The sequence below is a fragment of the Rahnella sp. ATs2 genome, assembly GCF_051851855.1.
In the GTDB taxonomy this organism is placed as follows: Bacteria; Pseudomonadota; Gammaproteobacteria; order Enterobacterales; family Enterobacteriaceae; genus Rahnella; species Rahnella variigena.
Genome location: NZ_JBLYPL010000028.1, coordinates 1 through 57,671, shown reverse-complemented (window position 1 = coordinate 57,671; position 57,671 = coordinate 1). Strand labels below are relative to the sequence as shown.

Annotated in this window: 50 protein-coding genes (1 of these 50 running past the window's edge); 19 read left to right on the top strand and 31 right to left on the bottom strand. The window is 49.4% G+C overall.

Annotated elements, in window-relative coordinates:
- On the bottom strand, positions 1-539 hold the start of the coding sequence (locus tag ACJY2G_RS22860) for a TolC family outer membrane protein (RefSeq protein ID WP_430320838.1). Its footprint begins 820 nt before the window's first position; the window shows 539 of its 1,359 coding nt (coding positions 1-539); its start codon is at positions 537-539; its stop codon lies beyond the left edge, outside the window.
- A 1,073-nt stretch (positions 540-1,612) separates the two neighbouring features.
- Between ACJY2G_RS22860 and ACJY2G_RS22855 the strand changes: the two genes are divergently transcribed.
- On the top strand, positions 1,613-2,197 hold the full coding sequence (locus ACJY2G_RS22855; RefSeq protein ID WP_430320839.1) for a hypothetical protein: 585 nt from the start codon (positions 1,613-1,615) through the stop codon (positions 2,195-2,197).
- 111 nt (positions 2,198-2,308) lie between these two features.
- Here the strand turns inward: ACJY2G_RS22855 and ACJY2G_RS22850 are convergent, their stop codons facing one another.
- Positions 2,309-2,923, bottom strand: a complete 615-nt coding sequence (locus ACJY2G_RS22850) for a helix-turn-helix transcriptional regulator (RefSeq protein ID WP_120163475.1) — start codon at positions 2,921-2,923, stop codon at positions 2,309-2,311.
- Positions 2,924-3,601: 678 nt separating this feature from the next.
- The gene (locus ACJY2G_RS22845) at positions 3,602-3,868 is read right to left on the bottom strand and encodes a hypothetical protein (RefSeq protein ID WP_120163476.1); all 267 of its coding nucleotides are present in this window, start codon (positions 3,866-3,868) and stop codon (positions 3,602-3,604) included.
- Between the two features lie 143 nt (positions 3,869-4,011).
- Between ACJY2G_RS22845 and ACJY2G_RS22840 the strand changes: the two genes are divergently transcribed.
- Together ACJY2G_RS22840 and ACJY2G_RS22835 are read left to right on the top strand one after the other, a co-directional pair.
- A complete protein-coding gene (locus ACJY2G_RS22840; protein WP_120163477.1) occupies positions 4,012-4,896 on the top strand; it encodes a LysR family transcriptional regulator in 885 nt (294 codons plus the stop codon).
- Positions 4,897-5,134: 238 nt separating this feature from the next.
- Complete coding sequence (locus ACJY2G_RS22835) at positions 5,135-5,626, top strand: hypothetical protein (RefSeq protein ID WP_430320840.1); 492 nt, start codon at positions 5,135-5,137, stop codon at positions 5,624-5,626.
- 56 nt (positions 5,627-5,682) lie between these two features.
- Here the strand turns inward: ACJY2G_RS22835 and ACJY2G_RS22830 are convergent, their stop codons facing one another.
- Complete coding sequence (locus tag ACJY2G_RS22830) at positions 5,683-6,897, bottom strand: NAD(P)/FAD-dependent oxidoreductase (RefSeq protein WP_430320841.1); 1,215 nt, start codon at positions 6,895-6,897, stop codon at positions 5,683-5,685.
- 320 nt (positions 6,898-7,217) lie between these two features.
- Between ACJY2G_RS22830 and pitA the strand changes: the two genes are divergently transcribed.
- The gene (pitA, locus tag ACJY2G_RS22825; RefSeq protein ID WP_112288043.1) at positions 7,218-8,723 is read left to right on the top strand and encodes an inorganic phosphate transporter PitA; all 1,506 of its coding nucleotides are present in this window, start codon (positions 7,218-7,220) and stop codon (positions 8,721-8,723) included.
- 211 nt (positions 8,724-8,934) lie between these two features.
- Here the strand turns inward: pitA and uspB are convergent, their stop codons facing one another.
- Entirely contained in the window at positions 8,935-9,270 is a 336-nt protein-coding gene (gene uspB / locus ACJY2G_RS22820; RefSeq protein WP_112288044.1) for a universal stress protein UspB, read from the bottom strand.
- A gap of 339 nt (positions 9,271-9,609) precedes the next feature.
- On the opposite strand from uspB, the gene uspA reads away from it, so the two are divergent.
- A complete protein-coding gene (uspA, locus tag ACJY2G_RS22815; RefSeq protein WP_014333460.1) occupies positions 9,610-10,050 on the top strand; it encodes a universal stress protein UspA in 441 nt (146 codons plus the stop codon).
- A gap of 100 nt (positions 10,051-10,150) precedes the next feature.
- On the opposite strand, the gene rsmJ is transcribed toward uspA, so the two are convergent.
- Both rsmJ and prlC read right to left on the bottom strand, forming a co-directional pair.
- Positions 10,151-10,897, bottom strand: a complete 747-nt coding sequence (gene rsmJ, locus ACJY2G_RS22810; RefSeq protein ID WP_104923726.1) for a 16S rRNA (guanine(1516)-N(2))-methyltransferase RsmJ — start codon at positions 10,895-10,897, stop codon at positions 10,151-10,153.
- A gap of 9 nt (positions 10,898-10,906) precedes the next feature.
- A complete protein-coding gene (gene prlC, locus ACJY2G_RS22805) occupies positions 10,907-12,967 on the bottom strand; it encodes an oligopeptidase A (protein WP_279920362.1) in 2,061 nt (686 codons plus the stop codon).
- Positions 12,968-13,303: 336 nt separating this feature from the next.
- Between prlC and ACJY2G_RS22800 the strand changes: the two genes are divergently transcribed.
- The 6 genes from ACJY2G_RS22800 (at position 13,304) to gorA (ending at position 20,209) form a co-directional block, all read left to right on the top strand.
- Positions 13,304-14,614, top strand: a complete 1,311-nt coding sequence (locus ACJY2G_RS22800; RefSeq protein WP_430320842.1) for a 6-phospho-beta-glucosidase — start codon at positions 13,304-13,306, stop codon at positions 14,612-14,614.
- Positions 14,615-14,632: 18 nt separating this feature from the next.
- A complete protein-coding gene (locus tag ACJY2G_RS22795; protein WP_430320843.1) occupies positions 14,633-15,886 on the top strand; it encodes a PTS sugar transporter subunit IIC in 1,254 nt (417 codons plus the stop codon).
- A gap of 27 nt (positions 15,887-15,913) precedes the next feature.
- Positions 15,914-16,951 carry an oxidoreductase gene (locus tag ACJY2G_RS22790; RefSeq protein WP_430320844.1) on the top strand — a complete coding sequence of 346 codons (1,038 nt, stop codon included), beginning with the start codon at positions 15,914-15,916 and terminating at the stop codon, positions 16,949-16,951.
- A gap of 89 nt (positions 16,952-17,040) precedes the next feature.
- Positions 17,041-17,769 (top strand): GntR family transcriptional regulator, encoded by a 729-nt coding sequence (locus ACJY2G_RS22785; RefSeq protein ID WP_430320845.1) that lies wholly within the window; start codon positions 17,041-17,043, stop codon positions 17,767-17,769.
- A gap of 80 nt (positions 17,770-17,849) precedes the next feature.
- Positions 17,850-18,692: a 23S rRNA (adenine(2030)-N(6))-methyltransferase RlmJ gene (locus tag ACJY2G_RS22780; RefSeq protein ID WP_013573521.1), complete on the top strand. Its 843-nt coding sequence runs from the start codon at positions 17,850-17,852 to the stop codon at positions 18,690-18,692.
- A 164-nt stretch (positions 18,693-18,856) separates the two neighbouring features.
- Positions 18,857-20,209, top strand: coding sequence for a glutathione-disulfide reductase (gene gorA, locus ACJY2G_RS22775; protein ID WP_113876936.1), 1,353 nt, complete (start codon positions 18,857-18,859; stop codon positions 20,207-20,209).
- Positions 20,210-20,276: 67 nt separating this feature from the next.
- On the opposite strand, the gene cho is transcribed toward gorA, so the two are convergent.
- On the bottom strand, positions 20,277-21,128 hold the full coding sequence (gene cho, locus ACJY2G_RS22770) for an excinuclease Cho (protein ID WP_120163521.1): 852 nt from the start codon (positions 21,126-21,128) through the stop codon (positions 20,277-20,279).
- A gap of 186 nt (positions 21,129-21,314) precedes the next feature.
- Between cho and ACJY2G_RS22765 the strand changes: the two genes are divergently transcribed.
- On the top strand, positions 21,315-22,223 hold the full coding sequence (locus ACJY2G_RS22765; protein ID WP_430320846.1) for a LysR family transcriptional regulator: 909 nt from the start codon (positions 21,315-21,317) through the stop codon (positions 22,221-22,223).
- 20 nt (positions 22,224-22,243) lie between these two features.
- Here ACJY2G_RS22765 and ACJY2G_RS22760 read toward each other — a convergent pair whose 3' ends face one another.
- The 11 genes from ACJY2G_RS22760 to ACJY2G_RS22710 all read right to left on the bottom strand — a co-directional run bounded on the left by ACJY2G_RS22760 (position 22,244) and on the right by ACJY2G_RS22710 (position 33,787).
- On the bottom strand, positions 22,244-22,885 hold the full coding sequence (locus tag ACJY2G_RS22760) for a hydrolase (RefSeq protein ID WP_113876934.1): 642 nt from the start codon (positions 22,883-22,885) through the stop codon (positions 22,244-22,246).
- A 295-nt stretch (positions 22,886-23,180) separates the two neighbouring features.
- A complete protein-coding gene (locus ACJY2G_RS22755; RefSeq protein WP_430320847.1) occupies positions 23,181-26,246 on the bottom strand; it encodes an FKBP-type peptidyl-prolyl cis-trans isomerase N-terminal domain-containing protein in 3,066 nt (1,021 codons plus the stop codon).
- Positions 26,243-26,611 carry a hypothetical protein gene (locus ACJY2G_RS22750; protein ID WP_439292225.1) on the bottom strand — a complete coding sequence of 123 codons (369 nt, stop codon included), beginning with the start codon at positions 26,609-26,611 and terminating at the stop codon, positions 26,243-26,245. Before ACJY2G_RS22750 ends, ACJY2G_RS22755 begins: the two co-directional genes overlap by 4 nt.
- 430 nt (positions 26,612-27,041) lie before the next feature.
- Positions 27,042-27,875 carry a helix-turn-helix domain-containing protein gene (locus tag ACJY2G_RS22745; protein ID WP_430320863.1) on the bottom strand — a complete coding sequence of 278 codons (834 nt, stop codon included), beginning with the start codon at positions 27,873-27,875 and terminating at the stop codon, positions 27,042-27,044.
- A 157-nt stretch (positions 27,876-28,032) separates the two neighbouring features.
- On the bottom strand, positions 28,033-28,299 hold the full coding sequence (locus tag ACJY2G_RS22740; protein ID WP_120163490.1) for an HPr family phosphocarrier protein: 267 nt from the start codon (positions 28,297-28,299) through the stop codon (positions 28,033-28,035).
- Between the two features lie 49 nt (positions 28,300-28,348).
- Positions 28,349-29,404: a 2-hydroxyacid dehydrogenase gene (locus ACJY2G_RS22735; RefSeq protein ID WP_430320848.1), complete on the bottom strand. Its 1,056-nt coding sequence runs from the start codon at positions 29,402-29,404 to the stop codon at positions 28,349-28,351.
- Positions 29,405-29,417: 13 nt separating this feature from the next.
- Positions 29,418-30,827, bottom strand: coding sequence for a PTS galactitol transporter subunit IIC (locus tag ACJY2G_RS22730; RefSeq protein WP_430320849.1), 1,410 nt, complete (start codon positions 30,825-30,827; stop codon positions 29,418-29,420).
- Between the two features lie 95 nt (positions 30,828-30,922).
- A complete protein-coding gene (locus tag ACJY2G_RS22725) occupies positions 30,923-31,222 on the bottom strand; it encodes a PTS sugar transporter subunit IIB (RefSeq protein ID WP_120163493.1) in 300 nt (99 codons plus the stop codon).
- Between the two features lie 29 nt (positions 31,223-31,251).
- Positions 31,252-32,067 (bottom strand): rhamnulose-1-phosphate aldolase, encoded by an 816-nt coding sequence (gene rhaD / locus ACJY2G_RS22720; RefSeq protein WP_120163494.1) that lies wholly within the window; start codon positions 32,065-32,067, stop codon positions 31,252-31,254.
- Between the two features lie 11 nt (positions 32,068-32,078).
- Entirely contained in the window at positions 32,079-32,552 is a 474-nt protein-coding gene (locus ACJY2G_RS22715) for a PTS sugar transporter subunit IIA (protein ID WP_430320850.1), read from the bottom strand.
- 311 nt (positions 32,553-32,863) lie between these two features.
- Entirely contained in the window at positions 32,864-33,787 is a 924-nt protein-coding gene (locus ACJY2G_RS22710; protein ID WP_439292224.1) for a LysR family transcriptional regulator, read from the bottom strand.
- 115 nt (positions 33,788-33,902) lie between these two features.
- Here ACJY2G_RS22710 and ACJY2G_RS22705 point away from each other — a divergent pair, with 115 nt between their 5' ends.
- Positions 33,903-34,085: a 4-oxalocrotonate tautomerase gene (locus ACJY2G_RS22705; protein ID WP_095923902.1), complete on the top strand. Its 183-nt coding sequence runs from the start codon at positions 33,903-33,905 to the stop codon at positions 34,083-34,085.
- A 153-nt stretch (positions 34,086-34,238) separates the two neighbouring features.
- Entirely contained in the window at positions 34,239-35,186 is a 948-nt protein-coding gene (locus tag ACJY2G_RS22700) for a DMT family transporter (protein WP_430320852.1), read from the top strand.
- A 113-nt stretch (positions 35,187-35,299) separates the two neighbouring features.
- On the opposite strand, the gene msrA is transcribed toward ACJY2G_RS22700, so the two are convergent.
- On the bottom strand, positions 35,300-35,842 hold the full coding sequence (msrA, locus tag ACJY2G_RS22695; RefSeq protein WP_112288068.1) for a peptide-methionine (S)-S-oxide reductase MsrA: 543 nt from the start codon (positions 35,840-35,842) through the stop codon (positions 35,300-35,302).
- A gap of 220 nt (positions 35,843-36,062) precedes the next feature.
- Here msrA and ACJY2G_RS22690 point away from each other — a divergent pair, with 220 nt between their 5' ends.
- Both ACJY2G_RS22690 and ACJY2G_RS22685 read left to right on the top strand, forming a co-directional pair.
- Complete coding sequence (locus ACJY2G_RS22690; RefSeq protein ID WP_095923905.1) at positions 36,063-36,698, top strand: carbonic anhydrase; 636 nt, start codon at positions 36,063-36,065, stop codon at positions 36,696-36,698.
- Positions 36,699-36,861: 163 nt separating this feature from the next.
- Positions 36,862-37,989, top strand: coding sequence for a GNAT family N-acetyltransferase (locus ACJY2G_RS22685; protein WP_430320853.1), 1,128 nt, complete (start codon positions 36,862-36,864; stop codon positions 37,987-37,989).
- A gap of 9 nt (positions 37,990-37,998) precedes the next feature.
- On the opposite strand, the gene ACJY2G_RS22680 is transcribed toward ACJY2G_RS22685, so the two are convergent.
- Positions 37,999-39,861, bottom strand: a complete 1,863-nt coding sequence (locus ACJY2G_RS22680; RefSeq protein WP_430320864.1) for an ABC transporter ATP-binding protein — start codon at positions 39,859-39,861, stop codon at positions 37,999-38,001.
- A 102-nt stretch (positions 39,862-39,963) separates the two neighbouring features.
- Complete coding sequence (locus ACJY2G_RS22675) at positions 39,964-41,463, bottom strand: MDR family MFS transporter (RefSeq protein WP_120163501.1); 1,500 nt, start codon at positions 41,461-41,463, stop codon at positions 39,964-39,966.
- 84 nt (positions 41,464-41,547) lie between these two features.
- Here ACJY2G_RS22675 and ACJY2G_RS22670 point away from each other — a divergent pair, with 84 nt between their 5' ends.
- Together ACJY2G_RS22670 and ACJY2G_RS22665 are read left to right on the top strand one after the other, a co-directional pair.
- Positions 41,548-42,249 (top strand): TetR/AcrR family transcriptional regulator, encoded by a 702-nt coding sequence (locus ACJY2G_RS22670; protein WP_113876929.1) that lies wholly within the window; start codon positions 41,548-41,550, stop codon positions 42,247-42,249.
- Between the two features lie 132 nt (positions 42,250-42,381).
- Positions 42,382-43,596 (top strand): MFS transporter, encoded by a 1,215-nt coding sequence (locus ACJY2G_RS22665; protein WP_113876953.1) that lies wholly within the window; start codon positions 42,382-42,384, stop codon positions 43,594-43,596.
- Here the strand turns inward: ACJY2G_RS22665 and ACJY2G_RS22660 are convergent.
- The 4 genes from ACJY2G_RS22660 to ACJY2G_RS22645 form a co-directional block, all read right to left on the bottom strand.
- Entirely contained in the window at positions 43,568-44,320 is a 753-nt protein-coding gene (locus tag ACJY2G_RS22660; RefSeq protein WP_113876928.1) for an isocitrate lyase/PEP mutase family protein, read from the bottom strand. The two genes, ACJY2G_RS22665 and ACJY2G_RS22660, sit on opposite strands and share 29 nt — an antisense overlap.
- A gap of 14 nt (positions 44,321-44,334) precedes the next feature.
- The gene (locus ACJY2G_RS22655) at positions 44,335-45,393 is read right to left on the bottom strand and encodes a bifunctional transcriptional activator/DNA repair enzyme AdaA (RefSeq protein WP_430320855.1); all 1,059 of its coding nucleotides are present in this window, start codon (positions 45,391-45,393) and stop codon (positions 44,335-44,337) included.
- 150 nt (positions 45,394-45,543) lie between these two features.
- A complete protein-coding gene (gene dcp / locus ACJY2G_RS22650; protein WP_430320856.1) occupies positions 45,544-47,703 on the bottom strand; it encodes a peptidyl-dipeptidase Dcp in 2,160 nt (719 codons plus the stop codon).
- A gap of 143 nt (positions 47,704-47,846) precedes the next feature.
- The gene (locus ACJY2G_RS22645; protein ID WP_430320857.1) at positions 47,847-48,782 is read right to left on the bottom strand and encodes a hypothetical protein; all 936 of its coding nucleotides are present in this window, start codon (positions 48,780-48,782) and stop codon (positions 47,847-47,849) included.
- 196 nt (positions 48,783-48,978) lie between these two features.
- On the opposite strand from ACJY2G_RS22645, the gene ACJY2G_RS22640 reads away from it, so the two are divergent.
- Positions 48,979-49,635, top strand: a complete 657-nt coding sequence (locus tag ACJY2G_RS22640; protein WP_112288028.1) for a Qnr family pentapeptide repeat protein — start codon at positions 48,979-48,981, stop codon at positions 49,633-49,635.
- 15 nt (positions 49,636-49,650) lie between these two features.
- Here the strand turns inward: ACJY2G_RS22640 and ACJY2G_RS22635 are convergent, their stop codons facing one another.
- From ACJY2G_RS22635 to ACJY2G_RS22615, 5 genes are read right to left on the bottom strand one after another with little or no spacing between them, the layout of a single operon-like run.
- Complete coding sequence (locus ACJY2G_RS22635) at positions 49,651-50,430, bottom strand: M48 family metallopeptidase (RefSeq protein ID WP_430320858.1); 780 nt, start codon at positions 50,428-50,430, stop codon at positions 49,651-49,653.
- A 7-nt stretch (positions 50,431-50,437) separates the two neighbouring features.
- Positions 50,438-53,755 carry a type I restriction endonuclease subunit R gene (locus tag ACJY2G_RS22630; RefSeq protein WP_430320859.1) on the bottom strand — a complete coding sequence of 1,106 codons (3,318 nt, stop codon included), beginning with the start codon at positions 53,753-53,755 and terminating at the stop codon, positions 50,438-50,440.
- Between the two features lie 3 nt (positions 53,756-53,758).
- The gene (locus ACJY2G_RS22625; RefSeq protein WP_430320860.1) at positions 53,759-54,793 is read right to left on the bottom strand and encodes a virulence RhuM family protein; all 1,035 of its coding nucleotides are present in this window, start codon (positions 54,791-54,793) and stop codon (positions 53,759-53,761) included.
- Positions 54,793-56,019, bottom strand: coding sequence for a restriction endonuclease subunit S (locus ACJY2G_RS22620; RefSeq protein ID WP_430320861.1), 1,227 nt, complete (start codon positions 56,017-56,019; stop codon positions 54,793-54,795). Before ACJY2G_RS22620 ends, ACJY2G_RS22625 begins: the two co-directional genes overlap by 1 nt.
- Positions 56,012-57,532, bottom strand: coding sequence for a type I restriction-modification system subunit M (locus ACJY2G_RS22615; protein WP_430320862.1), 1,521 nt, complete (start codon positions 57,530-57,532; stop codon positions 56,012-56,014). The genes ACJY2G_RS22620 and ACJY2G_RS22615 overlap by 8 nt, the downstream gene beginning before the upstream one ends.
- Positions 57,533-57,671: the final 139 nt, after the last annotated feature.

The following is a 57,671-nucleotide window of genomic DNA, read 5'->3' as shown; positions in this document are numbered from 1 at the left end:
AGGGCACGGATATTTTCCTCAACCGTGCGGGTGAGGTCCTGATATTTTAATACGTCCAGATACGCGGTCGCGGTTTGTTCGGCCACGTCAGACATTGTCGCCAGTAATTTATAGCGATAGCTTTCCTGCGTTGATTTCTGCTGGCTGACATTGGCATTCGTTTTGCCAAAATCATAAACCAGCTGAGAAAGCGTCAGACCATAGGCAGCCGCATTATTCAGGCTGTTAGAAAAATCCTGCTGGGTTGAGTTGCCAGTATTCGCCGTCAGCCCCACCTGCGGATACCACGCACTTTGCGCTTCCCGGATCTGCGCCTGGCCGATACCCAGCTGATAGGCTTGCTGCGTAACCGAAGGACTGCGAGAAAATGCCTGCAAGATAGTTGATTTCAGATCAACAGAATCGAGCCCTCTCATCGCAGGTGCGTTAGCCCACGCGTTGACATTTTCTGAAACATTTGCAAAGACCACGCCAGAGAATGTCAGTAACACCCCCAAAATGCTTAACGGTATGGCAATAATCTTAGACCATTTGTTCATCTGACACTCCTGTCATTATCCTTAGGGAGAACGTCCTCGTGCAGCCATTGCACAGTCCTCCAGCCCCCTATTTCCTGTGACTCTGGTCTCATTATTACAATCTTCGCGCTGCAGAAAAAGTGGTCAAAAATTACGTAAGTAAGCAGAAATACATTCACGAAGGTGGAAAAATCCTAATGTTCACATTCATTAGGTGAATGTGATTAATGTTATAAATCAGTATGTTGTTTTTAATAAAAAAGGGAAAAATCTGATCGTCTGAAAGGCGGATTTACAGTGAAAATTGGCATCATTTTGATTGATAGCTTTACAAAACTCAGTCATATCTTAGGATAATTTGCAAAATCCTTACAAATAAATCCCTGTTATTTCCCCTTTAACAGGCATTCATGACCGTGATCCGATGAAAAAGGAGAGAATAAAAACAAATTTTCACTCACAGATTAAAAGCAACATTTTGTTAACAATGATTTAAATACAATGTAAAAACATCTTGCCGTCGCCCGTAATAATGATTAAACATCATCTGACAATCCTCCTTAAGTATTAGCCACCCGCTTATCGTCATTGCGAGATAAAATGGACAACCTTTGCAGAGATTTCATCCGATATTCTTTCGAAAGTTTCGTGAAACGAAAATTTATGGCCTTATCTGAAGGGATTTTTTCTTATGGGGGGAATCTTCAAAACAACAATTTCCACGTCTGTTAAATCATTTAAATTACAAGGGGAGCAGGTAACGTGGGGTTTCTTTTCTGGTGTCTAAGAGTGTCAGTTTTTGTACATTAACTTAAGAATGTTTAAGCATTAAACGAAGAAATTAAAAATATTCCTAGACACGTAATTTATTTTGTCAGCAATAGAAAAAATACCATCTATTATCAGGCAGTTGCACTGTGGGTTTCACAAATTTTATTTACTTGATAATAAGATGATCATATTTGGTTACGTTGACGACTGCATTCTTACCCGATAGTATACCGGAAAGCTTATTTGGTAATAATAACGGAGATGTATTATCAGGTATACGCAATGATCTCTACGGAAGCCGATGCATTTAAAGGAATGGATTAATGATGCGCATTGCACTTATTGACTCATGCACATTGACATATGTAGGGTTAAAAAACCTCTTTTCTTTAATCCGCACAACTTCAGGCATTACGTTCAATCATATCAGTGCGGAAGATGCGCTGGATAAACATGCTGAAAACTTCGACGTTTATATCCTGGAACCAGGAGAGATCGGCTTCGAGTTTAATATTGATAAATTCATCTATAATTTAAAATCGAAAACACAGCAGGAAAGCAAAGTCATCATCTTCAGTGATAACATCATTGTTAACAGCAAGTTAGCTGACTTTTGCGTATGTAAAGAGAACTCATTCTCGAAAGTATATTTCTTCTTTGACAGCTTATTGAAAGGGAAATACGACTCAATCAAACCTTTTCTTGAGGACTATTTGCTCAGTAAAAACGAAGTCATTCTGCTCCGCTGCCTGTCAAAGAACCAGCGAATGAAAAGCATTGAGAAAATCACGGCAATTCCAATTTCTAACCTTTATTACTACAAATACAGCGCGATGAGAAAGCTCGGTCTTAAAAGTACCAAAGAGCTGTTTCACTACCTTAATCGTGTGCTCAATCATTCTGTATGACAGCCGGGCCTCGGTAGTTCATCTATAAAAAAAGCTATCGTTTATCGATAGCTTTTTTGCCTTATAAAGACGACTTTTCAGGGTATCCGGGCAAGAAAATCTGTGCACTGATCACTGCATAAGATACTTGTACAAATCTATCGAATTTTTAAGCCCCAATTTTTTCATGGCATTTCGCTTGTGGGTACTGATCGTCTTACTGCTCTTCCCCATTTTTTGCGCTACACCCGAATTGGTCTTCATGCTTTTAATCTCACATAACACTTCGCGTTCCATTGAGGTCAGACACATTCTCGCCGGATGAAATACTTCATTTTTCTTTCTGTTTAAATAGGGGCTGATTGTCATCTGATAATTAAGGTCAACAACACCGGTAATGAGCATCTTTCTCAGCACCGTTAACTCTTCCTGTTCAGAGATGAGCATATCAATGTTCTCTTCAACCAGGCGTGTCAGTCTGTCGTATTGTTCTATTTTAGTGATTACAATGACGCGCGGTGGCTTGTATAAAAAATCCATTCTCCGGATGAACTTAATCACAGAGTTAAAGTTTTCTACGTTATTATTTATCTCAATAATAATGCAGTCTACGCTCATGCCGATTCCAGATTCGTAGAACTCATTCAATGAAGTAAATAAGTTAACTTTTGAATTAACATGATTAAGGATAGACGAGAGCGTCAGCATCTCATAATAGCCAGAGTGGATAACAACTGTTTGTTTCATTTATCATTCCATTGGTAGTACTTTCCGTTGTAATTCTTTTCTGAGGAAAAATCCTAATCCTCCTGAACACGGGCTAATCTTAGTGAGGCTGTTTTGACATGTCGATAGCGGGGAGGTCGGGCGGGCGGACTTAGGAATTTTCTAAACATATTAGATAAATCTGTAAATAACCAAAAAACAAGAAATTAATCACCAGACATTAACATTCAAGCAGCATAAAACACTAATCATAAATAATAAATAGTCGCATTCTCTGTTTATATTTGCTTTCAACTATTTTTCCAGTCTGATTGACATGTATAACAACGTTATAATTTTGATGGAGAAAATGGCAAATAATCACCAATACTCAATGATCACTAAACATATCGCTCTTTTTACTCATTTTGCTTAGGAATTTTCTAGTTTCTTAAGTGAAAAAAATCAGAAGGCAGGATTGATTAATTTTGAGCACAAAATAACAAATCTATTACCTCATCCAGGCGGTTCTTCCGTGCCGGTCATAGCAGGTCAGGTATAGTGGGATCTGTGGCGGGGTGTTTCACTGATCAGACAGAATGCAAAGGACGCAGTAAAGTGCCCTTCGCATTCGAATGCATTCACCAAATCAATGATAAGGACTTCTTTTATACATTTTGGATATTTTGGTTATCCTTTTGAAATAATTTTATTCCACTTTCAATGACTAAATCCTTTCCCTTCCAGTAATTCTTGCATTAGCCTTAACTCGTCCTTGTAGATATACCGCAACTGATTTCCATCAGAATAAATATCCTGGGCTCCCATGAAAACCAGACACGGGAATGACTCTGGCGCAGATTCAGAAAGGGCGATGTCCAATTCTTCATCAGTGAGAATCGAGGGATTCATAGGGTTATGGTTAATATTCAAATAATCTTCTACAAACCATTTTTCAAATGTCGGTTTATCAGTCAGGACTTTCATCACACCTTCTTTTCATTAGCACGGCAACGGGTGTTATTAAGCATTCCCCTGAGATAAGACACAATAGAGGTTTTTCGAAGTCGTGCTTTGAATTTTTTATATCACCTGAACTAAGTACTTGATCAAAGAAAGAATAACTGAAAATGAACAATAAATTTGACTACAATCTCATCAAAACGCTGGTGCTGGTGTATGAAACCAGAAGCATGAGTAAATCTGCACAAGCATTAGGAATATCGTCACCCACGCTGACCTATGCATTAAATAAACTCCGTGATTATTACAATGACCCCTTATTCATCAAATCCGTCAAAGGACTAAAAGCCACACCGCTTGCTAACCAGCTTTATCCCTCGTTTAAAAATGTTGACGAAGAAATATCCCATTCCTTAATGGTGAGTACTGATGATCCCCCTGAAATTTCCAATGTTATTATCAGAACAAATACGATGATTGAATATTATTTGGTTGATAAGTTATTAAAAAATAAAAAATTTCCCCAGGAGTTAAATTTTACCTTTAACAACCGCATCATGCTGGAAGACCAGCGGAGCACCGCGCTGGTATCAAGAGAAGTCGACATTGATATTGGCTCAGCCATCAGACATAACCACTCGTTCATTTCAACAAAGATTGCCCAGTCACGGATCGTGGGTTTGTGCCGGAAAGGACATCCCCGTATAAAAAACCAATTGAGCGACGAGCAGTGGATGGCAGAGGAACATATCGTTCTCAGCTCCGCCGAAACCAGCGCTTACCTTCCTGAGAAGCTGTATGGATTGTCTCATCAGAGGAATATCCGTTACAGATCTAACTCGCTGATTAATATGCTTTACTGTATTGAAAAAAGTGATGCTGTGATGTTCTTTCCGGCATTCCTGCTCAAGCACATCCCCGTACACTTAAACGTGCGCAGTGTCGAAATTCCCTGGATGGAGGAAGATACTATTGATATTTATGCTTATATTCACAGTAAGGCGAAAAATGACGAGAGACTGGAATGGATTATCCAATTGCTGAAGAATTAGAAAATAAATAATGAGGTATTATTTGCATTCAACTCAAGGAAAATGATGCAACACGTGAATTGTATATCACAAAATCCGATGAATAACCCATAATTAAGTTTCCTAAACACAATTGTAATTTAACTAAATGAATTTTAGGAACACAGCTTTGATATTATATATCAGTTACCATAATAAAATCAGCTATTCACTTCCGATAAGGTGAATTCCAACCCACATAATTTATTAGAAGAATAATATGATTACTATTGAAAGAAGCATTCTCAGAAAAGGTCACATCGGTTTTAAAGTTGCTGCATACCAGCAGCTTGATCATATGCGTACGCTGCACTCATCCTTTCCGAGGGAGGCCGACTGGGCCGGATTTTACGTGGCCAAAACTAAAAATGTGGCGGCGGGATATCGTGTTGATTACCAGCATCCCTACGGGCATACGGTCACGCTTATCCATGATATGAAAGTGCTTATATGTAAAGGACCGGAACTGGAGAACTCAAGTATTACCGGTTTTGCTAAAGCCAGAATGATTATAGATGCCCTGCCAGAGGACATGAAAACATCTGTCATTAAACTAAACAGCCCCTTAATTCCCGCGCTGGGGAGGCTGGGATTTTGTTATCAGGGGCCTCATGATGATGAGGGTGGAATTGAAATCATCATTCCGAACAGGCTGATTGCGTTTGTGGCAATGCATGAGAAAATTGATTTTGGCGTTAACAAATACTTTTAATAAGACGAAAAAATGATGAGCAGCTGGGAAACCTCTCCGACTGCTCAGATATCCATTTAGGGCTGATTCACGGCGAACGACCGCGCCACCAAATCTTGCGCACACGCCCACGCCGAACTCCAGGCCCACTGGAAGTTATACCCGCCGAGCCAGCCGGTCACATCCACCACTTCGCCGATGAAATACAAACCGGGGACTTTCGCCGCCGCCATCGTTTTAGAAGACAACTCTTTGGTATCGACACCGCCGAGTGTCACTTCTGCCGTGCGGTAACCTTCGGTGCCATTCGGCTGCACCTGCCAGTTTTGCAGCTGTTCCACCAGTGCGGCCTGTTGCGGCACGTTCAGCTGTTTGAGCGTCACATCCGGAAGCTGTCCCAGCGTTTGCAAACATTCCACCAGACGCTTCGGCAGTTGCATCGCCAGCGTATTCTTCAGGCTCTGATTAGGATGTTCCTGACGCTGCGTATTCAGAAACGCCGCCAGATCGACATCAGGAAGTAAGTTAACACTTACAAACTCACCAGGCTGCCAGTAGCTTGAAAGTTGTAAAACAGCCGGACCTGAAAGACCACGGTGAGTAAACAGAATGCTTTCCCGGAACACCGTACCGTCTTCGGCGGTCAGCACCGCAGGAACAGAAACGCCAGAAAGCGCCTGTAAATGTTCAAGCAGCGGTTTGTGCAGGGTAAACGGCACCAGACCGGCGCGGGTAGGCAACACTTTCAGGCCAAACTGTTCCGCCAGACGGTAACCAAAAGGCGAAGCGCCGAGTCCCGGCATCGAAAGCCCACCGCTGGCAACAACAAGTGAGTGAGTACTCACAGCTGAGCCATTCACGTTGATAACAAAGCCTTCTTCCGTTTTCTGAACGTCGGTGATTTCACTTCTCAGACGCACATCAACGTTACCCGTTTCGCACTCTTTATCGAGCATCGCCACAATCTGCTGCGCGGAGTCATTACAGAAAAGCTGGCCGAGGGTTTTCTCATGCCAGGCGATATTGTAACGGTTGACCATATCGATGAAATCCCACTGGGTGTAACGCGCCAGTGCAGATTTACAGAAATGCGGATTTTCAGAAAGATAAGCCGCCGGCTCGGCGTAAAGGTTCGTGAAGTTGCAGCGTCCGCCACCCGACATCAGGATTTTACGTCCGGTTTTTTTGCCATTATCCAGCAGCAGAACCCGGCAGCCACCCTGTCCGGCCTGTGCCGCACAGAACATACCTGCAGCACCTGCACCAATGACGACCACATCAACCTGTTCCACTTTCGGCCTCTCTTTATGAATATTCGACTACGTTTTAGATAGGGTTTCCCCTTCTGAGCGGGCGTGCTGCCCCCTGAGTGGCGCGAATTGTAAGGGACAGACGCGTCTTAAACCAGTCAGACAGCTTGCTTTCTGAACGTCGTAAGGAAATGTTTCAGCTGGCAAAGGAGGAATAAGATTTTGATAAATAAAAATTTAATTGAAACAAACGTGATTTTTGAACTGTTTTTAGTCAAAAAAATGTCATATTTTCCTTTTCCCCTCACCCTGTTCTCGCAGATAATGCGCGGCGTTCATGACCACTAACTGGCGTAACAATTATGCTGCATCTATTTGCCGGGTTGGATATTCATACCGGTTCGTTATTGATTCTCGCGTTACTGTTTGTTCTGTTCTACGAAGCGATTAACGGCTTCCATGATACGGCCAACGCAGTAGCAACCGTCATCTATACCCGGGCAATGCGTTCGCAATTAGCGGTCGTGATGGCAGGGGTATTTAACTTCTTTGGCGTCCTGCTCGGTGGTTTGAGCGTGGCCTATGCCATCGTCCATTTACTCCCAACCGATCTGCTGCTCAATGTAGGTTCCGCACATGGCCTTGCCATGGTGTTCTCTATGTTACTGGCGGCGATCATCTGGAATCTCGGCACCTGGTATTTTGGTTTGCCGGCGTCCAGTTCCCATACCCTTATCGGCGCCATCATTGGCGTAGGGCTGACCAATGCATTAATGACTCACACTTCCGTGGTCGATGCGTTAAACATCCCTAAAATGATTGGTATTTTTGCTTCGCTGATTATCTCTCCGCTGGTCGGGATGATTATCGCGGGTACCATGATTTTCCTGCTGCGCCGTTACTGGAGTGGCAATAAGAAACATGCCCGTATCCACCTGACACCGGCGGAACGTGAGAAGAAAGACGGCAAGAAAAAGCCGCCATTCTGGACGCGTACCGGTCTGATTCTGTCGGCTATCGGCGTGAGTTTCTCTCACGGCGCTAACGATGGTCAGAAGGGTATCGGTCTGATCATGCTGGTGCTGATTGGCGTGGCGCCAGCGGGTTTTGTGGTGAATATGAACGCGACCGGTTACGACATTACCCGTACCCGCGACGCCGTGACTCACCTCGGCCAGTATTATCAGCAACATGTTGATGCCGTGCCGCACGTGGTTGCACAGACGCCAATGGTGCCTGCACCGGACGTCAATATCGCACCGACTGATGAGCCTAAAGTGTTCCACTGCGACAGCAGCCACGCACTTGACGCTATCGGCCGCGCGCAAACACTGCTGACCAATCTTCAGTCTTACAGCGACCTGGCACCGGAAGAACGCAGCCATATGCGCCGTCTGCTGATGTGTGTTTCTGATACTGCGGATAAAGTGGCCAAGCTGCCGGAAACCTCTCCTGCGGATAAACGCTTCCTCGGCGAGCTGAAAACAGACATTCTGCAAACCGTTGAATACGCACCAATCTGGATCATCATTGCTGTCGCTCTGGCGCTGGCACTGGGTACCATGATTGGCTGGAAACGCGTGGCGACCACCATCGGTGAGAAGATTGGTAAGAAAGGCATGACGTACGCACAAGGCTTGTCTGCACAGCTGACCGCGGCCGTTTCTATCGGCGTTGCCAGCTATACGGGTATGCCGGTTTCCACCACACACGTGCTGTCTTCTGCGGTTGCAGGGACCATGATTGTGGATGGCGGCGGTGTGCAGTCGAAGACCGTGAAGAACATTGCAATGGCGTGGATCTTAACCCTGCCAGTGTCGATTGTCCTTTCCGGCGTGCTGTACTGGCTTGCGCTGAAGCTGATCTGATAGCTTTCTGAACGGCATTAAAAAGGCGACCCTGCTCAGCAGCGGTCGCCTTTTTTTTTCCTTTTTCACACATCCTCCCTAATTCATAACCAAAGTAATTGGAGTTGCAGCAAGGCAGCAAGCGAGAGAATCCCGATGAGCTGACACAGGTCAGTGATTCGGGTGAACGAGAGCCGCTAACGCCGCTGCAGCTTCAAGTACGAAGGGTATGCTAGTACCAGATCAGCATCGCTAACATACTGATTAAAATTAATCCGACCAGTGCAGTTGTCAGCATAAACTGACCGCGGACCCGTTCACAACGGCGGATAAACTCAGGATCGTGATGTTCAACATAGCGCTGAGCATAAATGTAACGCACCAGTCTTATTTGTTTGCTCGGCTGGCCGTGCGACGTGAAGAATCCCCCGCCATCAACGTATTGATACAGCAGCGGATCGCACCCCCGCAGTACCACCAGCAATGCGCGCAAAGAAGAATAATAGCGCAGCATATTCACGACACACACAAAACATAAAGCCCAAAACAGCGCAACGGGACTGATCATGATTCCCCCTCAAGGCGAACTGACACCGCGCAATGCACCGGTAAAATAGCGGCGCATACCCGACGTTTCGCCCTGCCTTTCCGCAATTTCACACCCCCGGGCAAACTGCGCCCGCCCTCTTTTCGTACCACAGAAGATTGCCAAAGCAGGAGAAGCCTGCATTATTGAGTGTAGGAAACGAATCCCGAACTGTTCATATTATTTCTATCTATAGATGCCCGGATTTGGAAATGGGATCTGTATGCTTGATTTCTCTGACCATTTTGGCGCTATACTGAAGTCATGACATTCGCATGATGCTGATATTGCTATTAACCGACTTATGGAAGGAGTTTTCTTATGGCTTACAAACACATATTGATTGCTGTTGACCTCTCACCTGAGAGCAAAGTTTTAGTTGAGAAAGCGGTTTCCATGGCGCGTCCGTATAACGCCAAGGTGTCCCTGATCCACGTTGATGTGAACTATTCAGACCTGTACACCGGTCTTATCGACGTCAATCTGGGCGACATGCAGAAACGCATTTCCGAAGAGACGCACCACGCGCTGAACGAACTGTCGCAAAACGCCGGTTACCCGATTTCAGAAACCCTGAGCGGCAGCGGTGATTTAGCGCAGGTGCTGGTGGATGCCATCAATAAATATGGCGTGGATTTAGTGCTGTGCGGCCATCACCAGGATTTCTGGAGCAAACTGATGTCGTCCGCGCGTCAGCTGATCAACACCGTTCACATCGACATGCTGATCGTGCCTTTGCGCGATGAGGAAGAAGAAGCGTAAGACGTATTATTGCGTTAACGCTGACATAAAAATGCCCGCAGGTGAAAACCGGCGGGCATTTTTTTATGAGATTTTAGGGAAGCGTGACAACAACGGCTTTCTATAACGGCGTATAAATATCAAACCGGTGACTCTTGGTCACAACTGCAGCCTGTGCTGCGATATCAGCCATTGGCGGGGCATAGTCCGGGCGTTTTACCACGATACGTTTAGTCGCTAAGCGGCGCGCCGGTTCCAGCAGGCCGTCGGCATCTTCATCCGGGCCGACTAAACCCTGAAACACCCGCATCTCTTTCTTCACCAGCGCACTTTTCTGTTTGTGCGGATACATCGGGTCGAGATACACCACTTCCGGCTTTGGTGAAAGCTCAGAAAGCGCCGTCAGACTTGAAGCATGCAGCAGCGTCATGCGCTCACGCAACCACGGGCCGATTTCTGCATCACGATAGCCACGCGCCAGCCCGTCATCGAGTAATGCCGCGACGACCGGATTGCGCTCCAGCATCCGTACTTTGCAGCCCAGAGAGGCCAGCACAAACGCATCGCGGCCCAGTCCTGCGGTCGCATCGACCACATCCGGCAGATAACTGCCTTTGATACCGACGGCTTTCGCTACCGCTTCGCCACGTCCGCCACCGAATTTGCGACGATGCGCCATCGTGCCGCCGACGAAATCGACAAAAATCGCGCCGAGTTTGGGCTCGTCGCGTTTGCGTAATTCCAGACGCTCAGGCGTCAGCACCAGCGCCATCACGGCATCCGGGTCAGACGTCAGATTCCAGCGCTGCGCCAGAACAGATAAGGCGCCTTCATCGGCGCCTTCTTCACACAGTAAACACACACTCACAGGCAGAGGTTATCCTTTGATTCCGTAGTGGCGCAGCATAGCATCCAGCTGCGGCTCACGCCCGCGGAAGCGTTTGAACAGCTCCATTGGCTCTTCGGAACCGCCGCGCGACAGAATATTATCCAGGAACGACTGACCGGTTTCGCGGTTGAAAATTCCTTCTTCTTCAAAGCGGGAATAGGCATCGGCCGACAGCACTTCCGCCCACAGATAGCTGTAATAACCCGCCGCATAACCGCCTGCAAAGATGTGGCTGAAGGCGTGCGGGAAGCGTCCCCATGACGGTGACGGCACCACGGCAACCTGTTTCTTGATTTCTGCCAGCGTTTGCAGGATTTGCGCGCCTTTGGCCGGGTCATATTCCGCATGCATACGGAAATCAAACAGACCGAACTCCAGCTGACGCAGGATAAACAGCGCCGCCTGATAGTTCTTCGCCGCCAGCATTTTATCCAGCATCTCTTTCGGCAACGGTTCGCCGGTTTCGAAATGACCAGAGATAAACGCCAGTGCGTCCGGCTCCCAGCACCAGTTTTCCATAAACTGACTTGGCAGCTCGACAGCATCCCACGGCACACCGGAAATACCGGCCACTCCCGGGGTGTCGATGCGGGTCAGCATATGATGCAGGCCGTGACCGAACTCATGGAACAGCGTGGTGACTTCATTGTGCGTGAACAGCGCCGGTTTGTTGCCCACCGGACCGTTAAAGTTACAGGTCAGATACGCGACCGGTTTTTGCAGTTCGCCGTCCGCTTTACGCATGCTGCCGACGCAGTCATTCATCCATGCGCCACCGCGTTTGTGCTCGCGGGCATACAGGTCGAGATAGAAACTGCCGCGCAAGTCGCCGGTTTCATCGAACAGATCGAAGAAACGCACGTCTTTGTGCCAGGTTTCTACGTCTTTACGTTCTTTGGCGGTGATGCCGTAAATGCGTTTCACCACTTCGAACAGCCCTTCCAGCGCACGCTGTTCAGGGAAGTACGGGCGTAACTGCTCGTCGTTGATAGAGAACAGATGCTGTTTCTGTTTTTCACCGTAGAACGGCAAATCCCAGGCTTCCATTTCATCCACGCCGAAATGTTCTTTGGCGAAAGCTCGCAGCTGCGCCAGTTCCTGCTCGCCCTGCGGACGCGCACGTGTTGCCAGACCGCTCAGGAAGTCGATCACCTGTTTCGGGCTTTCGGCCATTTTGGTGGCGAGCGACATATCCGCGAAGGAATCAAAACCTAACAGCTGAGCCAGTTCGTGACGCAGCGCCAGTTCTTCAGCCATCACTTCGCTGTTGTCCCACTTACCGGCATTCGGGCCCTGATCGGAAGCCCGGGTCGCGAACGCACGGTACATTTCTTCGCGCAGTTCACGGTTTTCGCAGTACGTGATCACCGGCAGATAGCTTGGAATATCCAGCGTTAACAACCAGCCTTCCTGCTCTTTCGATTCCGCCAGCGCCTTCGCCGCGGCCAGTGCGCTTTCCGGCAGGCCTTTCAGGTCATTCTCATCCGTGATGAGTTTGCTCCAGCCCATAGTGGCATCGAGCACGTTGTTGCTGTAGGTCGAACCCAGCTCAGACAGACGCGCGGAAATTTCGCCATAGCGTTTTTGTTTTTCCATCGGCAAACCAATGCCGGATAACTCGAAATCGCGCAGCGCGTTATCAATGGCTTTTTTCTGCGCCAGAGAAAGCGTGCTGAAATGTTCGCTGTCTTTTAAATCGCGGTATGCCTGATACAAACCGGCATGCTGCCCGGTCCAGGTGCTGAATTCAGACAGAATGGGCAGGCATTGCTCGTAAGCTTCTCGCAGTTCCGGGCTGTTTTTCACTGCATTAAGATGCCCGATCGGCGACCAGATACGGCTCAGGCGATCGTCACTTTCGGCCAGCGGCTGACACAGATTTTCCCACGTATAAGGCGCACCCTGCGCGACGACGCGTTCAATCGTCTGGCGGCTTTCTTCGATAGCGGATTTCATCGCAGGGACAATATGTTCAGGCTTGATCGCAGAGAAAGGTGGTAAGGCGAACGGTTTTAAGAGCGGATTCGACGCGTTTTGCTGTTCAGTCATAGGGCCAGTCCTTCGTAATAGCGTTTGGGGCTGATGCGTCTGTGGCGCACCACGCCGTGAATTCGGGTCGTCTTAAAGATGACGTAACTTCTAACATGCGGTCAAGTTATGGGGAAATCAATGGGGGGCGGCGATTTCGCCCGGCGGCCATAGATATTCATGTTATCAATCACTCCCGTTCGGCTTATCAGGTTGCAGCAAGACCTGCCTCGCAATTTTCATCTTTGTCTGTCTCCTGCCGCTAAACCCTATTTACAACGAGGTTATTCCTGTTAGCTTCCCGTTATCTGGCGTATGCCAGTACAGTTTTTCCACAACACAGGGAGTCAGCAGGGAATGAAAACACTCAAAATTGTCACACTGGGCGGCGGCTCAGGTTACACACCGGAACTGATCGACGGATTTATCCGGCGCTACGACGAATTGCCGGTTTCGCAGTTCTGGCTGGTGGATATCGCAGCCGGTGAGGAAAAGCTGAAAATCGTCGGTGCGCTGGCACAACGGATGGTCAAAAAAGCCGGGCTCCCGATGACCGTGCATCTGACCACCGACCGCGAAGCCGCGTTGCGTAACGCGGACTTCGTTACGACTCAGCTGCGTGTCGGCCAGCAGGAAGCCCGTATTCACGATGAGGCGATCCCGCTGAAATACGGCGTTCTCGGTCAGGAAACCACCGGTGCTGGCGGTTTTATGAAGGCGCAGCGCACCATCCCCGTGCTGTTAGATTTGTGCCGCGATATGGAAAGGTTGTGCCCGGATGCGTGGCTGATCAATTTCACTAATCCGGCAGGGATTGTTACTGAGGCCATTGAAAAATATTCGAGCATCAAAACGCTGGGCATTTGCAGCGGTGCGAACAGCATGATGATGGATATCGCGAAGGTGTATGACGTCCGTCGTGAAGACGTATATGCCCGCGTGATGGGGCTGAATCACCTGATATTTGCCGATCAGATCGCCGTCAAAGGCCACGACGTCACCGCAGAATTTATTGAGAAACTGGCGCAGGGCAATGGCCAGAATCAGCTGCAAAACATTCCCGATACCGGATTGCCACCGGCCTTTATCCGCGCGCTCGGACTTTATCCCCTTTCCTACCTGAAGTATTTCTATCTGCACCGTGAAATGGTGGCGCACAGCGTAAAAGACAGCCAGACGCACGGCACACGCGGAGAACAAACGCGGGAAATAGAACGCCAGCTTTTTGAACTCTATAAAAATCAGCAGCTTGAGAGCAAACCGAAAGAACTGGAAAGCCGGGGCGGTGCGTATTACTCGGATACTGCCTGTTCGATTATCAGCGCGATTTATAACAACCGGCAGGAGATCCACGTCGTCAATACGCTCAATCGCGGAGCAACGCCCGATCTCGACGAAAACAGTGTGGTAGAAACGAACGCAATGATAGATCGTCAGGGTGCGCATCCTCTGGCTTACGGGCGTTTGCCGGTGAAAATCCGTGGCCTGATCCAGAGCGTCAAAGCCTTTGAGGAACTCACCATCGAAGCCGCCGTCACTGGCTATTATTCCACCGCATTAATGGCGCTTTCGGTGCATCCGCTAATGCCGTCAGTGGATATTGCCGAAAAAATTCTCGACGAATACCTCGTCGTAAACCGGCCTTTCCTGCCGCAATATCCACAATAATCACGGGCATATCACATCATGATGAAATTCATAGAATCACGACTGGTGCCGTGTCTGGTGAAAGTCGGTGATAACGTTATTCTGGTCGCGGTGCGCAACGGCATTACGCTGACGCTGCCGTTTATTATTTCCGGCAGTATCTTTTTGATTATTGCCAATCTGCCGATCCCCGGATGGACAGAATATTTAGGTCAGTTTGGCACCGCGCTGAATGCACCGGTTCTGGTCACGTTCGGGATCATCGGTTTAATTTCGGCGATGGGCATCAGTTATAACCTTGCGAAACATTATAAGCTTGACGGACTGACCTGCTGCGCCATTACTGTCGCCGTATTCCTGATGGCGCAGTTAAATGATGATTACACACTTAACGTCGATAATCTCGGCGCCGCGGGGTTATTCTCCGCCATTATTCTTTCGATCCTCACCGTCTATATCATTCGCTTTTTCATCGAACATAAAATCTACATCCGGCTGCCGGATAATGTGCCGCCGGCCGTGCTGCAATCTTTTGTCAGCGTGATCCCGGCGATTGTCTGTCTGGCGCTGGTGTGGTTTGTGCGGGTGATCCTGCATTTTGATATCAACGCATTCTTCACGCTGATCCTCAGCCCGCTGGTCATCGGACTTGGCACACTGCCGGGCATGTTAATTTTGGTGTTTCTTATCTCGCTGCTGTGGTGTTGCGGGATCCACGGCACCAACGTGCTCTCCGGCATTACCGCGCCGATATTTCTTAAGTTTATTGTCGAAAATACTCAGGCTTATCTCAGCCACCAGCCGATACCACATATCTTCGCTGAAGGATTTTATAACTTCTTTATTTGCACCGGCGGTTCAGGCGCGACGATGGGGCTGGTTCTGGCGATGATGATGTCGAAAAGTCGTTATTATAAATCGCTGGGTCGCATGTCTTTTGCACCCTCGCTGTTTTGTATTAATGAGCCGGTCATTTTCGGCGTGCCGATGGTGTTTAATCCGCTGATGATGCTGCCGTTAATTATCACGCCGATGCTGTTATGCACCCTGTCGTATTTTCTGATGACGTTTAACATTATTGGCCGCCCGGTATTACAAATTCCCTGGACGATGCCGCCTTTGCTGAATGGATATTTCGCCACCGGCGGCAATATTCCGGCGGCTTTGTGGTCAGGCGTCATGATTATTATTTCGACAATCATTTATTATCCCTTCTTCCGGCTGATGGAAAAGAAACAGCTGGCACTGGAAGAAGCGGATATTCCAGTTAATGCAGCGCAGGTCAGTGCATAAACGCCAATTACAACGGAAGGAAACGTCATGAAGATAAACTGCGCATTTGCAGGATTTGGGAAAAGCGCGACACGTTACCACTTGCCTTACGTTTTACAGCGACGCGACACGTTTCAGGTTAAAACCATTTTCGATATCACCCGTCGCCCGGACATTGAAAAAGAGGAGGCGTATCAGGGCATCCGTTTCACCTCTGATCTGAACGATATTCTGCACGACGAAAGTATTACGCTGGTGACGCTGTGTACGCCGCCGCAAACCCATTATGACCTGGCAAAACGGTGCCTTGAGCACGGGAAAAATGTCATCGTCGAAAAACCGTTTACCCGGACGCTGGCAGAAGCGCAGTCGCTGTTTGCGCTCGCCGCCGAAAAGGGGCTGACCGTGACGCCATATCAAAACCGGCGCTTCGACAGCTGTTTTTTAGCCGTTAAAAAAGTCATCGACAGCGGCGTGCTCGGTAAAATCGTCGAGTTCGAAAGTCATTTCGATTACTTCCGTCCTGACGCCCCCGATGCTCCGGCAGATTATACTCACGGCGCTTTTTACGGCCTGGGCGTGCATCTTGTCGATCAGGTGGTCAGCCTGTTCGGACGACCAGATTTAGTGCATTACGATATCCGTTCGGTGAGAAATAAAAACAATCCTGACGATACTTTTGAACTGCAACTTTATTACGGCGAAACCAAAGCCATGGTGAAATGCAGCCATCTGGTGATGCAGCCTTACCCGAAATTTATTCTTCACGGGGAAAAAGGCTCCTTTATTAAACTGAATATCGATCAGCAGGAAACCTGGCTGAAAGCCGGGAATTTACCGGGCACTCCGGATTTTGGTCAGGAAACAGAATACGGCGTGCTGAAATACATTGATGACAGCGGCCAAACCATTACCGAACATGTCGATGCGGGCAACGGCGATTATGGCCGCGTTTATGATGCTGTATATGCCACGATATGTCAGGGACATGCGCCGTATGTGCCAGCCGCTGATGTGATGACCACCATGGAAATTCTGCACCGTGCCTTTGAACAACCTGCGCCTGTATTAATCAGGCTCTGCTGAAACATCCCGGACCGGGGCGAACGCTTCCGGTCCGCGAGGCATGTGTCTATACTGCTCAAAAATAACTCTGACATGAAGAAGTTACGCTAATGGCCGCCCGTTATATTGATATCAAAAACAGCCTGAAACAGGCCATCCTGAATAAAGAATATCGTGTCGGTGACAAAATTCCTTCCGAGCGGGAACTGGCGGCTCGCTTTGAAGTGACGCGCGTGACGCTGCAAAAAGCCATGCATATGCTGGAGCAGGAAGGCTTTATCGAACGCATTCATGGCAAAGGGATGTTCGTTACCAAGGTTATTGAAGACAATGTTTATCTGCTCAATAACGGCACCAGCGATTCTATTCTCGGTTTTTCGCGCGAATTTAAAGATAACGTTAAAGTCTCCAGCCGCTTAATCAGCCTGAAAACGCGTAAAGCCGGTGAATATATCGCCAGTCAGCTGGATATTGATGAAAAAGACGACGTGCATTATATCCGCCGCGTCCGGCTGGTGGACAATATTCCGGTCCTGATCGAAGACTCCTATATTCCCTGTGCGGTGATCGACATTATTCCTGAGTCGGTTTTACAGAACGGGTCTTTATATGAATATATCGAGAATAAAACCGGCCGGAAAATTAAATTCTATAACTCAGTGATCGAAGCTTCGCTGTTCGACGACACCCTTTCTGCGCTGCTGGAAAGCGAAACCGGTCTGCCGATGCTGAAAGTCTCTGGCATCACCAAACTGGAAGACGGAAAAACCTTCAACTACTCAATCAGTTATAACCGTGCGGACAAATTCAAAATCAAGAACAGCTGGGTTGGGAAGTAAGATCGCCCCTGCAACGTGAAGTATGAAGGGTGTAAACAGTTTATACTGTCGGCAATACGCCACTCCGGAACAATAAAGTTATGTTGAGTTACCGCCACAGTTTTCACGCAGGCAACCATGCCGACGTACTGAAACACACCGTTCAGAGCCTGATCATTGAATCTCTGAAGGAAAAAGAAAAACCCTTCCTTTATCTCGACACCCACGCGGGTGCCGGGCGCTATCAGCTGAGCGGCGAACACGCCGAACGCACCGGCGAATATCTGGAAGGCATCGCGCGCATCTGGCAGCGGGACGATATTCCTGAAGAACTGGCGGCGTACATGTCTGTCGTCAATCACTTCAACCGCAATGAAAATCTGCGTTATTACCCGGGTTCGCCGCTGATTGCCCGTCAGCTGTTGCGCGAAGACGACAAACTGCATCTGACCGAACTTCACCCGAGCGATTTCCCGCTGCTGCGCAGTGAATTCCAGAAAGATGACCGTACCCGCGTTGCGCGTGCCGACGGTTATCAGCAGCTGAAAGCTCAGTTGCCACCACCTTCACGCCGTGGCCTGATCCTGATGGATCCGCCGTACGAAATGAAAACCGATTATCAGGACGTGGTAAAAGGCATTCAGGAAGGCTACAAGCGTTTTGCCACCGGCACTTACGCGCTGTGGTATCCGGTGGTAATGCGTCAGCAAATCAAGAAAATGCTGCGTGATCTCGAAGCGACAGGCATCCGCCGTATTCTGCAAATCGAGCTGGGCGTGCGCCCGGACAGCGATCAGCGCGGTATGACCGCTTCCGGCATGATCGTGATTAACCCGCCGTGGAAACTCGAGCAGCAGATGAACAACGTTCTGCCGTGGCTGCTCAAAGTGCTGGTGCCTTCCGGTACCGGTCATACTACGGTTAACTGGGTTGTGCCTGAGTAAGTAAAGCTTTTCCCCTCGCTGAGGCCTTTTTCTAAGGTCTCAGCTATCAAACCTATTACAATCATTGATCCAATCTTTCCCACAACACGTTAAACTCTTAGGCAAATTTTGAGATTAATGACGCTGAATCAGTGTCTCCATTTTCACAACTTACGGATAAAACGATGACCAAACATTATGACTATCTGGCAATTGGCGGCGGCAGCGGCGGTATCGCATCAATCAACCGTGCAGCCATGTATGGGAAAAAATGCGCGCTGATCGAAGCTAAAGAGCTGGGCGGCACATGCGTCAACGTGGGTTGTGTCCCGAAAAAAGTGATGTGGCACGCCGCGCAAATCGCTGAAGCGATCCGCAACTACGGCCCGGATTACGGCTTTGATACCACCGTGAACAGCTTCAACTGGAAAACGCTGGTCGCCAACCGTACCGCTTACATCGACCGTATCCACACCTCGTACGACAACGTGCTGGGCAAAAATAAAGTGGACGTGATCAAAGGCTTCGCGCGCTTTGTCGACGATCACACCGTTGAAGTCAACGGCGAGAAGATCACCGCGGATCACATCCTGATCGCCACCGGTGGCCGTCCGAGTCATCCAAATATTCCGGGTGCAGAATACGGTATCGATTCAGATGGTTTCTTCGATCTGACCGAAATGCCTAAACGCGTTGCGGTTGTCGGCGCAGGTTACATCGCGGTAGAAATCGCCGGTGTAATGAACGCGCTGGGTGCCGAAACCCATCTGTTCGTGCGTAAACACGCCCCGCTGCGTACTTTCGATCCGCTGATCGTTGAAACGCTGGTTGAAGTAATGGAAACCGAAGGCCCTGCGCTGCATAAAGAGTCCATTCCGAAAGAAGTGGTAAAAAATGCAGACGGCAGCCTGACGCTGAAACTGGAAAACGGACAAGAATTTGAAGTCGACAGCCTGGTCTGGGCGATTGGCCGCGAACCTGAAACTGACAACTTCAACCTGAAAGCGACTGGCGTGAAAACCAACGATAAAGGTTACATCGTCGTCGATAAGTTCCAGAATACCAGCGTTAAAGGCATTTACGCCGTTGGCGATAATACCGGTGCGGTAGAACTGACTCCGGTTGCCGTTGCTGCGGGTCGTCGTTTGTCTGAGCGTCTGTTTAACAACAAACCTGACGAACATCTGGATTACAGCAACATCGCGACCGTCGTGTTCAGTCACCCGCCAATCGGTACAGTCGGCCTGACTGAACCACAGGCGAAAGAGCAGTTCGGCGAAGACAACGTGAAAGTGTACAAATCCGCCTTCACCGCGATGTACACCGCCGTCACACAACACCGTCAGCCGTGCCGCATGAAGCTGGTGTGCGTCGGTGCTGAAGAAAAAATCGTCGGCATCCACGGTATCGGCTACGGCATGGACGAAATGTTGCAGGGCTTCGCGGTCGCACTGAAAATGGGCGCCACCAAGAAAGACTTCGACAACACCGTCGCTATCCACCCGACCGGTGCGGAAGAGTTTGTTACCATGCGTTAATTCGCGGGCATTGCGCTGTATTGCAATGAACAGAATGGCTGCCGATTGGCAGCCTTTTTTATTGCCGTCAGTCCAGCAAAATCACTTTCGAACTGTCGGTTTCGAATAGCGGCCTGCAGAGGATTTTATAACTGTCGCGGTCAAAGTGCGGCACGGCGATATCAAAGGCTTTCGCGGCCGCCAGCGTTTTTACTGTGCCCAGATAGAACCAGTGATTGATGACGTGATAATCCGTCTGACCATTGGCTTCTTCGACGATAGCGATCCGTCCCGGATACGGCCAGCTGCGGATTTTCAGGGTGCTTAGCGCGCTTCTGAGACGCGTCTGATGGGCTTCCGGCGTTTCTTTTCCGCAACAGACTCCGGCACATTTGCCCAATGAAAAGCGGAAACAGGCGCGATTTTTTGACAGTTTTTCCAGCCCCAGCGCGCCATAACACAACTTTTCCTGATCGGCGATATCCCGGATTTTTTCGACTGCCGACATTTTAGTTTTAAACAGGCCAAATAAATCTTCGCTGTGAGAAAAATCCACGTCATCGCTGAACACAATGCTGGCCGTCAGCCCCTGAAGCCGGATGGAACACAGCTTGCGGGCGGTGCGCAGACGCTTATTAAACAGCGGACGACGGGTTTTAATCAGGTCAGACTCCAGCAATAACGCGCCGACTTCACCGATCGTTTCAATGTGTTCAATATCCCGGGTCATATGCAGAAGTTTGGCTTCGGCAGGATTGCGAAAGTGCGACATCACGCGGCTGCGGATATTCACGCTTTTGCCGATATACAGCGGAAAAGCCTTATCGTCACCGTAAAAAATATAGACGCCGCTGCTGCCGGGTAAATTTTCTAAGGTATGGCGAAGATGTTCAGGGTACTGATAGAGCTCAGTAAAAAGCTCTTTTTCGGGATTCCACAAAATAGCTGACCTGCTTTGACCGGATAAACGTTGTATAGAAAACAAACGGATAATACTGGCAATGCATACAGTCATCAACCTCTGGTTAACTATTTGTTGCGTTATCCCTCTAAACAATACGAAATGGGGAAGCCATAACTACCGGAAATGTTTTCCGGTATTCAACTCTTTTTAGTGGGAAAAAGAATGCGATTAAGCCTTGAAGCCCTGCTGATCCTCGACGCGTTAGACCGTCACGGTACGTTTGCCGCGGCGGGTGCCCGACTGTTTAAAACCGCATCGGCACTGAGTTATACCGTGCAGAAAATGGAAAGTGATCTGAACATTAAACTGCTGGATCGGTCCGGCCATCGCGCCACTTTTACCCCTACAGGTCGTCTGATGCTGGACAAAGGCCGCGTGCTGCTGCGCGCTGTCAGCGAACTGGAGCAACAGGCGCAGTACGTTGAAAGCGGCTGGGAAAGCAAACTGACCATCAGCCTTGATGCCTCCGTGCCCTTTGCACTACTGACACCGCTGATCGACCGTTTTTGCGCAGAGCATCAGCATACCCAGTTATTATTCCGCCACGACGTGCTCGGCGGTTGCTGGGAAGCGCTGAGTTATGGCGAAGCTGACATCGTATTTGGTGCCGTGCAGGAACCTCTCACACGCAGCGGCATTGAATATCGCCCGATCGGCTGGCTGGAATATGTGTTTGCCGTTGCGCCGCATCACCCGCTGGCCTCGATGCCGGAACCGCTGGTGCGCGAGCAAATCCGCCAGTATCGCGCCGTGGTCGTTCACGATACGTCCCGCCACAGCACCGGCGCTGATTTGCGTGTGCTGGACGAGCAGAAAATGCTGAGCGTTCATGACTTTAATGCCAAAGTTCATGCACAAATCGCCGGGCTGGGTTGCGGCTATCTGCCACGTTATCTGGCCGCGCCCCATCTGGAAAGCGGCGCGCTGGTTGAACGTCGCCTCGATTCAGAAACCCGCCGCGATCAGGCCTTTATGGCCTGGAACGAAAATGCCACCGGTAACGCTGCCATGTGGTGGCGGGAGAATTTGCAGGATTTCGACGGACTCAGCACCGTTTATAGCCCGGAATAACCGGGCTATGCATTCAGGCATTAACCCTGACGCTGTGGCGCTTTGTGCACCATGGTGTAGGCATAATCGACGCCCATGCCGTACGCACCGCTGTGTTCACGCACCAGATCCATGACTGCGTCGTAAGTCTCTTTGCGTGACCAGTCGCGCTGGTATTCGAGCAGAACCTGCTGCCAGGTGACCGGCACCGCACCGGCCTGAACCATACGGTCGATGGAACGTTCGTGAGCATCCACGCTGGTGCCGCCGGAGGTGTCGGTCACCACATACACTTCATAGCCTTCTTTCAGCGCCATCAGCGCCGGGAACGTCAGACACACTTCCGTCCACAATGCAGAGATAATCAGTTTTTTACGCCCCGTGGCTTCCACTGCTTTCACGAACGCTGCGTCTTCCCAGGAATTCATCGAGGTACGCTCAATCGGCTTCACATCAGGGTGAACCGCCAGCAGTTCCGGCCAGATGTAGCCGCTGAAACTTTCCGTTTCGACTGAGGTGTAAATCACCGGCACGTTAAAAACTTTGCCCGCTTTAGCCAGAGCGACCGTATTATTTTTAAGCTGCTGGCGATCGATATTGGCGACGCCGAATGACATTTGTGGCTGATGGTCGATGAAAATCAGGGTGGAATTCTGTGGGTCCAGCAGATCGAATTTAGACATTTTCATTTCCTCTCAGAGTGCATTGTTGGGTTGTGTTCTTTTATTTAACGTTGTGTTGTTGTGCTGCTGGAATTAACAATAGGACAGGACTTCAAAAGCGGATAGCGGAAAGAATTTGGCAACTTGTTCAGATTTTTTTGACAGGTGTCAGCCTATATCAACAGTCGTCAATACAGCTTTTTTTTCAGTCTGACAGGAACAACAACACCTTTTTTGAAATCAGCAAAATCAACGCTGAAGAAACAAAAAAGGCAGGTGATTTGATAATCACCTGCCTTTTTTTATCCGACCACTTTTAGTTGTCTTTAACGCCTAATATTTTGATCTTCATGATGGAAAGCGAATTCGGCGGAATTTTTCCCGGAATGCCTTCTTTGCCATACGCCAGTTCAGGCGGAATGTAGATTGTGGCTTCACCTTGCAAGCCAAGCTTAAGCACAACTTCCTGAAGAACTGCCGGAATTTCCGTCACAGCGGCGCTGATCACATTGTTGTCTTTTTCACTGGCAATGACTTTACCGTCACCCAACGTCTCAACAATCTGCAGACGAATACTCTTATCCATCGTGACTTTTGGCTGTGAGCCCGGCTTGCTGATGAGGTAAATGAAGCCTGATTTTGCTTTAACTGCACCTTTGACTTTGCCCGCTTTATTCAGGATTTTTTGGTTATTCTCTTCATTCGAGGATTTTTGCTTTTCCTGACGTGAGCGAATATCAGTATCCAGACTGTTCAGCGACTCTCTCATGTCGTTTGTTGACATGCTGGACAGCTCATTCATCCGGTCAACAAAGCCTTTGATAATCACATTGCGATCAATTTTCTCACCGGCAGAAACCACCTGTTCGATTTTTGAATTCGCGGCTTGCCCCAGCAAATACCCGACAGAATAAGAGCGTCCGGTTTTCTTACTTTCTTTCGCCTGCAGTGTTTTTAGTTCTGCGTCACTGAGCAGTTCTCCGCCAGATTGTGTAACGGCCGCGATGCTGTGTGAGGCGAGATCTTTTTTGGTTTTTTCCAGTTCAGCTGTCAGCTTACTTTTTTCTTCGGCGGCGTTATTCGCAGCCTGCTGACTTTCAGTGAGCTGGCTGGTCAGGCGTTTAACTTCCTCAGAAGATTTTGAGAGTGCCGCCTGAGATATCTGATAATCGCTCTGCGATTTTTTGTTCGTGACCTCAGAAGCCGCCAGTTTTTCACTCTGGTCAGCACTTTGTTTCTGCAAGTCGGCCAACTGAGTTTTCAACTGCGCTGCGTCATCCGCGGCTTGTTTGAGGGTTTTCTGCAAGGCCAGGTAGTCAGCCTGTGACTTTTTATTGGCAGCTTCTGACGCTGACAATTTGTCATTCTGCTCAGCGCTTTGTTTTTTCAGGTCAGTCAGCTGGGTTTTAAGCTGGGCATTCTCATCAGCAGTTTGATTGACGCTTTTCTGCAAGGCCAGATAATCAGCCTGTGATTTTTTGATGACCGCTTCAGACACAGACAGTTTGTCATTCTGCGAAGCGTCCTGTTTTTGCCTGTCCGCCAGCTGGTTTTTCAGCTGAACATTCTCATCAGCGGCCTTTTTAAGGGTTTGCTGTAAAGCCGCATAGTCAGCCTGAGATTTTTTAGCAGCAGCATCTGACACAGACAGTTTGTCATTCTGCGCAGCGCCCTGTTTTTGCCTGTCCGCCAGTTGGTTTTTCAGCTGAACATTCTCATCAGCGGCCTTTTTAAGGGTTTGCTGTAAAGCCGCATAGTCAGCCTGAGATTTTTTAGTAGCAGTATCTGACACAGACAGTTTGTCATTCTGCGCAGCGGCTTGTTTTTGCACTGCTGCCAGCTGGTTTTTCAGCTGAGCATTTTCTTCAACAGCCTGTTTGAGGGTTTTCTGCAAAGCCATAGAGTCAGCCTGAGATTTCTTATTAACCGCGTCTGACGCTGACAATTTGTCATTCCGCGCAGCGCCCTGTTTTTGCAAGTCTGCAAGCTGCGATTTCAACTGCGCATTCTCGTCTGCAGCCTTTTTAAGGTTTGTTTGCAGAGTCTGATTTTCATTCAGTGATTTGCTATTTGCAGCCACGGCAAACGCAATTTTTTCGTTCTGGCTGGCCCCCTGTTTCTCCAGGGTGGACAGTTGAGTTTTCAGTTGCGCATTTTCAGCGGCAGCTTGTTTTGCGGTCATTTGCAGTTCAACCACATTGGCTTGCGATTTGTTGCCTGTACTCTCTAAAGCGTGCAATTTTTCGGCTTCTGCCTTGGATTGCTTTTGCAGCGTCTCGAACTGCGTTTTGAGCTTATGATTTTCTTCTGTCGCCTGCTGTAATGTCGCATTCAGCACCGCGAATTCCGCCAGTGATTTACCGTTGGCGTGTCCAGAGGAGACCAGTTGTTCGATGCGCGCTGAGGATTGCTTTTTCACGGTATCAAGTTGCGTTTTGATCTGCGCATTCTCAGTGCTTAATTTCTTAAAACTCGCCTCGAGGGTAGCAATTTCCTTCTGGGCTTTTTTGGTCGCCAGCTGAGAGGTGGCCACTTGCTCGGAGGCTTTTTTCGCTGAGCCGTCCTGACTGGTTTTAAACGCCGTTAGCTGGGCTTTCAATGCGGCATTTTCACTCATTGTCTTTTTCAAAGACTGCTGAATATCAGCCATTTCGTCTTGTGATTTTTTTGTCACCGTCTGTGCAACGGATAATTTTTCGCTCAGGCTTTCGGCTTGTTTCTGGCTACCCTGAAGCTTCTGCAGCTTAGATGCCATCTGCTGGTTTTCTTGTTGTGTGTTTTTCAGCAAATTTTGCAGTTGTTTCAGTTCATCCTGCGCTTTCTTCTGCGCAAGCTTTTGGTCTGCAGATGGCGAGACAACGGCAGGTTTGGCTTTTAATGCCTCGATCTGAACTTGCAGTTTTTGGTTTTCTTTTTGCGTATCCGCGAAGGATTTCTGCAAGGCAGCATATTGATCACGGGATTTTTCTGCTGTGGATTTTGCCGTCTCGAGGGATTTTTTTAGCTGCTCGTTAGCCTTGGTATCGACCTTGCTCTTCATCTCGCTGACATCTGCTGTGGCAGAGGGAACACGCACAGGCTGAGGTGTTTTAGGAGCCTTTTTTACCGGAGCCGGAGAAGGTTTAGGCCGCGACGGCGACGGCGGCGCGACGGCTTTTTCAACAGGTGTTTTTGGGACGACGATATCTTTTGGAGGCTGAATCAGCGGAGTGGAAGTCTTATTTTTTTCCGCAAAAACAGACGATTCCGGAGCAGAAATTAAATTTTCACTCTGCAACTGATCTAAAAGGCTCAGATTAGCATCAACGGAATCTTCAGCATGTGCCCCCTGTATGTTGATCAGTAACAGAATCAGGAAGAAAGACTTCACTCGCGCCATCATATTTTATTCACTTCCTGAGAGCGCTCGTCCATGCTCTTAAAGGTCGCACCTTTAACTCTTGCGCAGATAAGTTTCAATTTTGAGTCCAGTTCGATGTTCAGAATTTCCTGAGCATCTCTGTTTATCAGACCCTTATTCGTTTTGTAAACATCATAAGATTTTGTCAGCTGATTAAATTGTTGCTGATAAATATCAAAATCATGAGGAGAAAGACGCTGTAATGCTTTGAATTCGTTAACACAGGTATTATTCGTACCTTTATTAACTGACGTCTCTTTTATTGTAGCCACATTATTTTTTGTGCTACATGCACTCAACGCGATTAACGCAATGAGAGTCAAAGACATTGAGCAAGGCTTATTCATGTAGATTATCCTGTAGGGTTTTACTGCTAGAACAAATTATTTTCCCAGCAAAAGACCCTGTGGAACACCCACTTTCACTGAAATGATTATTTAGCAAAACCACTACTACACAAAAAACCATTACAATCAGTATATTGCAATAATAAAAGGCAAATCAGACTTCTTTTTTATGCTAAAGAAAAGAAGAAATTGTCGATTTAACGATGCCTCAGACCATGAAAAAGGAGGCAAAAACTGACATATATCATCATTCATTTTCAGAAAACTCAGGGAATAGGTAAATACTGATTCGCATTTTCGGATAAAGCGGAATGCCCCTCAATCGCGATTAGGATGATTAGTACACATCATTATATCACGTGCAGAGGGAACAGACTGAGTATCGGATCTGTGGTTTTCAGGGTCAAAAACCAGCTGTATGTTATGGCATCTATCTGGACAGCAGAGACTGCCCCGCAGCGGTGGATTTAAACTCTCTGGGAGGGAGGCCAAATTCGCGCCGGAAGCAGGTAGCAAAATAGGAGTGGTCATCAAAGCCGATGTCCTGCGCAATCGAGGTAATGGGTTTATTCGAATACAGCAGCGGGTAGAGGGAATGAAACAAGCGTAATTTGGTGAGATAACGCTGGGGTGACAAGCCGATATCCTTATCCAGGTAACGGTGCATCGTTCTGACGTTGATGGAAAACTGATCGGCCAGTTGGTTCCAGTCAATTTTCTCGTGAAAGTTCGCGTGCAGCCAGCGGATTAGCCGTAAGTTCCTTCTTTCATTGGTGTTATTCTCATCATAGAAGTAACTACAGTAGCGCAAATCGACCAGCAGCCGCAGGAACAGGCTTTCCTGTTCAATACTGCCTTTATGCTGGCTGGCAATGAGTTTATCCAGGGAGCCCCGTATCAGCAAAGCGCTGTTTTTATCTAAGAAACGGTGGATGTGGAAGGAGGCAAATTGCTTAGGAATAAGGGATTCAAAGCCTTTTATCAGAAAGAAATGCTCCGAAGGTTGATAATAAATATTAATTAAGCTCAGGTCTTGCGCATGTTCATAAATGTGTAAATCAGTGGCCTGAGTAAAAAATAACATCCGTGGATAAATTGAATAGGGTTTACCATTAATAATATGCAGACCAATTCCCCCGGTAATCAATGTTATTTTACTGTAATTAAACTGAGTTTTGGGTGAATAATCTTGTGGCAGACGTGAAGTAATAATCACATTTTGCTGATCAGAAACAAAATAATCCTGAAAGATAGGTTTGTTCATAGTCAAGACGTCTTGATAAGTGTTTTTTTAGATTAACGGACGGAAGTCATAAAATCTATATATTACGATAACCGGGCACTTCTCAATCGGGAAAAAATCAGTAAAGGCCGGCAATGCTCATTCAGGCCTTTACTGATGTAAAGAGGCACAGACCGTGCTATTCCTCCCCGAAGCCGGCGTTGAATAACGCCTTTATCTCGAGAAATACCGCTTCTTCATCGGTTCCTTCACAAATTACCTCAACCTTTGCACCGCCTGTAATTCCGGCAGTCATTAAACCTATGACGCTTTTCCCCTTAATCACTTTATCACGGGAGATAAATTCCACTTTCGACTGACACTTCCCCACTATTTTAGCAATCGCACTGGCCGGGCGCGCATGGAGACCAGTTTTATTATTGAGCGTCAACGTTTCTTTGATCATAACGGTTCCCCGGATGAATAATGAAAATTCCGATAAATTCCCTGTACGTTTACTGAATGATCAACATATCGCTGTGACCCGTTTTAAAATAATCATTCAGAACTGTTTTGAGCAGATAAGGCGCTTTAGGAATGGCATCTATCGTGTCACCTGCAATATGTGGGGTCAGGGTAACATTATCCAGCTGGAGTAAAGGATCATCGGGACTGATAGGCTCATCCCAGCTCACATCCAGCGCAGCACCGGCTATGCGCCTGTTTTTTAACGCATCAATAAGGTCAGCTTTATGCACCACCCCGGCCCTTGCGGTATTAATAATATAGCTTCCGGCCTTCATTTTATTGAAGACGTCTTTATTGATGATATTTTCCGTTTCAGGTGTCAGTCGCATATGCAAAGAAAGGATATCTGATTGCGAAATGACAGAATCCATATCCAGTAATTCAACCCTCAGCCCTTCCTTTATGATGAGCGACTTATCGATAAAGGGGTCATGGGCAATCACTCTGACGCCCAATGCGTTAAGCCTTTTCGCCACCAGCTTGCCGATATAACCCAGGCCAATCAGTCCCACGGTATGATTGGCCAGTACCGTCTTATGTTCATCATTCGAAAAGCTTTTTCGCCATTTTCCATTTTTAATTTCATGATGCGCCCGGGCAATATTTCGGGTCTCCGCGTACATCAGGCTTAAGGTGAAATCGGCGACCGGTTCAGCATTACGGATGACATGGATAAGCGTGATGTTTTTTTCCTTAACACTGTTTAATGCAATATGCTCCAGCCCGCCCCGGCATGTTCCGATAAGTTTAAGTTTTGACGCCGATTCCAGCATACTTTTCGACACAGGGGCAATATGGACCAGCAGGTAATCCGCGTCTTTCAGCGCTTCGGTCACGCCAGCGGGAATTTCCACCGCCTCCGGGCCGTTCTTTTCAATCAGCAGAATTTTTTCCTGAAACTTTTCCTTTTCTAAATCGGAATACCATTCGTAAGAAACGACATCCAGTTCGCTTTCATCTCTGCCCGGAAAATCAATATCTTTCGCGGCATCCCTTAATGTCGCACTACTGACCAGCGCATCACCAATAATAACGAGTTTCATATTCTGTCATCCTCTATTGAGTCAGTTGATTGGGCTCACTGCCGGTACCAGCTTGTCTTTCGAGATAAGCATGTATCGACTCTTTTTTAATGCGGACAAAAAGGTAGAACACGATATATACCGCGACGCTGAGAGCGATATAGACAGGGTTTTGGGTGAGAAAAATCAGGAATAATCCACCCATAAGATGATTGGTCATTACAGCAAAACTACAAATCAACATGGCACCCACCGGCAGAACCACACCGACATCTTTAGCGACATCAGTAAATACAGGTGCCACGGCGGTGATCATATATAAACCACCCACACACCAGATGGTCCCTGAAATTAATGATTTAAAAATATTACCGGCGGATATCGCAATAATCAGTTCGATCATGTAAGGAATAGCAATAAGGTCTACCATCGGTAACGTTTCATTGCCCGGTAATATAATCGCCAGAATAAATATAATCGGAATCAATAACATTCCGGTTAACAGTGTTGCTGATTCGCCATAACCTGCCGCATCATTAATGGCCAGGAACCAGACCCGGTCTTTGCCACTCGATTTTGCGGTTTTACGTGATGCATCGGTAATGGTAGTGAATGCAGAGGCAAACACTCCGGCGATTTTTGGGAAGATACACATGACAGCTGATGTGGCGATCCCGACTTTACAGATTTCTCCCCAGGCTTCAATGCTGCCCAGACGGGTATAATTTCCGGAAATGCCGATTAAACACCCGAGTACCAGGCCCAGTGTAATCGGCTCCCCCATGAAACCTAATTTGTCCTGTAAGGTCTGCGGATTCCATTTTATTTTGTCCGCGCCCAGCTTATTTAATATCCAGTCCACCCCTATCGCCAGCGGTACAGAGCACACATGATGAGGAGCGGTCATGGTGCATCCGGGATAGCCGTAATAAACCGACCATCGTTTAGCCACTATTTCTGAGCAAACCAGAGAATAAAGATTGGATAATAGCATCAATCCAATTGCCAGGTAGATATTCCCTGTCGCGATATAGAGCATCGACCCCCACAACATAAAGGAAAAGTTATTCCACATATCTGAGGGCATAAAAATATTGGTAAAACGTGTGACAAATAAAATTGTCTGAAACAGCAATCCGAGGCCTAAAAAAATCATCCCGACATTGGTTGAATAGGCAACAACGCTTGTTGCCTGCCAGCCGGTATCCAGGATACGCAGTGAAATACCGGACGTCTCCACCATACGGTTAATCACCGGCGTGACGACAGGCGTGTAGGCACCAATGAGCATCCCAAATCCGGTCAGACCAATACCGGCATTAAGCCCGGCTTTAAAAGCTTTTTTGGGGGTTACTTTCATGATGATAGCAATAATATAAATGACAAAAGGCACAACAATCGCCGCACCAAATGAATTCATAATTTTCGAAAGAATGTCTAACATGCTCAAGACTCCTTACTCTGTAGATAAGGTTTCATTATCATATTAAGAACAATAAGTAGGTTCTCCACAAACCAACGTTTGTGGAGTCAGACCCTCTATATTTTCAGGCTCTCAACTTCATGCAGTAATTCTTCTATAAATCCATCCTCATCGGTACCGATTAACAACCCGACTGCATTGATGGTCGGAATATCATACTTATCCCTCAGCGGACTGGTATGAACAATAATATCCCACTTACCTGAACTTAATTGCCCTTCTACTCCGCCGGGACTGACTTCAACGGTTTTTGCCTTATATCCGTTGACTTCAAGAATATCTTTTACTTTTTCTGCCACCATGGAACTGGTGACGGTTCCTGATCCGCAGACGGAAATAACATTAATATTTTTCATAGTTACTCTTTTTTGTCATTCAGCAGAAATTATAAAATGCCATCCCGTGGGGTGACATTAAAGGCATCAGCAAGGGCGCGCAGTTCCGCGCTGGTGATCGACTGTTTAATTCCGACGGCAGCGGAACGCAGATAAATATCGGCAGCTTTATCTACCGTTTCGACCAACCCGAAAGCGTCATCAAAATTGCTACCTGCTCCCATAATTCCGTGATGCGCCCAGATCACAATGCGGCAATACTCCATTTTGGCAGCGGAAGCCAGACCCAGATCAATGGTGCCTGCCACCATCCACGGCACAATCCCCACGCCTTCCGGGAATACCACCAGGCATTCAGTAATTTGTTGCCACAGCGTTTTTGAAAATTTCTTTTCATCCAGATCGTGGGCAAATGTCATCGCAATCGTGGCATTCGCATGGGTGTGTAAAATAACGCGATGTTCAGGGTCATGTTTTAATCGTGTCGCATGGCATTTTAAATGTGATGCCAGTTCGCTGGTCGGGCAACCGCCGTTTACCAGCCCCCAGAGCTGCTGATAATGTTTTCCGTCTTCAGATATTTTTAAAATAATCAGCGTATCGGCCGGATTCTTAATGACATTGCGGAAGTATTTCCCGGAACCTGAAACCATAAATATTTTATTTTTCAATTCAGGGAAAGGCATCGGCAGTGCGACTTCTGAAATCACCTTTTGTGTATCAAGGTAAGGTGCCACTTCCTCTTCCCTCAGGAGATAACTGATATTACCGCCATTTCTTTCAGCCCAGCCTTTTTCCCACAGCTTGAGCGTAATATCACACATTTCTTTAATAAAGGGAGCTTCATTAATATTATAGATAATCATAACGTCACCTTTTACAATGAATGGAAAAATTCACAAATTCCTTCGCGGGAATCAAGCCCGACTAACTGGCTAATCTTGTTTTCATCAGAAAATACGGACATTAATGTCTGCAATAAGACGATCTGATTTTCATCCCGGGTCACGCCAAGAGAGAAGATCCAGTCTACGTCTACTTTTTCATCCGTACTGCCCATAAGCAAAAATGTCAGCGGTTTTGCGAGTTGGGTAATCGCCACGAAAGGTTTTTTTATATACAGCGGGTCAGTATGAGGTATGGCAATATTCAGGCAGGATGTTATTAATCCTGTCGGATAATGCGCTTCCCTGACAAGAATATTTTCATGATAGGTCGCCTCAACAAATCCTTGTTTATAAAGTTTCTGATATGAATCCGAAAAAAACGCATCCTGAGTGGTATAACTGCAATTTAAATAAACCAATTCGGGTGATATAAATCCGGCCAGCGAATTTTTAGTAGTCTCCATATTTTTCCCTCCTTATTTACGGCTCAGATGTTCTGATGCTTCCGGTCGAATTTTCTTAGAAAATCAGCGTTTCCAGACTCTCTTACCTTTTCGCGTGTCATTATCCTAAGAGTCCGAACCGGCAAATTCATTAGATCCCTGGACTCATTACTTCTAAACCTGTCTGTATGATTAAAGTCGGGGTGATGAGGGTCACAACTTGCCAATGTTTCCTGGATACCGGACACGCAGAAATGAAAAAGGCATCCCCGCAAAGGAATGCCTTTTTCTTTTAAGAAGGTCTGTTGAGAACGTCTTTTACTTAAACAGCGTCAGACCTCGGGCAGTTTATCCAGAATCGCCTGACTGTTTGCACCCAGCCGGGCAATAAGGAAATCAATCACACTGCGTAGCTTGGCGGAGGGGCGACTGTCCTGATGATAAATCAGGTACAACGGCGTCGGTTTATACGACCACTGCGGCAGTACAGGCACCAGACGGCCTTGCGCAATGTCGTCCATCAACACGTAATCAGGTTGCAGAACAATGCCGCAGCCGCTGAGTGCCGCAATCCTGAGCGCGTTGCCCTGATTAGACATAAAGCGCCCGTTGATAAAGGCCTTAAACGTCTCGCCCTCTGGCCCGGTCAGGTCCCAGCGGTCCTGATGCAGCCAGTAAGACATCCCCAGACAGCTGTAATTGCCCAACTGGTCAGGATGTTCCGGCATGCCGTGCTGTCGGATATAGTCTGGCGAAGCGGCCAGTATCCGGCGATACGGACGTAAAGGACGCGCGACCACACCCGGTTCGCATACCTCGCCGATCTGAATACCCAGCTCGTAATTTCCCTCCGTCAGATTGGGCACCCGGTTATCCAGATTCAGCATGACGTTTACGTCGGGATTGCGGGCCATATAAAGGCTCAGTTCCGGCACCAGACGCTGGCCGCCGAAGCTCACCGGGGCAACCATACGCACCAGTCCTTTAGGCGCGGACTGTAATTCCATCGCACTATTCTCAGCGAGCGCGACTTCCGATAATACCCGGCGGCAGCGTTCAAAATAGAGTTGCCCGACCTCCGTTAGTTGCTGTCGCCGGGTCGTGCGATGCAACAGACGTGCGCCCAGCCGCTGCTCAATCTCCCGGATTTGCTTACCCACCATCGTGGGCGAGACGTCGCTGGCTATCGCCGCCGCCGTGAAACTGCCGCATTCCACCACTCTGACAAACATCTCCATCCCGGACAATTTGCTCATGATTAACAACCCACAGGTTTCAATTCATTCAACTTAACACATATTTATTCTTCTCAATCCTTACGTAGAATAGGTTTTGCCCCGCCGTGAGGGGCCTAATCAATAAGGATTTACTATGCCGATGATCCGTTTAGAAATGCTGCCAGGCCGTACCGCTGAACAAAAACGCGACTTTGCCCGCGAAGTGACCCGCGTCGCGGTGGAAACCCTTAAATGTAAGCCTGAAAGTGTCGATGTGGTGATCACTGAAATTCCTAAATCACATTGGGCAAAAGGGGGAGAACTGATGGGGGATTAATTTCCCCGGTATGAAACGTCAGTCGGCAGTTGTTTATTTTTGATGTGCTGACTGACGAAATAATCGTGTTGTGCCAGACGTATTTCCGCCTTAATTCGTATCAGCCTCCCGCTTTAATAAAATCAGAACGTAACTCAACCGGAACATAAAGAAATGAAAAATTCTTATTCTGCGGGCGTTTTCTGCTGCCTGATCGCCACCCTTTCATGGGGCGCGACTTTCCCGATGATGACCAGTGCGCTGAGGCACCTCGATCCTTATACTTTTACCACGTTGCGTTATGGGTTCGCCGCTATCGCGTTAGTGACTGCACTGAGATTACGTGAAGGAAAAGAGGGGCTGAATCTGAAAGGTGAACGCGCCGGTCTGGCGTGGTTATTAGGTTCAGCAGCCTTTGTCGGTTTTGGCTTTTTTGTTTTTCTCGGCCAGCAAATGGCCGGGGAAAATGGCGCGCTAACCACGTCAATTATGATGGCCACCATGCCGATGCTGGGTATTCTGGTCAATGGCGTATTACGCAAAATCGTCCCGCCCGCCGTCTCTATCGGTCTGATTATGATGTCTTTCTTCGGGGTCATGACCGTGATCACCAAAGGGCACTATGCCAGCCTGTTTGATTCCCCTTCCAGCTACAAAGCCAACGCCCTGATTATTTTCGGCGCACTTTGCTGGGTTTTTTACACCGTAGGCGCGTCGTTTTTCCCGACCTGGTCGCCGCTTAAATACACCGCCCTGACGAGCGTTCTCGGGATGTCCAGTGTGCTGGTATTAAACGCGCTGCTGTATATTACTGGCCTCGTGGCAGTACCCGCCGTTAGTGACTTCGAGTATGTGATCCCACATGTCTTTTACACCGCTTTTGTCGCCAGTTTTATCGGCATCCTGTGCTGGAATATTGGCAATAAAATCCTCACACCACTTAACGGGGTATTATTTATGGATATTGTCCCGATTACCGCTTTCTCTATTTCAGCCCTGACCGGCATCAAGCCTGGCACACCTGAAATTGCCGGTGCCTGCATCACCGGTTTTGCCCTGATCCTCAACAACCTCTATCTGCGTTACCGCACACCTAAACGGGTAGTTGTCCGCACTCAATAAAGCCACACATAGCGATGTCATCCCGATGAAGTCCCGGAAACAAAAAAACCAGAACAGAGGTTCTGGTTTTTTAATATGGTCTTTTACTGGGTACTTGCTGCCAATGTTGGCAATTACGGGTTCAGGGATTTCGTCCGCTGCGCAAAACTCTTACGCAGTTTTTGTAATTTCGGCGGGATCACCGCCATGCAATAGCGGTTCTGCTGTCCGGCGCCGTCCCAGTAATTCTGGTGATAACCTTCAGCTACGTACACTTCACCGAGCGGTTCGATGCTGGTGACAATCGGATCACTGTGGTCGTGCTGCGCGCGCAGAATTGCCGCTTCGGCCTCTGCTTTTTGCTGCTCATTCGCCGGAAAAATCGCCGAACGGTATTGTGTACCGACGTCGTTACCCTGGCGGTTAAGCTGGGTTGGATCGTGCGTCACAAAGTGGATATCCAGCAAATCACCGTAGGTCAGTTTTTCGGGGTCAAACCCCACACGGATGGCTTCCGCATGGCCGGTCGTACCGGTGCAAACCTGCTCGTAATTCGGGTTCGGACGACGCCCGCCGGTATAAACGCTTTCCACCGACTCCACGCCGATGACGTCTTTAAACACCGCTTCTGTACACCAGAAACAGCCGCCACCGAAAATAGCGTATTCGATTGTCATACTGACTCCTTCACTCAGGGTATAGAGGAAATATGGGGACGGATAATGCTGAGATAAAGGTATGGCATTAAAAAAACAGAATGTGAAATGCTTATCGCCGGAAAATTATATTATTTTGCTACCGCTTATTTCCCTGTAAATAGTGTTGATATTGTGTCTGATTGATCTGCCTTTTTTTTCGTGGCAGACTCACTGGCATTGAAATACATGGAATTCCCCTATGAAAGACGTAATTGAAGGTTTCCTCAGATTCCAGAAAGAGGCGTTTCCGCAACGCTCTAAGTTATTCAAAGAACTCGCATTAAACCAAAATCCTAAGACCCTGTTTATCTCCTGTTCTGACAGCCGGTTAGTGCCGGAATTAGTCACGCAGCGTGAACCGGGCGAACTGTTTGTTATCCGTAATGCCGGTAATATTGTGCCGCCATTCGGTCCGGAACCGGGCGGCGTTTCCGCTACGGTTGAGTACGCGGTTAAAGCGCTGGGCGTGAAAGATATCGTCATCTGCGGGCACTCAAACTGCGGCGCAATGAGCGCCATCGCTAACTGCACCTGTCTCGATCACATGCCTGCGGTTGCGCACTGGCTGCGTTATTCTGATGCCGCGAAAGCCATCAATGAATCCGTCGAACACGAAAACCCTGAGGCACGCGTCAACGGTATGGTGCATCAGAACGTCGTGGCTCAGCTGAGTAACCTGCGCACGCATCCTTGTGTCGCGGTCGCGCTGGCGAAAGGGGAAATCACCCTGCACGGCTGGGTGTATGATATTGAATCGGGTTGCATCGAAGCCTTTGATGCGAAAAGCGCATCCTTTATTTCGCTTTCAGATAACCCGGAAGTCCGCGCCAGTTAATTGCCCGTTAAATAAAACATCCGGAACATTTTTAAATAATGTTCCGGATGATAAATCAGCGACTTAAGTCTTATTATATTGTTATCTTAACCTCTGCCGTAATATCCCCCTGCCTGAACGACAGTTAACCGATTTCTCTTTTACGCCACAGCGAGAATAATTGATGCCTGTTATCACGTTAGACCGTCTGGCCGATTGTCCTGCTGCTCAGTGGGATGCGCTGGTGCCTGCGCAACAGCCGTTCCTCAGCTATGCATTTTTATCGGCGCTGGAAGACAGCGGCAGCCTGGGCCCAAATTCAGGCTGGCGTCCGCAGCATCTGGCCTGGCAGGAGAACGGCAACATCCTCGCCGCCATTCCCGGCTACCGCAAACGTCATTCTTATGGCGAATACGTGTTTGATCAGGGCTGGGCAGATGCCTGCCAGCGTTCCGGGATTGCTTATTACCCGAAATGGCTCGGCGCGGTACCGTTCAGCCCGGTGACCGGCGCACGATTGCTGGGCGATGAACCGGCAGCAGTCAGTCTGTTGCAGGCGATACCAGATTATCTTGAAGAGAACGGCCTGACCGGCGCACACATCAATTTTACCGATGAACGCGCCAACCGGCTGATCGGAGCAGAACCCGTCTGGCAGCACCGGCAAGGGTTGCAGTATCACTGGCAAAACCGTGATTATCGCGATTTTCAGGATTACCTCGACGCGCTCACGTCGCGCAAGCGTAAACAGTTTCGCAAAGAGCGCGAACAGGTGGCGGCGCAGGGCATTGATTTTGTCTGGCTGGGAGGCGCGCAGGTCACTGAAGCGCAATGGGATTTCGTCTACGCCTGCTACAGCAATACCTATCACATTCGCGGTCAGTCGCCGTATCTGACCCGCGCATTTTTCAGCCTGCTGGCGGAAAGAATGCCTGAGGCGATCCGCGTGGTATTCGCGCAACAAAACGGTCGTGACGTAGCGATGGCGTTCAGCTTAATCAGCGGCGATACCTTCTACGGGCGTTACTGGGGCTGTCTGGCAGAATTCGACCGGCTGCATTTTGAAACCTGTTTCTATCAGGGGATGGAATACGCGATTGCCAGCGGCCTGAAACGGTTTGATGCGGGCGCACAGGGCGAACACAAACTGCTGCGCGGCTTTGAGCCGGTGATCACCGACTCGTGGCACTATTTACGTCATCCGGGTTTACGCGATGCCGTGGAAGATTTTTTAGTGGAAGAACGTGCCGGCGTGCAGCGCTGGGCCGACGAAGCCCGTGAAGTGCTGCCCTACCGGCACGACGTCTGTTAAGTTCGGGCCTTAATCCATACCGACAAATCCACCGGTCTGATGTTGCCACAGGCGCGCATAAAGCCCGCCGTGCGCCAGCAGTTCGGCGTGATTGCCCATCTCGACAATCTGCCCTTTTTCCAGCACCACCAGCCGGTCCATTTTGGCAATGGTTGATAAACGGTGCGCAATGGCAATCACCGTTTTGCCGCCCATCAGCGTCTCCAGACTTTCCTGAATCGCCGCTTCCACTTCGGAATCCAGCGCTGACGTGGCTTCGTCCATGATCAGGATCGGCGCGTTTTTCAGCAATACGCGGGCAATCGCAATACGCTGACGCTGGCCGCCGGAGAGTTTGACGCCGCGCTCACCGACATGGGCATCCAGCCCGGTTCTGCCCAGCGAATCATAAAGCTGCGGAATGAATTCATCGGCACGCGCCTGACGGATTGCCAGCTGCAACTCTTCTTCCGTCGCTCCCGGCCTGCCGTACAGCAGGTTATCGCGTATAGAACGGTGCAGCAGCGAGGTGTCCTGCGTGATCATGCCGATTTGCGCGCGCAGGCTTTCCTGCGTGACCTCAGCGATATTCTGCTGGTCAATCACAATGCGCCCGCCGTCGATGTCATACAAACGCAGCAACAGGTTCACCAGCGTGGATTTCCCCGCGCCGGAAGGGCCGATCAGGCCGATCTTCTCGCCGGGGCGGATCGCCAGATCCAGATTGGGGATCACCCTTCCGCCTTTGCCAGAATTCTCTTTGCCGTAATTCTCTTTGCCATAATTAAATTGAATGTGATCAAAGTGGATCGCCCCCTGATCGACTTTGAGCGCTTTCGCCTGCGGTTGATCGGTGACGGTCAGCGGTTTTGCAATGGTGTGCAGGCCATCCTGAACCATGCCGATATTTTCGAAAATACCGTTCACCACCCACATGATCCAGCCGGACATATTCACGATACGGATCACCAGACCGGTCGCCAGCGCGATGGCTCCGACGCTTATCAGCGACTGCGTCCACAACCACAGCGCCAGACCCGTGGTGCTGACAATCAGCAAGCCATTCAGCGTGGTAATCGACACGTCCATGCCGGTGACCAGACGCCCCGCCAGCTGAGTTTTCTCAGTCTGTTCGGTAATCGCTTCGCGGGCGTATTTCTGCTCCAGATCGGTATGCGCGAACAGTTTCAGCGTGGTGATATTGGTGTAACCGTCAACAATGCAGCCCATCAGTTTCGAGCGCGCTTCCGACGACTGCACTGAACGTTGTTTCACGCGCGGCACGAAATAACGCAGACAAACACCGTAACCGAATATCCAGATAATCAGCGGGATCATCAGCCGCCAGTCCGCTTCAGCAAACAGGAACAGCGCACTGGCGGCGTAAATCACCACGTGCCAGATGGCATCCACCGCCTGCACCGCAGAATCGCGCAGCGAGTTACCGGTCTGCATAATGCGCTGGGCAATGCGTCCGGCGAAATCACTCTGGAAAAAGTTCAGGCTTTGTTTGAGGACATACTTATGATTCTGCCAGCGGATCATGCTGGTCATACCGGGGCTGATAGTCTGGTGAACCAGCAAATCATGCAGCCCGATAAATACCGGCCGCAGGATCATCGCCACCGCCGCCATCCACAACAGCTCGCCCATATGGTCGGTGAAAAAACTGCCCGGCGGAGTGTCTTTGGTCAGATCGATAATCTGACTGAGATAGCTGAACAGCGAGACTTCAATCAGCGCACAGACCAGCCCCACCACCAGCAAAATCGCAAAACTCGGCCAGACCTGGCGCAGGTAATAAAGATAGAAAGGCAGAACCTGATCCGGCGGCTCAGCAGCCGGTGCCTCACGGAAGATGTCGATCATTCGCTCGAAACGGCGAAACAGCATAGCGATCCCCTTTATGATTTCCCTGTCGGCGTTGCTGGTTTCCATGCCATTTCAACGCCGTAAAGGGCAAAGCTTAGTGCAAATCACGGAGATTACAGCCGGTTATTTCTTCAGCACCGCATCTTTTTGCAGCAGTGACAGGACAAACGCCAGCACCATGACGCAGGCCGCAATCAGATATACCGAGTGCAGCGCCGAGCCAAACGCCTGTAAATAATCATCGCGTATGGCGGTCGGTAATTCTTGTACTGCCTGCGCGCTGAGTGAGCGCGGAAGCACCGTACCTTCGGGGATCAGCGCCACCAGTTGATCACGCAGAACGTGGGTGAAAATCGCGCCAAACATCGCCACGCCGATAGAACCCCCAATCGAGCGGAACAGCGTCACACCGGAGGTCGCCACGCCCATTTGTTTCATCGAAACCGAGTTCTGCACCGCCAGCACCAGCACCTGCATCACCATCCCCAGACCGAAACCGAGCACGCCGATATAGAGATACAGCATATGTACCGGCGTACTGACTTTCAGAAAGCCCAGCAGCACCATGCCGGCGAAACTCAGTAACGTACCGATAATCGGGAAAATACGATAACGGCCAATACGGCTGATCAGACGCCCGCTGACTATCGAACTGAACAGCAATGCGCCCATCAGCGGCAACAACTGCATCCCTGCTCCCGACGGCGATGACCCTTTCACCACCTGCAGATACAGCGGCAGGAAAGTCATTGAGCCCATCAGCGACATGCCGATAATAAAGCTGATTGCGCAGCTCAGCAGGAAGGTGCGGTCGCGGAACAGACCCAGCGGAATGATTGGCTCTGCCGCCAGCGTCTCTTCGTAAATAAAGCCGCCAAGCGTCACGATACCGAACGCCAGAATGCACCACAGCTGCGGATCCGACCACTGATACACCGTGCCGCCTTCGCTGGTGAACAAAATGATGCAGGTCAGCGCCGCCGCGAGATAACCCGCGCCGAGAAAATCGATTTCATGGCGGATGCGCGCGCTTTGCGATTTCAGCGCCACGCCAATCACCAGCAGGGCAAAAATCCCCAGCGGCAGGTTGATGTAGAAAATCCAGCGCCACGAAATATGCTCCACCAGAAAACCACCGATCAGCGGCCCGATCACCGTCGCCAGACCAAATACGCCGCCGAACAGCCCCTGATATTTTCCGCGCTCTGACGGCGGAATGACATCACCGACCGCCGCCATACTGACCACCATCAGCCCGCCACCGCCCAGCCCTTGCAGGGCGCGCATCAGGATCAGCTGCGTCATGTTTTGCGCCAGCCCGCACAATACCGAACCGAGCAGGAACACAATAATCGCCGTTTGCAGCACGATTTTGCGTCCGAGCAGATCACCAAACTTACCGTATAGCGGCACCACAATCGTGGAAGCCAGCAGATAAGAGGTCACCACCCACGAGAGCTGATCCAGCCCGCCGAGCTCGCTGACGATAGTCGGCAACGCGGTAGACACAATCGTCTGGTCGAGTGCGGCCAGTAGCATCACCAGCATCAGCGCGGAGAACAGCAGCTTTATTGAAGGCTTCTCCTTCGCGACTTCGCTCTGTGCCGAATTTATTGTCGTCATGAATGACATCCTGACTTGTAATTAATTAACTGTATAATTAATATTGAAGCATCAAATTAATCTGGTCAATGGATCACCCCCCTTATGGCAGACAGAAAAATCTCAGAAACGGCGAGATCCGCACAAAAGGATCAAAAGCCAGAGACGACAACCGCGCGTCGTCCGGGCCGTCCGCGCAGTGCAAAATCCGGAGCAGATAAGCGTGAACTGCTGCTGGACGCGGCTCTGAAACTGTTTGCCCAATACGGCATCGCTGAAACGCCGCTGAGCATGATCGCCAAAGAAGCGGGCGTCACTACCGCCATGCTCCATTACTATTTCAGGACCCGCGAACAGCTTCTGGACGTGATGATCGACGAACGTTTTCAGCCGGTGCGTGCCGGATTTACCGACATTTTTGAAACACACGCCGACGACCCGCTGATGGCGATCACCCACATGGCGCAGTGCATGATTGATGCGGCAGAAAAATATCCGTGGGTGGCGCCGCTGTGGGTGCGCGAAGTCATCAGCGAAAGCGGCATGCTGAAAAAACGCATGGAAGAACGCAACGGCGACAAGAACCGCAAAATCGTGCATGAATGCATCACCCGCTGGCAGGCCGAAGGAAAACTGAACCCGGATCTGAACCCGGCATTGCTGTTTATTTCACTGTTCGGCCTGACGCTGTTCCCGATGGCCTCAATGAAAATGCGTCAGGAAGGCGCGTCGCCTATTTCCCCCGATATGCTGCGCAAACATGTCGCCCTTTTGCTGTTCCACGGCGTGGCACCGCAGAAGCCGTAAGGGAAATTCCGGCAAGCGCGGGGATAGCCGCGCAACTCTCTTAAATCCCTCTTTTTTGTAATGAAAAATACTGCGCAGACTCCTTTATGATGTAACGAAAATGTTGCCGTTACTCAGGGAATGCCGTTTAACATGAAGGGAATGCCGCCGTTAATTCTCGCGCTGTTAGCCAGTTCGTTAGTACTCACTATCGGACGAGGCGTCACACTGCCGTTTATCACGATTTATCTGACTGAGCACTATCATCTGTTGCCGAAAAGCGTCGGGATTATTCTCGGAGCCAGCCTGGCGATCGGCATTCTCAGCAGTCTGTACGGCGGTTATCTGGTGGATAAATTCAATCACCGGACGCTGATCACCGTTTCCGTCAGTCTGTTTGGTCTGAGCTTTTTACTGCTGCCGTTTCTGCCCAATGTGACCGGCGTTCTGCTGGTTCTGGCGCTGCTGAATGCTTCATATGCGCTGCTCAGCATCACGCTTAAAGCCTGTATCGCCAGCTGGTTGCCGGTGGAAAAACGGGTGAAAGCCTTTTCGATGAACTATACGCTGGTGAACGTCGGCTGGGCGGTGGGATCATCGCTGGGCGTCTGGCTGGCGGGTTTCAGCCCGATGCTGCCGTTCGTGATTTCCGGCGTGCTGGCACTGGGCACCGTGACTTCCCTGACCTGGGGATTGCGCAATATTCCGCATAAACCGCCGCAGACCACGCCTGAACAAAAACCGCTGCCCAAACCGAACCTTCGCCAGACATTGAGCATTCTCGCGCACGACCGCCGCCTGATTTACTTCACGCTGGGCAGTACGCTGGGGTCGATAGTGTTCGGGCAGTTCGCCGGTTATCTGTCGCAGTATCTGATCCTGGTGTCGGACGCGACCTTTGCCTACAAGATTATCGGCGCAGTGATGATCACCAACGCCGTGATTGTTATCGCTTTCCAGTACGTATTAAGCAGCCGGATGAAGCAAAATACGCTGCTGAAATGGCTGCTGCTCGGCACAATTTTCTTCATCATCGGCCTGATTGGCTTTATGACTGCCGGACAATCCGTACTGTTCTGGGTGATCGCCATGGCGATTTTCAGCTTCGGCGAACTGATCGTTATTCCGGTGGAATACATGTTTATCGACTTTATCGCGCCAGAAAACATGAAAGGTAGTTATTACGGGATGCAGAATCTGAGCAATCTCGGCGGCGCGATAAACCCGGTGATGTGCGGTTTTCTGCTCAGTTACGCCGCCCCGCCGGTGATGTTTATCGCGCTGATCGCCGCCTCGGTGGGCGGCCTGGTATTCTTCTGGATGGGACACCGGCTGGCGGCTAATACAGCGCGCGCGCCTGTTGTTTAAGGGTTTCCATCAGTCCGACATAAGGATAAGGGCCGTAGCTCAACCGACTGATACCCGCCGCAGTGAGTTCAGCCAGCGGCGGCGTCAGGCTGCTGGCCATAATATTCACCGGCAATGCTGAGACATCGCAAAGTTCGGCAATCAATCCAACGTCACTCAGACCTGGAACAAAAAACCCGCTGGCACCCGCATTCTGATAAGCAGTCAGCCGCTTTTTGACTTCGGCCATCAGCGCCGGATGTTGCGTGGCGTCAGGCTGCTGCAAAAAGACATCGGTTCGGGCATTGATAAATAGCGCAATTCCCTGAGACTCCGCCTCCTGACGAAGAGAGTTTAAAATCTCGCATTGTTCTCGTACTCCGTTCAGCGCGGATAATCCCAGTTGCTGATCCTCAACATTAATCCCCACCACACCGGCCTGCAAAAGCGCGCTCAGGTTGTCGCGGCGGGCTGCACCATAACCGGTTTCGAAATCCACCGTCAGCGGCAAACTAATAACTGAGGCAATACGTTGCACCGTGTGTAACAGGCTGGAAAAAGGCATGGCTTCGCCATCCTGATATCCCTGCGCCGCCGCACACGACCAGCTTCCGGTGGCGATGGCTTTTGCCCCCGCCTGCGCCACGGCCAGCGCGCTGCCCGCATCCCAGATGTTGTATAAAACGACCGGATTATATTTCTGGTGAAGCTCTGAAAATGCCACTGCCTGACTTTGCTGACTCATACCCTGCTCCTCGTTTAGCGGCTTAGCGCCATTCTTCGTTCGTGTTCAATCAGCCATCGCTTGCGCCATAATCCGCCGCCGTAACCGGTCAGCGAACCGTCGGCACCGATTACGCGATGACAAGGGATCAGAATTGAAATCTGGTTAGCACCGTTGGCACGTGCTACCGCGCGGGACGCCGTTGCCTGCCCGATATCTGCCGCCAGCGCGGAATAACTGCGCAGCTCACCTGCAGGAATGTCTCTGAGCGCATCCCAGACTTTACGGGTAAATAACGAGCCGAACTCTGCCAGCGGCGTGGCGAATGTGTGTGTTTCACCCGCGAAATAGGCCGTCAGCTCCTGTTCAACCTGATCAACCAGTGGCGTTCGTCCAAAAATAATTTCAGAGGATGTGAGCTGCTTCAGCCGCTCAATTTCATTCGGCAATGCCGGACGGTCAATAAACTCCAGCAGATACAGCGCCTCGCGACTGGCAATTGCCAGCATTGAACCGATGGGCGTATCCAGCCAGTCTGCTTTCAGAAACTGATGCTTTCTCGCCTGACTGGGGTTACTGCCGATTTGCCGGGTGATCGCTGCACGAAATCCGCTACCGGATCCAAAGCTGGCGTCCAGTTGCGCCTCAATCACGGCCTCACCGTGAGTAAGCGCATCGACACCTTTACCTACCCGCCGCAAACGCGCCATTTCCAGAAAGGTGATGCCAAACTGCCGTTTAAAGGCGCGGCGGACAGTGGAAGGATCGACATTCATCGCCTGCACATCGCCCTCGCTCCATTTTCTGTCCGGCTCATTTTCCAGCGCGGCCAGTAATTTCAGCACCAGCGGGTCTTTTTCGCCGCCCTGCATGAGCGGCCGGCAGCGTTTACACGGCCGGAATCCGGCTTCCATCGCGCTGACCATCGATGGATAAAATACGGAATTTTCACGTTTGGGTTTACGCGCGGGACAGGTCAGCCGGCAGAAAATACCGGTGCTTTTCACGCCGACAAAGGCAAAGCCATCGTAAGCAGGATCACGGGCAATCAGCGCAGCATAAAGAACATCATCGTCAGGCAAATCGAACAACATGATTTCACTCGCAGACCGGAGACATGGGGAAAAGCATAGGGGAATTTGAGCAGGGGTAGCGACGTTTTTCGGGCGTTGATTTTACCTTTTTCCGTTCACTACTTACGACAAGATAATACGTGCCCGGCGTGATACCGGGCACGGCTGCTTTTACTCTTCCAGCCCGCGGTTTTTCAGCATCGGCTCAATCGATGGCGCTTTGCCACGCCAGGTTTCGTAAAGCTTTTCGAGGTCTTCGCTGTTACCACGTGAGAGGATCTGGTCGCGGAATTTCTGACCATTCTCCCGCGTCAGCCCGCCCTGTTCAGTGATACCGGCAAAGGCATCGTCGGCCAGCATTTCGGTCCACAGGTAGGCGTAATATCCGGCCGCATAGCCATTACCCCAGATGTGCTGGAAATAGCTGGAACGGTAACGCGGCGGCACGTACGCCAGATTCACTTTATCTTTCGCCAGTGACTCCGCTTCGAACTTATCAACGTCCTGCTGCGGTGCGTCTGCGCTCAGACTGTGCCAGTGCATATCCAGCAGCGCCGCGGCCAGCAGCTCGGTCATGTCATACCCTTTGTTGAACTTACTGGCCTTCTCGATTTTGTCCTGCAAGGCCTGCGGCATCACTTCGCCGGTCTGATAATGTTTAGCGAAGTGAGTAAACACTTTCGGGTCGCTCGCCCAGTGCTCGTTAAACTGCGACGGGAACTCGACAAAATCACGCGGTGTCGCGGTGCCGGAAAGGCTCGGGTATTCCTGATCGGCAAACAAACCGTGCAGCGTATGACCAAACTCGTGGAACAGGGTGATGACATCGTCCCACGACAGCAATGCCGGTTGCCCTGCCGCCGGTTTCTGGAAGTTCGCCACGTTATAAATCACCGGCTTATTACCCAGTAATTTCGACTGATCGACGTAATTGCTCATCCACGCGCCGCCGCCTTTATTATCACGCTGATAATAATCGGCATAGAACAATGCCATTGATTTGCCGTCTTTATCGAACACCTCGAAAACCCGCACGTCCGGGTTATATACCGGCAGGTCTTTGCGCTCTTTAAACGTGATGCCGTACAGCACATTAGCGGCATAAAACACACCGTTCTCCAGCACGTTATTCAGCTCGAAATACGGTTTGATCTGCGCGTCGTCCAGATCATATTTCTCTTTGCGCACCTGCTGCGCATAGTGCTGCCAGTCCCAGGCAGCCACTTTAAAGCCCCCCTTCTGTTTATCGATTTCTGCCTGAATATCCTGCGCCTCACGCTGCGCGCGGGCGGTCGCGGCTGGCACAATTTTGTGCATGAAATCCAGTGCGGCTTGCGGCGTTTTCGCCATCTGATCTTCCAGCTTCCACGCGGCATAGCTCGGGAAACCCAGCACCTGAGCCTGCTCCGCGCGGACTTTTGCCAGCTTCGCAATCAGCGTACGGGTGTCGTTGGCATCGCCTTTTTCAGCGCGATTGATGGAAGCTTCATACAGCGCTTTGCGCGTGTCACGGTCATCCAGCGACTGTAATAACGGCTGCTGAGTGGTGTTTTGCAGCACCAGCAGCCAGGCGTTGTCCAGCTTGCGGTCTTTGGCGGCCTGCGCGGCTGCCGATAACTCAGCATCACTTAGCCCGGAAAGCTGCGCTTTATCTTTCACCGTCAGGCCGCCCGCTTTGGTCGCGGCCAGCAATTTGTTGGTGAACTGCGTGCTGAGCGTCGCGGCCTGCTGGTTCAGCGCCTTGAGTTTGTCTTTATCCGCATCAGAAAGATTGGCACCAGCCAGCTCGAAATCTTTAAACGTCACGTCGATCAGGCGTTGTGATTCGGGGGAAATTTTCAGGCTGCTACGCTGGTCATACACCGCTTTCAGCCGCGCAAACAGTTTGCTGTTGAGATGGATACTGTCATCCATCGCTGCCAGTTCAGGCGACGTGTCTTCGTCGATTTTTTGCAGCGTGTCGTTGGTATTTGCGCCGGTCATCGCGCCAAAAACATTTTGTACGCGCTGCAGCATGACGCCGGATTTTTCCAGCGCCACATAAGTATTTTCAAAAGTAGGCGGCGCTGTATCGTTAGCGATTTTATCGACTTCAGCCAGTTTCTGGCGAATGCCTTCCAGAATGGCCGGCTCGTAATCGCTGTCTTTATAGAGATTAAATTGTGGCGCCTGATATTCCAGCGGGCTGGGTTTCAGAAATGGGTTATCTGCTTTGATGGCGTGATTCATAACGTGCTCCTGCATTGGTGCCGGTGCAGATGTGGATTGTGCAGCGGCTGCATATTGGCTGCATGCCAGAGTTAAAGAGAGAAAAAGAGGAGAGAGACGCATTTTTGGATTTTCCTTTGCCTGAGTTCCTTTAAGTCTTTGAGCATAGTAACAGGCAGGGAATTGGGCAAAATTGACAGGGTAGAATTTGCCCACAAACCGATTCGTTCTTAATCAAGGTCGACTACTTTTCACACCGCAGGCTGTCAGTCTTCTGCCTCTGAGCTGTCTGAACCTGAGCCGAAGAAATCACTACCATAAGAGTCTTCATCACTGTCACTTGAACTGGAACTGCTCATCCGTGGCTTGTAATGCTCCATATGGATTGCATATTCATCAGATTTTATGCCAACCATTTTCGGAACACGGATCTCCGGCCGGAAAAAACTGTTCACTACGTTAGACAGTTGTGCGTTATTTCTGGCAGACAGGATTATTGTCTGATCTGCGGGCGGTAAACTCCGGCTATCTAAAATAATAGAATACGTCAGTCCTAAAATGGAGAGCATCTTCCCGTTAAAAATTATCGACAGACGATTAAACGCCCTTTTTTCTAATATATTAACCGCCTCCCGGCTCAGTTCTGGAATATGACATCTCGGCATCACTAAAGCGACCTGATCCGTTAGCACCAGCGATGAATTTCGAAAAACAGGATGAGAATAGGCTATTTTATAAAATATACTGCCAAAGCGACTTGAGGATTTCAGTAATGGTGAACCCACTTCTAAAGAAAAAAATACATAACCGTCATTTCCCAACATCGAAATATCTATAGGCTGAGTGTTACCTGCATTAAACCGGACCCCCTTACTGATTAATTTCTTCCTCGAATATAAAATCAGATCGTTGTTCTCATTGACCACATCAAGTGAATCTGTACAGTGAACAGCATAGAAAGGTGCCTGAGACAGGGTATTAAAAAAACTCTGCTCCTGAATCGTCAATTTACCCAGTGCTATTCGTAATGCGTGATAGTTATGCACAGAATAATCATCTATCGTTTTCTTGCCGGGCTGCCACAGAATACCATTACGCATCATGCTCTCACTGGTTTGTAAAGACCATCTGTTGCGGGTATTGTGTAAGATCTTCTCGCCTGCTGTCTTTTTGGTGAGAAATTTTTTATCCGGTGCAAGCATATATTAATGCTCCATATTCAAAAATAAATAATGAAGAGATTAAAATAAAACATCTTCATAGCCACTTACTTAGTAATTAATCAGATTGAAAATATTATAAAGTAAAGCAAACTACTGATAATATAAAATCATTAACGTGTCCTGGTTCTTCTGATAACCTATTTATAACTGAAATACAAAATTAACAGGATTGAGGATGTTCACCAATCAAGTATTCACTGACCAGCGTTTTAGCGTGAAGCAATTCACCGGCGAGACACTGGAGAACTGCCGCTTCTACCGCTGCCGGTTCGACAGCACCGATCTGTCAGAAACCGCATTTGTCGATTGTCTTTTTTACGATGATGAAGAACAAAAAGGCTGCTCTTTCCAGCATGCAAAATTGCAGGATGCCAGCTTTAAGCGCTGTGATCTGACGATGGCAGATTTCAAAAACATTCAGGCGCTGGGCTGTGAAATCCGTGAATGCAAAGCCACCGGCGCAGATTTCAGCGGTGCCAGCTTTATGAATATGATCACCTCGCGCACCTGGTTTTGCAGCGCCTTCATGACCAAAAATAACTTCAGCTACGCCAACTTCAGCAAAGTCATTCTGGAGAAATGCGAGTTATGGGAAAACCGCTGGACCGGAGCAAACGTGCAGGGCGCAAACTTAAGCGGCTCCGACCTTTCCGGCGGCGAATTCACCGAGTTCGACTGGAATAACGTCAATATCACCCATTGCGACCTGACGAATTCAGATCTGGGCGAACTGAACATCCGTAAAGTCGATCTCGATGGCGTGAAAATCGACGACTGGCAGCAAAGCCATTTGCTGGAAAAGTTGGGGATGATTGTGATCCATTCGAAATAAATATTTCAGACAGCGTTACGCCCGATGGCTGCCATTCAATAACGCCGCCGCCATACTATCAAGGTGCGTTTTCACCTTCTCCCAGTGCGGCATCACCTGCTTCATCAGGCGATAAAACTGCTCGCTATGGTTATGCTCCGCCAGGTGGCACAATTCATGCAAAATCACATAATCGATGCTTTCCCGTGGCGCTTTGACCAGATGGGGATTCAGGGTTATACGCCCCAGCGGTGAACAACTGCCCCATTGAGTTTGCATGGTTTGCACGCGCAGCGGCGGTCTTTCACTCACCCACAGCGCCTGAATGAGCATCTCCTCCAGCCTTCGGGCGAACACCTCTTTGGCGCGGTCTTTGTACCATTCATTGAGCAAAACGCGGATGCGCTCGGGATTCTTTTCCCGCACCGTAATTTCAAGCTTACCGCGCAGCATTTTGACCCGTGGCTTCTCTTGCGGTTCCACCAGGATTTTCAGCATGTATTGCTTGCCGAGATAATAATGGCTTTCACCGCTGATATATTGCCGTTCGGTCAGATGCTCCTGCTGGGCGCGGAAATCCCGCAGTTGTTGCCAGATCCAGCGTCCGCGTTTTTTAACCGCACCGAGCACTTCTTCATCGGAACTGTTTTCCGGCGCAGCCACCTGCACCCGGCAATCCGGATGCACTTTGATCAACACCTTACTTTTCTGACTGCGCCGGGTGCTGATTTCAAAGCAAATGCGCTCATCGCCATAGTGAAAGCACTGATCAGGCGAATATTTACGTGGCCGGGGAACCGCAATTCTTACGCTCATATTTCCCCTATATGCCCGATAAGCCAACGCGGGTGATTTGCACCACGCTTTCGACAATCATATTCACCTGATGGATACCCGCCCCGACGTCTTTGCACTGCTGAAATAACATCGGCAACAGACGGGTACGAATGGCAGCTTCAATATTTTGCGTATTAATGGAATTCTCGGTAACGGCACAGTCAACCTCAGCATCAACCACAAAAGCCAGATCGGTCCAGTTCTTCTCGACCTGCTTATCTGCCGTTGCGAACACCTGCGGCAAGGTTTTTTTAAACACGCCGTAGTAGGCCTGCGCATGCTTGTTGCTGCCAAATGCATCAGGAATATCCTGCAGGCGACGGTTTTCAACGTCCTGCATAAATTCGGAGTACAGCAGGTATTGTTTGGAAGGATGATCGAACTGTTTTTCGGCTTCTTCGATGGTTTTCATCAGCAACGCAGAGAAGGCTTCCCGCGCGTAGGGATCATCATGCAAATCCTGCTCAATCATTTTGGTTACACGGGTTTTGATGATATCGGTTTCGTTACGCGTTTTATCTTCCGACCAGGAGGCATCCGGTGTTTTCGGCTTTTGCTGACCCATTTTAGACACGCTATACACCGCATCAGGCTCTTTTATCTGCACGCCCACCACGTGTTTATCCAGCAGCTTTTTCACCTGGTCAGCGTATTCGTCATAATCTACCGTTTCACCGGCATCCGCTTTTATCTGTAAACGCAAAATCGAAAGTTGCCTGACCGTATCTTTGTAATTTTTGCGGTCAGCATCGGTAAAGCTGCTGTCTTCAAAGAAGGTCGCTGACTGCAATGCCACTTTCAGGCAACTGGCAAAGGCACTGAGAGCCTCGTAAAAATCTTCACGACGTTTCAGGTGAATATCGACAAACTCGCCGTGGCGAAGCTCCATTTTGGGCACCAGCGCCTGACGTAATTGTTCCGGGTCACTTTGATTCGTCACCCCGTCAAATATCGCCCACAGGGTGTTATAGAGTAAAGGCAGGCGTTTATATTCGCTGCTCATCTGATTATACAAACCGTCGATATCATGGATGTCATAACCGCCCTGCGTTCGTGAGGCCAGATCCTGATATTTGGCGATGGTCGTATCCAGTTCGGCCAGCACACCGCGGTAGTCGATCAGCAATCCTTCTTTTTTCTTGTCATGCAGCCGGTTTACACGGGCGATCGCCTGGATCAGGTTATGGCCTTTCAGCGATTTATCGATATACAACACGGCGTTCTGCGGCTCATCAAAACCGGTGAGTAATTTATCGATCACGATCAGCAGCTTAAGTTGCTCATCTTTCTCAAAACGTTTAATCAGATCGCGGGTATATTTCTGCTCATCCTGACTGCCGACATTGTCTTTCCACCACTTCGAGACTTCCGGCAGAGTGGCTTCGTCGATGCTGGTATTGCCCTCACGGGTATCTGGCGGACTCATGACCACAGCAGATTCAAACAATCCGGCCTCATCGAGGTACTTTTTATATTTGATCGCCGAGAGTTTGCTGTCGCACGCCAGCTGGCCTTTCAGACCCTCCGTAATATGTTTACTGAAATGGTTGGCGACATCCAGAGCGATCAGCCGGATACGATCATCAGAGCTTTGAACTGCACCTTTGCGGGAGTATTTGCGTTTTAAATCGGCTTTTTGCGTGTCACTCAGTCCTTCTGTGATGCGTTCAAACCAGCTGTCGACGGCTTTCTCATTCACGTTCAGCTCAGGCTTTCGCTCTTCATACAGCAATGGGGAAACGGCTTTGTCTTCCACCGCACGTTGCATGGTATAAGCGTGAACAATCGGGCCAAACTTATTGGTGGTTTTATCATCTTTCAGTAATGGCGTACCGGTAAAAGCCACAAAAGCCGCGTTGGGCAACGCCAGTTTCATGCGGATATGATTTTCACCGCCCTGACTGCGGTGGCCTTCGTCGATCAGCACGACGATATTCGGGTCGTCGTTAAAACACTCCGGCAATTCTGTTGCGGAGGTAAATTTCTGGATCAGCGAGAAGATAATTCGCTCTTTGCCTTTGCCGATTTGCTGCGCCAGACGCGCGCCCGAGGTCGCCATGGCTTTCTGATGATCGTGCTTGCCGGGCAGCTGATCGCCCGACAGAAAACTGTTACTCAGCTGAGTCTGTAAATCCACGCGGTCAGTCACGACGATGAAGCGGCAGGCTTTCAGCGATTCATCCAGCAGTAACGCTTTGCTGAACAACACCATCGTCAGCGATTTCCCGGAACCTGTGGTATGCCATATCACGCCGCCTTCACGACCCCCCTGCGCATTTTTGAGTTTGATGCGCTCAGTCAGTCGCTTAATGCCAAACACCTGCTGATAACGGGCAATCACACGGCCAATCTTATTATCGAACAGCGTATACAGGCGGGTCATGTCCAGCAAACGCGCCGGCAATAACAGACTGATGAGCATCTGATCCTGACCGGTGACAGCCAGCTGACCGCCGGCAATCAGGTTCTGATACCAGGCGATATCTTGCGGTTTACGGTGGCTAAACAGCGAGGCGATTTGTTGCGTACTGAGCTTTTTGTTTTTTACCGCCAGCATTTCAGCGTCGGTAATATCTTCTTCCCGCCAGCCGCCCCAGAATTTAAGCGGAGTCCCGCAGGTGGCGTAGCGCCCGTCGTTGCCGTTAACAGAAAGCAAAATCTGGCTGTAGACGAATAACTGCGGAATTTCGTCATGCATCTGATTACGCAGGTTTTGGGAAATACCTTCTTCGAGGGTCGGGCCTTTTTTGCCCTGACTGACAGGGCGCTTGGCCTCGATCACTACCATCGGAATGCCATTCACAAAACCGACGATATCCGGTTTACGGCAGTCATAATATGAAGAACCAATGCCACCCGTGCGGGTGACACGAAATTCTTCGGTGACCAGAAAACTGTTGCTGGCGATGTTGTTCCAGTCAATCAGTGAAACCGTCTGGTTGGTTTTACGGCCATCCACAAATTCAGTGACGGCGATACCGTACAGCAAATGGTTGTACATCCGCTGATTCGCCTGCCTCAGGCCTTCATTCAGCGCCGGACTGCAGACTTCACTGATAATATTTTCGATAGATTTTTCAGAAAGCGGATGCGCTTTACCCGCGTAATGAAAACGGCGGGTTTGCAGCACACGGCGCAACTCTTCACGCAATACCACCTGATCCTGTTTGCCGTGACGGGCATCCAGCGCCTGTTGCGGCGAAAGAAAGCGCCAGCCCATATTCGCCATCAGCGTCAGGGCGGGTAATTTGGCGATGTATTCTTCTTCGTATTTCGGCGGGGTATGCATTTCGGGTTGCGACATCAGTTAGTCCTTTTTCTGCGCAATGGCGCGAAGTGCTTCGATATTACTTTTGGCACCTTCGGCCTCTTTCAGGCGGCGACGTTGTTCGGCAAATTGTTCATATTGCTGACAGGCTTTTTCATCAGCTTCTTTTTTACTGGTTTTCCCTGCACCCTGCAAAATATCCAGTTCATTGAAATTGAGAAATTGCTCAAGCTTATCCTGCCAGCTTTTTAAGAATATTTGCTGACGGCGTTTGGTTTGATCTTCGGCGTAATCCAGCCACATGGAAATAATGCGGTTGAGCTGATCGATTTCATCTTCTCGCAGGTAATTTTTGGCGATGGTGATATCGGTTTTACCCACGTTGTCATATTTAAAGCTGGTCAGCCCCATATCCGGCTGGCTGGCGTCCGCACGCTGAGCAATAATTTCCGCCGCCGTCAGGCCGGTACAGGCATAATGCAGTTTATTCTGAATCGCCTGAAAGAAACGGGCAGTGTCTTTGTCCGAGGGCTGATAATCCGCCGCCATGGCAAAAATATCCTTAATGCGCAGATACACCCGACGTTCACTGGCGCGAATATCGCGGATACGCTCGAGCATCTCATCGAAATAATCCGGCACCACCGATTGCCCGACCGGCGGATTTTTCAGCCGCACGTCGTCCATCACAAACCCTTTAATCACATATTCCTGCAAGGTTTGCGTTGCCCACTGGCGGAACTGCGTGCCACGGGACGACCGGACGCGGTAACCGACGGAGAGGATCACCGACAAATTATAGTGCCGTATTTGCCGGCTAATCTCCCTTGCACCTTCAGTTTGAACTTGTAAGTAATCCTTACAGGTTGAACTTTGAGCAAGTTCACCTTCTGCATAGACGGCCTTTATATGCTGAGTAATGGCCTGCGGTGTTATCTGATAAAGCGCGGACATGGCAGCCTGAGAAAGCCACAACGTGTCCGACTCAAATCGGCATTCCAGCCGCACACGCCCGTCAGCGCTTTGAAACAGAACAAATTCTCCCGCCGGAGCCGTTGCCACTTTCTCATCCATCAGGCTGCCTCCACCTTCACCCGGCGCTTACCGGTCAGCAATTGCTGCATTAACGCGGCCTTTTCCTGCTTCAGGAAGGCCAGTTTCTTTTGCAGCAGGTCGATCTCATTATCGGCAGCGGTAAGGATGGCGGCGATTTTTTGTTGTTCCGGGAGTGGGGGGAGTTTTAGAGAAAAATCTTTAACCATTCCTGCATTTAAATTCGCCTGAGTTCCTTGCTGACCCTGTAATTTCACCTCTTCCTTTAGTGAGGAAAGGAAATAGTAAATATAGAGATAAAATACATTTTCATTTGGTCGAATACCCAGAATGGCCTGAGAAGAAGCAACCGCTACTTTTGCTATACTGCACTCACCAATAGAAGCATACATCGCATACAAAATAGTATTGACTGGGTATACCCGAGCAGAACTATTATCAATTCCTTCCTGAGTGAGATTTCTTTCTGTTCGTGAGATCCACATACCTTGTTTAGTCATATCTGCAATTGAAACCCAAGGAATCTCCCCGCCATAATATTCGGAAACAGTTGATTTTGGCGTTCCACCACTACTCATTTGACAAACATTTCCTAACCTTACTTGTTCCCACTCCCCCTCAAACCCCGGCAGCCGCTTCTTCCCCGTCAACAAACTCTGCATCAGCGCTTTTTTCTGCTGCTGGCTGTTGCCGATCAGTTTTTCGGTGGTCGCAATCGCTTTATCCCAGGTTGAGAGGATTTGGGCGATTCTTTCCTGTTCACGCTTATTATCGCTTATAAACAATGGAAGCTCAGACAATATGGATGTATTCATATTCAACATTGTCTGACCGACTGCATTTTGTTCCAACCATGTTTTAACAGTATCTAATTGTAGACAGTACATCAAAAACTCAGATGAATAATTTTCAGTCGGGGAAGCTTTTAAACATCCTGTTCCACAGAGTGCGCCAATACTATTGCCTTCAATCAAAGCAAATCTAGCAACATCTCCTCGACGACTAAAAAGTAGATCGCCTTTTTTAAGCGTGTGTTTTTTAAGATCAACTGCTCTTTCAGGTGGAATTTTAGCAGCACTACCTAAATCAGCCCGGCAATTAATTAAATCCTTGGGCATTAATACTGGAATCCCTACTTCGCTATATTCATGCGAATACAATTGACTTCCAAAAGGACCCGTTTGCAATTTCCCGTTACAGATCATTCCAAGTGTCTTTACACCCCAACCCGCCGGAACCTTACTCATAACCCAGCTCCTTCAGATATCCCGCCATTTCCGCTTCCAGCGCATCTAGCTGAGCGGTTATTGCCAGACGTTCCTCACGCACCGCCACCAGATCAATCTCTTCTTCTTCCTCGAAGGTATCGACATAACGCGGAATATTCAGGTTGTAGTCGTTTTCCTGAATTTCTTTCAGGCTGGCGATATACGCGTATTTATCTACGCTGCCACCTTCGCGATAAGTCGCGATGATTTTGGCGATATTTTCCGGGCTGAGCTCGTTCTGGTTTTTACCGGATTTATATTCCCGGCTGGCATCGATAAACAGCACATTGTTGTCGATTTTATCTTTCTTAAAGAGAAGGATCGCCGCCGGAATGCCGGTGCCGTAAAACAGTTTTTCCGGCAGGCCGATCACCGCATCAAGCAGGTTTTCTTCAATCAGTTGCTGACGAATTTTCCCTTCACTGGAGCCACGGAACAGCACGCCGTGCGGCACGACTACGCCCATACGACCGGTGGCAGGTTTCAGGGTTTCGATCATATGCGAGATAAACGCATAGTCGCCTTTGGTTTTTGGCGGAATACCCCGGTGGAAGCGGTTGAATTTATCAGTTTCCGCATCCGCATGGCCCCATTTATCCAGGCTGAACGGCGGGTTGGCGGTAACGATATCAAACAGCATCAGGTCGCCGTTTTTATCCAGCAATTTCGGGTTGCGGATGGTATCGCCCCACTCGATTTTGTGGTTGTCTTCGCCGTGCAGGAACATGTTCATTTTTGCCAGCGCCCAGGTGGAGCCGATGGCTTCCTGACCGTACAAAGCATAATGCTTTGAACCGTGATTCGTGCGCACACGGGCACCGCATTTGATCAGCAATGACGCCGAACCACAGGCCGGATCGCAAATGGTATCGCCCGGTTGCGGATCCAGCAGTTCCGACATTAAATCCGACACTTCCGGCGGGGTATAAAACTCACCGGCTTTCTGCCCGCCACTGGCGGCAAATTTCTTGATCAGGTATTCGTAAGCGTTACCGATGACATCCAGCGTGCCGACGCGGCTCGGTTTGAGGTTCAGTTCCGGTTTATCAAAATGCTCGATAAGTTCGCGCAGAATGCCGTTCTTCTGCTTTTCTTCACCGAGTTTATCGGTGTTGAAAGAAATATCCTGGAACACGCTTTTACCAGCATCCTTAAGTTTGGTGCCGTTGGCTTCTTCAATAGCGTGCAGCGCCTGATCGATACGTTCGCCGTTTTTGGCTTCGTGACGACGGGCGTAAATGGCGTAATAACTGGCCTCTTTCGGCAGGACAAAACGCTCACTTTTCATCAGCGCTTCGATCAGTTCCGGCGAATCACCGTGCTCTTTGGCGTAAGTGTCGTAATGATCCTGCCAGACGTCAGAGATGTATTTCAGAAACAGCATCGTCAGGATGAAATCTTTGTAGGTATCCGCGCTGATGGTGCCACGGAACGTGTCACAGGCGTCCCAAAGTGCTTTGTTAATGTCGTCTTGTTTTACTTTATCGTTCATTCGGGTCCGTCACTCTTTATCGTTCGGTGAAAAGCATGGCGGCATTCTACCCTTATCACTGCTTTGCAAAAATAGCGCGTTTCCCCATTGCCAAAATGCAGGTGTAAAAAAACCGCCCCGAAGGGCGGTTCCTCTACTG

What these genes read in the sequence shown, in the direction of transcription:
- ACJY2G_RS22745 (WP_430320863.1), bottom strand. Translation starts at nt 27,875, where the DNA reads ATGAACAAACCTATCTTTCAGGATTATTTTGTTTCTGATCAGCAAAAT.
- ACJY2G_RS22670 (WP_113876929.1), top strand. Translation starts at nt 41,548, where the DNA reads ATGGCAGACAGAAAAATCTCAGAAACGGCGAGATCCGCACAAAAGGAT.
- ACJY2G_RS22740 (WP_120163490.1), bottom strand. Translation starts at nt 28,299, where the DNA reads ATGATCAAAGAAACGTTGACGCTCAATAATAAAACTGGTCTCCATGCG.
- ACJY2G_RS22780 (WP_013573521.1), top strand. Translation starts at nt 17,850, where the DNA reads ATGTTGAGTTACCGCCACAGTTTTCACGCAGGCAACCATGCCGACGTA.
- rhaD (WP_120163494.1), bottom strand. Translation starts at nt 32,067, where the DNA reads ATGATTATCTATAATATTAATGAAGCTCCCTTTATTAAAGAAATGTGT.
- ACJY2G_RS22655 (WP_430320855.1), bottom strand. Translation starts at nt 45,393, where the DNA reads ATGTTGTTCGATTTGCCTGACGATGATGTTCTTTATGCTGCGCTGATT.
- ACJY2G_RS22845 (WP_120163476.1), bottom strand. Translation starts at nt 3,868, where the DNA reads ATGAAAGTCCTGACTGATAAACCGACATTTGAAAAATGGTTTGTAGAA.
- uspB (WP_112288044.1), bottom strand. Translation starts at nt 9,270, where the DNA reads ATGATCAGTCCCGTTGCGCTGTTTTGGGCTTTATGTTTTGTGTGTGTC.
- gorA (WP_113876936.1), top strand. Translation starts at nt 18,857, where the DNA reads ATGACCAAACATTATGACTATCTGGCAATTGGCGGCGGCAGCGGCGGT.
- dcp (WP_430320856.1), bottom strand. Translation starts at nt 47,703, where the DNA reads ATGCGTCTCTCTCCTCTTTTTCTCTCTTTAACTCTGGCATGCAGCCAA.
- ACJY2G_RS22735 (WP_430320848.1), bottom strand. Translation starts at nt 29,404, where the DNA reads ATGAAACTCGTTATTATTGGTGATGCGCTGGTCAGTAGTGCGACATTA.
- ACJY2G_RS22800 (WP_430320842.1), top strand. Translation starts at nt 13,304, where the DNA reads ATGAAAACACTCAAAATTGTCACACTGGGCGGCGGCTCAGGTTACACA.
- ACJY2G_RS22665 (WP_113876953.1), top strand. Translation starts at nt 42,382, where the DNA reads ATGAAGGGAATGCCGCCGTTAATTCTCGCGCTGTTAGCCAGTTCGTTA.
- ACJY2G_RS22690 (WP_095923905.1), top strand. Translation starts at nt 36,063, where the DNA reads ATGAAAGACGTAATTGAAGGTTTCCTCAGATTCCAGAAAGAGGCGTTT.
- msrA (WP_112288068.1), bottom strand. Translation starts at nt 35,842, where the DNA reads ATGACAATCGAATACGCTATTTTCGGTGGCGGCTGTTTCTGGTGTACA.
- ACJY2G_RS22710 (WP_439292224.1), bottom strand. Translation starts at nt 33,787, where the DNA reads ATGAGCAAATTGTCCGGGATGGAGATGTTTGTCAGAGTGGTGGAATGC.
- ACJY2G_RS22790 (WP_430320844.1), top strand. Translation starts at nt 15,914, where the DNA reads ATGAAGATAAACTGCGCATTTGCAGGATTTGGGAAAAGCGCGACACGT.
- ACJY2G_RS22645 (WP_430320857.1), bottom strand. Translation starts at nt 48,782, where the DNA reads ATGCTTGCACCGGATAAAAAATTTCTCACCAAAAAGACAGCAGGCGAG.
- ACJY2G_RS22630 (WP_430320859.1), bottom strand. Translation starts at nt 53,755, where the DNA reads ATGTCGCAACCCGAAATGCATACCCCGCCGAAATACGAAGAAGAATAC.
- ACJY2G_RS22750 (WP_439292225.1), bottom strand. Translation starts at nt 26,611, where the DNA reads ATGAATAAGCCTTGCTCAATGTCTTTGACTCTCATTGCGTTAATCGCG.
- pitA (WP_112288043.1), top strand. Translation starts at nt 7,218, where the DNA reads ATGCTGCATCTATTTGCCGGGTTGGATATTCATACCGGTTCGTTATTG.
- ACJY2G_RS22725 (WP_120163493.1), bottom strand. Translation starts at nt 31,222, where the DNA reads ATGAAAAATATTAATGTTATTTCCGTCTGCGGATCAGGAACCGTCACC.
- ACJY2G_RS22765 (WP_430320846.1), top strand. Translation starts at nt 21,315, where the DNA reads ATGCGATTAAGCCTTGAAGCCCTGCTGATCCTCGACGCGTTAGACCGT.
- ACJY2G_RS22620 (WP_430320861.1), bottom strand. Translation starts at nt 56,019, where the DNA reads ATGAGTAAGGTTCCGGCGGGTTGGGGTGTAAAGACACTTGGAATGATC.
- ACJY2G_RS22635 (WP_430320858.1), bottom strand. Translation starts at nt 50,430, where the DNA reads ATGAGCGTAAGAATTGCGGTTCCCCGGCCACGTAAATATTCGCCTGAT.
- ACJY2G_RS22785 (WP_430320845.1), top strand. Translation starts at nt 17,041, where the DNA reads ATGGCCGCCCGTTATATTGATATCAAAAACAGCCTGAAACAGGCCATC.
- ACJY2G_RS22640 (WP_112288028.1), top strand. Translation starts at nt 48,979, where the DNA reads ATGTTCACCAATCAAGTATTCACTGACCAGCGTTTTAGCGTGAAGCAA.
- ACJY2G_RS22755 (WP_430320847.1), bottom strand. Translation starts at nt 26,246, where the DNA reads ATGATGGCGCGAGTGAAGTCTTTCTTCCTGATTCTGTTACTGATCAAC.
- ACJY2G_RS22660 (WP_113876928.1), bottom strand. Translation starts at nt 44,320, where the DNA reads ATGAGTCAGCAAAGTCAGGCAGTGGCATTTTCAGAGCTTCACCAGAAA.
- ACJY2G_RS22795 (WP_430320843.1), top strand. Translation starts at nt 14,633, where the DNA reads ATGATGAAATTCATAGAATCACGACTGGTGCCGTGTCTGGTGAAAGTC.
- ACJY2G_RS22700 (WP_430320852.1), top strand. Translation starts at nt 34,239, where the DNA reads ATGAAAAATTCTTATTCTGCGGGCGTTTTCTGCTGCCTGATCGCCACC.
- ACJY2G_RS22850 (WP_120163475.1), bottom strand. Translation starts at nt 2,923, where the DNA reads ATGAAACAAACAGTTGTTATCCACTCTGGCTATTATGAGATGCTGACG.
- ACJY2G_RS22685 (WP_430320853.1), top strand. Translation starts at nt 36,862, where the DNA reads ATGCCTGTTATCACGTTAGACCGTCTGGCCGATTGTCCTGCTGCTCAG.
- uspA (WP_014333460.1), top strand. Translation starts at nt 9,610, where the DNA reads ATGGCTTACAAACACATATTGATTGCTGTTGACCTCTCACCTGAGAGC.
- ACJY2G_RS22625 (WP_430320860.1), bottom strand. Translation starts at nt 54,793, where the DNA reads ATGGATGAGAAAGTGGCAACGGCTCCGGCGGGAGAATTTGTTCTGTTT.
- ACJY2G_RS22730 (WP_430320849.1), bottom strand. Translation starts at nt 30,827, where the DNA reads ATGTTAGACATTCTTTCGAAAATTATGAATTCATTTGGTGCGGCGATT.
- ACJY2G_RS22615 (WP_430320862.1), bottom strand. Translation starts at nt 57,532, where the DNA reads ATGAACGATAAAGTAAAACAAGACGACATTAACAAAGCACTTTGGGAC.
- prlC (WP_279920362.1), bottom strand. Translation starts at nt 12,967, where the DNA reads ATGACTGAACAGCAAAACGCGTCGAATCCGCTCTTAAAACCGTTCGCC.
- ACJY2G_RS22705 (WP_095923902.1), top strand. Translation starts at nt 33,903, where the DNA reads ATGCCGATGATCCGTTTAGAAATGCTGCCAGGCCGTACCGCTGAACAA.
- ACJY2G_RS22835 (WP_430320840.1), top strand. Translation starts at nt 5,135, where the DNA reads ATGATTACTATTGAAAGAAGCATTCTCAGAAAAGGTCACATCGGTTTT.
- ACJY2G_RS22760 (WP_113876934.1), bottom strand. Translation starts at nt 22,885, where the DNA reads ATGTCTAAATTCGATCTGCTGGACCCACAGAATTCCACCCTGATTTTC.
- ACJY2G_RS22715 (WP_430320850.1), bottom strand. Translation starts at nt 32,552, where the DNA reads ATGGAGACTACTAAAAATTCGCTGGCCGGATTTATATCACCCGAATTG.
- ACJY2G_RS22840 (WP_120163477.1), top strand. Translation starts at nt 4,012, where the DNA reads ATGAACAATAAATTTGACTACAATCTCATCAAAACGCTGGTGCTGGTG.
- ACJY2G_RS22855 (WP_430320839.1), top strand. Translation starts at nt 1,613, where the DNA reads ATGATGCGCATTGCACTTATTGACTCATGCACATTGACATATGTAGGG.
- ACJY2G_RS22680 (WP_430320864.1), bottom strand. Translation starts at nt 39,861, where the DNA reads ATGCTGTTTCGCCGTTTCGAGCGAATGATCGACATCTTCCGTGAGGCA.
- ACJY2G_RS22675 (WP_120163501.1), bottom strand. Translation starts at nt 41,463, where the DNA reads ATGACGACAATAAATTCGGCACAGAGCGAAGTCGCGAAGGAGAAGCCT.